The organism is Nocardioides panacihumi (assembly GCF_039530925.1).
In the GTDB taxonomy this organism is placed as follows: Bacteria; Actinomycetota; Actinomycetes; order Propionibacteriales; family Nocardioidaceae; genus Nocardioides; species Nocardioides panacihumi.
Window position 1 is genome coordinate 29,502 of the sequence record NZ_BAAAPB010000008.1, and the last position, 54,915, is coordinate 84,416.

A 54,915-nucleotide genomic window follows, 5' to 3' on the forward strand; every position below is an offset into this window, starting at 1 on the left:
CTCGACGGCGGCCGGGCGGCGGCGCTGACCCTGGACTGGCTCGACGAGCACGGCTTCGACAGCCTGGTCCGGCGGGCCGTCGTCGTGATCAACGGCGTACGCAGCCGCGACGACCGCACCACCGACCGGATGCGTCATCACTTCGAACGGCGCTGCCAGCGCGTGCTGACCGTGTCGTGGGACCCCGCGCTCGCGGCCGGCGCGCAGACCAGCATGTCGAGCCTGCGTCGGCAGACGCGGGATGACCTCGTCCTCGTGGCGGCGGCGGTCGCCGACATCTTCAGAGAACAGGAGCTACGTCGATGACCAGCACCCTCAAGGCCGTGGCGCTCGCCATCGGCACACTCGCCCTGCTGCTCGGACCCGGCGGTGCGTCAGCCCACGACGACGACCAGCCACGCAACCTCGACCTCACCGCGTCCGCGCATCCCAGCGACGCCTCACCGGACGACAGCGACCAGGCGGTCGATGTCTCGTCGACCTGGAGGCGCACCGTCCGGGCGGACACCACCGCGCTGTCGTCGACGACCTGCGACGGCTGCCACGCAGATGCGACGACCCTGCAGGTGCTGTACGTCAACCACTCCCACGACGTCGCTGTGGACAACGCGGCCGTGGCCTGGAGCCAGTGCGCCGGCTGTGGCGGCACGGCGCTGTCGGTCCAGGTCGTCGTGCTGGTCGACGGCCGTCGGGTCAAGGCCGACAACCGTGCCCTCGCGACCAACGCGGCCTGCGACCGGTGCAACACGGCTGCGCTGGCCTACCAGCTCGTCGTCGTCTCGCCCGACCGGTCGCGCCTCAGCAAGGGTGCCGTCCAGGACCTGCGCGACTGGGTGGCGGCTCAGTCCGAGGCGCTGCGCGCCCCGGCGGCGTCCTCCCGTCGGTTGCGGGGCCACCGGCCGTCCGCTCGCGCCGAGCGTGCGGCGGACACCCTCGAGGGACTGGTGAACGACGACCTCGGCAGCCGGACACGCGAGCTCGACGTCCAGCAGCGCTGAGCGGGGCGACCTGGGGGCAACCTGGGGGCAACCTGGGGCCAACGGGGGAGCGTTAGTCTGCCTCGCAGAGTGATCCGGCTCACGTCCTCCGGGAGGTCATCGTGTTCGTCCCCTTCAGCGCCAGCGACTTCCTCGACCGCGCGGTGCAGGTGTACGGCGACCGGGTCGGCGTCGTCGACGAGCCCGACCAGCCGGCCGCACCGCTCGGTGAGCTGACCTTCCGCGAGATCGGTGAGCTGGCCCGTCGCCAGGCCGCCAAGCTCGACGAGCTGGGCGTCGGACCCGGCGAGCGTGTCGCGGTCGTCAGCCACAACAGCGCGCGCCTGCTGACCGCGTTCTTCGGGGTGGCCGGCTACGGCCGGGTGCTGGTGCCGATCAACTTCCGGCTGCGCCCCGACGAGGTGAAGTACATCGTCGGGCACTCCGGCGCCAAGGTCCTGTACGTCGACCCCGAACTCGACGAGACGCTGGCCGGCGTGAGCGCCGAGCACCGGTTCGTCCTGGGCGACGACGACGACCTCTACGCGGCGCCGGGCGTCGAGCCCGTGCCGTGGGAGCACGACGAGAACGCCACGGCGACGATCAACTACACCTCCGGCACCACCGCGCGGCCCAAGGGCGTGCAGATCACCCACCGCAACATCTGGACCAACGCAGTGACGTTCGCCCTGCACGCGGGCCTGAGCGACCGCGACGTCTACCTGCACACGCTGCCGCAGTTCCACGCCAACGGCTGGGGGATGCCGTTCGCCGCGACCGGGATGGGCATCAAGCACGTCATCCTCCGCAAGGTCGACGGCGCGGAGATCCTGCGCCGGATCCGCGACCAGGGGGTCACCTTCCTCTGCGCGGCGCCGGCGGTCGCCGCAGCGGTGCTCGACGCCGCCCAGACCTGGGAGGGCGAGATCCCGGGGCGCGACCGCGTCCGGATCATCATGGCCGGCGCCCCGCCGCCGACGAAGACGGTCGTGCGGGTGCAGGAGGAGCTGGGCTGGGAGTTCATCCAGATCTACGGACTGACCGAGACCTCGCCGCTGCTGACGATCAACCGGACCCGGGCCGAGTGGGACGACCTCGGCGCGGAGGAGCGGGCCCACCGGTTGGTCCGCGCCGGGGCACCGGCACTCGGCGTGACGCTCGACATCGACCCCGAGGGCGAGGTGCTCGCCCGCTCCAACGTGGTGCTCGAGGGCTACTGGGAGCAGCCGGAGGAGAGCGAGCGGGCGCTCAGGGACGGCTGGTTCCACACCGGTGACGGCGGCACGATCGGCGAGGACGGCTACCTGACGATCAGCGACCGCAAGAAGGACGTCATCATCACCGGCGGCGAGAACGTCTCCAGCATCGAGGTCGAGGACGTCCTCTTCTCCCACCCTGCCGTGGCCGAGGTCGCGGTCATCGGCGTGCCCAGCGAGAAGTGGGGCGAGACCATCAAGGCGCTCGTCGTGCTCGCTCCCGGGGCGGAGGCCACCGAGGTCGAGCTCATCGCGTGGTGCAAGGAGCGCGCCGCCGGCTACAAGGCGCCGACGTCGGTCGAGTTCCGCGGTGAGCTGGCCCGCACGGCGACCGGCAAGCTGCAGAAGTTCAAGCTGCGCGCGCCCTACTGGGAGGGCTACGAGCGCCAGGTCAACTAGCGCAGCAGCCCCTCCGCGCGCAGCTCGTCCTGGAGCGGCCCCGGCCTGACCCAGGCCTGGTAGTGGACGTCGGCGACGTCGGCCAGCGGCACCGCGCCCGGCCCGGCCGCGGCCGGGTGTGCGGGACACGCGATGACGATGTCAGCGCGCGGGTCGATGCCCAGTACCGTCGGCAGCAGCAGCCACGCGTAGCGGTTGCGGCCGGCCGGGGTGGTCCGGCGCTCGGACGAGCAGCGCCAGAAGTAGGAGATCGACGTGTCGGGATGCTCGGCGGTGATGTGGCGCAGCGTGTCGACCAGCGGCTGGTGGCGGGCGCGGATGTCGTGGAAGCGGGTCGACGCGACGTTCGCCGCCACGGTGCCCGCGGTGCCGAGCGCGAGCACCAGGCCGAGCACCAGGACGGCGCGGCGCCGGGCCACCAGCAGGACGGCGACCGGCACCAGCGCGGTGACGCTCGCGATCAGCCAGAAGCGGGTGTCGTTGGTGAACGTCGGCCGGATGCCCGTGGGGATCGCGTGGTGCGGCAGTGCCCACCACCAGGCCGTCGCGCCGGGCATGTGCGCCGGCGTGATGGTGCCGCCGGTCGGTGCCTGCGGGGCGAGCCAGAGGACGGTCGCGACCACGATCGCCAGGCTGATCGCCGCACCGGTCCACAGCTGCCAGCGTCGGACGCCGACGACGATCGCGGCGAGGGCGACCAGCATGACGAGAGCGAAGAGCGGGTCGACGTACCGCCCGTAGATCCAGACGTCGAGCCGCACCCGCGTGGTGGTCGGCCAGAGCTGGTCGGGCTGCGCCCAGTCGATCGTGCTGCCGGCGAAGAGGGCGCCGACGGCGAGCAGCAGCAACAGCGCGGGCCCGGCGGCCCTTCGGCGCACCTCGGCGACGGCGAGCGTCACGGCGACGACCAGACCGAGGGGCGCGAGCCCGAAGCTCGACACGACCTGCTCCCAGGACTGGCCCAGGACGGTGCGCGCGAGCACACCCGGCCGCAGCGACGTCAGGACGCTGGTCAGGCCGTTGCCCTGCAGGAAGCCGGCGGGGCTGACCAGGAGGATCACGTGCAGGGCGACCGTCCGGGCCGCCCACGACAGCACGACCAGCGCGACCAGGCCGACCAGGCCGACGCGCAGGTGCCGGACGCTGAACAGCAGCAGCCACACGAACGCCGCGAGGACGACCGTGATCATCCGGGCGTGCGTGAAGTAGGTGAGCGCGACGCCCAGCGAGAGCAGGAGCACACGCCCGTACGTCGGCCGCTCGGCGAGCCGCACGGCGGCCAGTGCGGTCAGCGAGACGACGAGGAGGAGCGGCTTCTCGGCGATGGCGTACTCAGCCTGGACGGCATGCGCTGGGAGCGCGAGGACGATCGCCGCGACGGTCACCGACTGGGCGGTGGTCAGCCCGAGCCGGGTGGCGACCCTGGCCATCGGCCAGATCGAGGCCAACCCGAGCAACAGGCTGATCACGAGCGTCGCCCGGTAGAACGCGGTCGGGTCGGAGGTGAACCACCACACGGGCGCGACGAGGATCGCCGAGAGCGGGAAGTAACCGGAGCCGCCGACGTTGGGCGTCGGCAGGCCGAGCAGAGCCCTGCCGGGCATCAGGCTGGAGATCTCGTCGAAGTTGAACGACGGCGTCCCGGCGGCCAACGAGCTGCGCACGACCCAGACGTGTCCGCCCACGGCGACCGCGACGGCGACCCACGCGGCGACCATCCAGAGGCGGTCGCCGCGCGCCTCCCGGGCGCGTTCGACGGGGGCCTCGGTGGTGCTGACTGCCATCGGGGGCGGCTCCTGTTGCTCGACCGGTTCGGACACGTCCACCAGTGTCGGACGTCGCGCCAACTTACGGCCGATCGGCGCGCCGCCTCAGCTGGTGGACTCGAGTGTCCCGTCCGCCAGGAGCTCGTCCTGCAGCGGGCCGGGCAGGACCCAGGCGTAGATCCGGCCGAACGCCGACTGGTCCAGCGAGATGGCGCCGGGCGCCATCCGGTCAGCGGCCTCGCGGCAGACGATCGCGATGTCGACGCCGGTGGTCCGGTTCGAGACGATCGTGGGCAGCAGCTGCCACATGAACCGGTTGCGTCGCCCGCCGGCCTGCCACACGGGCTTCGGGCAGGCCGCGTCGTAGCCGACCGTCGTGCCGGGGTGTTCGGCCAGGATCGTGCGGAGCTCCCGAGCCAGCGGGCTGATCACCTGGTGGGTCTCCTGGTAGTGGCCCGAGGCCTGGTCCGCGAACACGCTTCCGGCGCCGGCGAGGGTCAGCACGACACCGATCGTCAGCAGGCCGGCGAGCCGCGCCCGGACCCGCGTCGCGGCCAGCACGACCAGCGGCAGCACGGCGGTCAGGGAGGCGATGAGCCAGAACCTGTTGGCGTTCGTGAGAGTGGGGACGACGCCGGGGACGGTCGTGTGGGTCGGCAGCGCCCACCACCACGCCATCGCGCCCGGGATGTGGGCGGGGGTGATGAAGGCGCCTGTCGGGGCTTGGGGGGCGAGCCAGAGCACGGTCGGGACGGCGATGGCGAGCGCCAGGCACCACGCGGCGACCACCGTCGACCGGGAGACGCCCCGGACGATGGCGCAGAGGGCGATCAGGACCAGCAGCTCGACCGCCGGGTCGGCGTACCGGCCGTAGATCCAGGCGTCGAGGCGTCGCCACGTGGTGGCGTAGAGCTGGTCCTCGGCGCCCCAGGCCAGGGAGCTGCCGCCGTAGAGGGCGAAGGTCGTCAGCAGGACCAGGCAGGCAGGGCCGGCCGAGCGGTCGCGGAGCTCACGCCGGGCCAGCACGAACGCGACCACGAGCCCGACGAGCGCGAGACCGAAGCCCGACACGAGCTGCTCCCACGCCTGGCCGAGCCCGGCGCGCAGCAGCATGTCCGCGTTGCCGACCGAGAGGTTGGTCAGGATCTTGTCGCCCTGCTGGAAGCCCGCGGGGTCGACCAGCGTGTCGATGTGGCGGGCGAGCTGCCCGGCCGCCCACGACAACGGCAGCAACGTCACCAGCCCCGCGAGTGCCGCCTGCCAGCGCCTGACGGCGAAGACCAGGAGCCAGACGGCCGCGGCCGGCACGAAGACGAGCATCCGGGCATGGGTGAAGTAGGTGAGCGCCACCAGCACGCCGAACAGGACCCCGCGCAGGGCGGTGGGCCGTTCCCCGAGCCGGATCGCCGCGAGCACGGAGAGCGTCAGGAGCAGGAAGAGCGGCTTCTCGGAGAGCGCGTAGTCCGCCTGGACCGACCGCGCCGGCAGCGCCATCACGACGGCTGCGACGGTGACCGCCTGGGGCGTCGTGAGGCCGAACCTCGTCGCGATCCTCGCCAGCGGCCAGATGGTGGCGAGCGCGATCACGACGCCCACGACGGTGGTGACCCGGTAGAACGTGAACGGGTCCGACGTGAGCCACCAGACGGGCGCCGTGAGGATCGAGGACAGCGGGAAGTAGCCGGCGCCGCTGATCTGGGGGGACGGCACGCCGAGCGCCGCGCGACCCGCCATCAGCGTGTCGACCTCGTCGTAGCTGAAGGTGGGGAAGCCCTTGGAGAGGGCGCTGCGGGCGACCCAGACGTGTGCCGCGGCGGCGACGAAGGCGGCGACCCACGCCGCGACCAGCCACACCCGGGAGGAGCCCGAGGTGTACGACGGCAGCGGCTGCGCCGGCGCGGTCTCCTCGGTCAGCGTCATCCGTTCCTCCTGGCTAGCCTGTGTCCATGCCGACGCTCGCCGACATCGTCGCCCTCCTCGACGAGTGGTACCCGCCCACGACCGCCGACGACTGGGACGCCGTCGGGCTGGTGGGTGGACACCCGGCCGACGAGGTCCGTCGCGTGCTGTTCGCGGTGGACCCGGCCCCGGTCGTCGCCCAGGAGGCGGCCGACTGGGGTGCCGACCTGCTCATCGTGCACCATCCACTCTTCCTCAAGGGAGTTCACGGCGTCGCGGCCACCACGCCGAAGGGGCGGACGTTCACGACCCTCGCGCGAGCCGGATGCGCGCTGTTCACCGCGCATACGAACGCCGACCAGGCCGTCGACGGTGTCTCCCAGGCACTGGCCGACGCGCTCGGCCTCGCCGACCAGCGGCCGCTGGTGCCCGCGGAGGGTGACGAAGAGACCGGCACGGGTCGCATCGGGACGATCGCGCCGACGACTCTGCGGGAGTTCGCGGCGACGGTGTCCGCGGCGCTGCCGGCCACGGCCCACGGCGTACGAGTCGCGGGGGACCCGGAGCGACCCGTCACCACCGTCGCGCTCTGCGGCGGCGCCGGCGACTTCCTGCTCGACCGGCTCGCCTCCAGCGGCGCCGACGTCTACCTCACCAGCGACCTGCGGCACCACCCGGCGGCCGAGTTCCTCGAGAAGGACGGACCGGCGCTCGTCGACGTCGCGCACTGGGCGGCGGAGTGGACCTGGCTCCCGGTGGTCTCGGCGAGGCTCGCCGAAGCACTGGATCGCGCGCCGGGGAATAGGGTGGAGATCCGGGTCAGCACGACCGTGACCGACCCGTGGACGTTCCGAGCCTGAGACCCCAGGAGCCTGCGCTGAAAGCCGACCCCTTCGCCCAACTGAAGCTGCTGGACATCCAGGAGCTCGACTCCCGGGCCGCCCAGCTGCGTCACGCCCAGGCGACGCTGCCCGAGACCGCCGAGATCGCGGCCGTCACCGCCGAGCGACGAGTCGTCGAGGACCGGACGCGCGACGCCAGGGTCGTCGTCGACGACCTCGCTGCCGCACAGGCCAAGGCCGAGACCGACGTGGAGGCCGTGCGCACGCGGCGCGTCCGCGACCAGGAGCGGATGGACTCCGGCGCGGTGGCCAACCCCAAGGACCTCGAGCGCATGCAGCACGAGCTGGCGACCCTCGACCGTCGCATCGGCGTGCTCGAGGACGAGGAGCTCGAGGTGATGGAGCAGCTCGAGGAGGCGCAGCAGGCGCTCGCCGCCCTCGAGGCGGAGCTCGCCGGGTACGACGAGCGGCTGGCCGCGCTCGCGGCGAGCCGCGACGAGAAGGTCGGCGGCCTCGACGCCCAGCTCGCCGAGGTCGTCGCCGAGCGGCCCGCGGCCGTGGAGGGCATGCCGGCCGACCTGCTCGCCCTCTACGACAAGCTGCGCGCGAGCAAGGGCATCGGCGCCGCCGAGCTGCGTGCCCGCCGCTGCGGCGGCTGCCAGCTCGAGCTGGACACCGCCGAGCTGAGCCGGATCAAGACGCTCCCGAGCAACGAGGTGGTGCGCTGCGAGGAGTGCTCCCGGATCCTGGTGCGCACCAGCGAGAGCGGGCTGTGACGGCCCTGCACCGGGCAGTCGTCGTCGAGGCCGACGGCGGGTCGCGGGGCAACCCCGGGCCGGCGGCGTACGGCGCCGTGCTGAAGGACGCCGCGACCGGTGAGGTGATCGCCGAGGACGGCACGACGATCGGCGTCGCGACCAACAACGTCGCGGAGTACTCAGGCCTGATCGCCGGCCTGCGGATGGTCGCCGAGCTGGCGCCCGACGCGGAGGTCGAGGTCCGGATGGACTCCAAGCTCGTCGTGGAGCAGATGTCGGGGCGCTGGAGGATCAAGCACCCCGACATGCGGCCGCTGGCAGAGGAGGCCACGCGGCTGGCACCGGCCGGCACGACGTACACGTGGGTGCCGCGTGAGCTCAACAAGCACGCCGACCGCCTCGCCAACGAGGCGCTCGACGGCATCCGCAGCGGCGTGACCGTCGCCGGCGCCGAGGATGTCTCGCTCATCGAGGAGATCGAGGACCCGAAGCCACCGCTCGCCCGCGAGGGGGCGGTGACCGGCGGCGCGCCGACGACGCTCGTGCTCGTGCGCCACGGCGTCACACCGCACACGACCGAGAAGCGCTTCTCCGGTGGGCTGGCAAGCGCCAACCCTGGCCTGTCGGACGAGGGGCGCTCGCAGGTGCGGATGTCGGCTGAGTGGCTGCAGCCGCTCGCGGACAGGGCGGCGGTCGTGGTCAGCTCCCCGGTGCGCCGCACGCTGGAGTCCGCGCAGATCGTCGCCGAGACGCTCGGGCTGTCCGTCGAGACGGAGCCGGGGCTGGCCGAGATGGAGTTCGGGCACTGGGACGGGCTGACCTTCGCCGAGGTGGCGGAGCGGTTCGCCGACGAGATGGAGCGCTGGCGCGGCTCGCTCGACGTGGCGCCCGAGGGCGGCGAGTCGTTCCGGATCGTGGAGAAGCGGGTGCTCGACGCGCTGACCCGCCTCCGGGAGCGGTACGCCGGCCGGACGGTCATCGTGGTCAGCCACGTCACCCCGATCAAGACGGTGGTCGCGCACGTGCTGGATGCCCCGCTGGAGTCGCTGTTCCGGATGGAGCTCGCGCCCGCGTCGGTCAGCGTCGTGTCGTTCTACCCGAGCCCCGGCGAGGCCGACCGGGCCTCCCTGCGGCTCTACAACGCGCTGCCGCCGGGTCGGAGCGGGTTCGACCCCGCCACGACCCAGTGGTGACCCCGCCGGACGTCATACGAGCTGGCTGTCCGGACAACCACCTCGTATGACGTCTCGGTGGTGAGCCGGCCGGACGTCATACGAGTCGGCTGTTCGGACAACCACCTCGTATGACGCCCGCTCGGCGGTCAGAGGACGGTGACGATCACGTCCAGCTGGGTGCCGGACCTGCCGGCCTCGCCGGACTCGACGGTCCAGCCGAGGTCGCGGAGCGTGTCGGCCAGAGCAGCCGGGGTGCGTGGGGTCGCGCCGGCCTCGAGCAGGTCGCGCGTGATCCGACCCTTGGTCGCCTTGTTGAAGTGGCTCACCACCTTGCGGACGCCACCGACCTCGTGCAGCACCCGCACGGTCGCGACCCGACGGGCCAGATCCGGGCCGGGCCGCCAGAAGGCGGCGTACGTGCCGGACCGGAGGTCGACGAGCAGCCCGCCACCCAGCGCATCGCGCGCCGCCTCGTCGAGGTGCGCGCGCCAGTGGGCCGCGACGCCCCCGAGGCCGGGGAGTGTCGCGTCCCCGGAGAGGCGGTAGGACGGGATCCGGTCGGCGGGGGAGACGAGGCCGAAGAGCGACGACGTCACGAGGACGCGCGCGGAGGCGCGACGCTTCGCGGCCGGCGACAGGGTGGCGAAGGACAGCGCGTCGTAGACGACTCCGGTGTAGACCCGGTCCGCCCGCGCGCTCGGCGAGGTGCGCAGGGAGGCGTTGAGGCCGATCAGCTCCGACTGCGTCTTGGGCACGCCGAGGGTCTCGGCCGCAACGGTCGGATCCCCACTGGACAGCTCGACCAGCGCGTCGAGGACGGCCTCGCGAGCCTTCGTCAACGCGGGGAGCGTGAGGGTGTCGAGGTCGAGGGGGTTGCCGCGCGACGGGACCGACTTTCCCTCGGACGGGGGCAGCAAGATGAGCACGCCGGATATCGTGCCCGTATGCCGAGCGGACAGGTCATCCGGGTCAGGTCAGCCGACGAGGGCGTGGCCTCGGCCACGCTGCGCAACGGGATCAGCAAGATCCAGCAGGAGCTGGGGGTGAGCGAGGACTTCCCACCCGCGGTGGAGGCGGCCGCGCAGGCCGCCGCCGCGAACCCACGTCTGCCCGACCTCGACCGGACCGATCTGCCCTTCGTCACGATCGATCCTGCGAGCTCGATGGACCTCGACCAGGCGCTCCACCTCGAGCGGAGCGGCGACGGCTACACCGTCCGCTATGCGATCGCCGACGTCGCTGCGTTCGTGGAGCCGGGCGATCCGGTCGACGTCGAGGCCCACCAGCGGGGGGAGTCGCTCTACGGCGCCGACTCGAAGATCCCGCTCCATCCGAAGGTCCTGTCCGAGGGCGCCGCATCGCTTCTCCCGGACCAGGTCCGTCCGGCACTGCTGTGGACGATCGCGCTCGACGCGACCGGCGACGGCACCAGCGTGCACGTCGAGCGGGCCCGGGTCCGCTCCGTCGCGAAGCTGTCGTACGACGGCGTGCAGGAGATGTTCGACACCGACTCCTTCGACGGCCCGTACGCCGACTCGCTGCGGCTGCTCAAGGAGATCGGCGAGAAGCGCCAGGCGCTCGAGGTCGCCCGCAGCGGTGTGAACCTGCCGCTGCCCGACCAGGAGATCGCGATCAAGGGCGACCAGTGGCGGCTGGAGTACCGCAGCCTCCTGCCCGTCGAGGACTGGAACGCCCAGCTCTCCCTGCTCACCGGCTTCGGCGCGGCCTCGCTGATGGTCTACGCCGAGATCGGCGTGCTGCGGACCCTGCCGCCGCCCGACCCGCGCGACATCAAGCGGCTGCACCGCACCGCCCGGGCTCTCGGGCTCGACTGGCCGGCCGAGCAGCTCTACCCCGACTTCATCCGGACCCTCGACCCCACCGACCCCAAGCAGGCCGCCATGGTCGTCGCCTGCACGCGTCTGCTGCGTGGCAGCGGGTATGCCGCCTTCGACGGCGCTCTGCCCGCGCAGACCGAGCACAGCGCCCTGGCGTCGGAGTACGCCCACGTCACGGCCCCTTTGCGCCGACTCGTCGACCGGTACGCCGGCGAGGTCTGCGTCGCCCTCTGCGCCGATCAGCCGGTGCCGGAGTGGGTGCGCACGGCGCTGCCCGCCCTGCCCGACACGATGCGCGAGTCGGGCAGGCGCGCAGGTGCCTACGAGGGAGCGATCCTCGACCTCGTCGAAGCGGGAGTCCTCGCCCCGCACGTGGGGGAGACGTTCCCCGGCGTCATCGTCGAGCTCGACGATCGCGACGAGGGCCGCGGCACCGTGACCATCCAGGAGCCTGCGGTCGAGGCGCACGTGAAGGGCCAGTCGCCGCTGCCGCTCGGGACCGACGTCACCGTCACGCTCACCGAGGCCGACGTCGAGGCCCGGAAGGTCGCCTTCGAGCTGCGCTGACGGATCTCCGCCGTCAAGGGGCCGGGCAAGCGCGCACGGCTGCTACCTTCCGAGCCGTGGACGACTCGCTCGGCCCAGCGGAAGCCCTGGCCGCCCGCGAGACCCATCTCGCCCGCACGAGACGGCGTCGCCGGTCGCGGATCCTGGCGGTCCGGACGGCTCTCGGCACCGTCGTGTCCGCGGTGCTGCTCCTCCTGACGGGCGGACCGGCCGCCGCGCACGCCGAGCTCGAGAGCAGTGATCCCGCTCCCGACACGGTGCTGACGACGGCTCCGCGGATCGTGTCGCTGCGCTTCAGCGAGGACGTGTCGGCCCCGGCGGGTGCGGTGCGGGTCTTCGCGCCCGACGGGAGTCGCGTCGACAGCGGGCGTGTCGAGACCGACGGCGGCCGGGTCACCGTCGGTGTGGGTGCGTCGGCGCGGGGCACCTACCTGGTCGCGTGGCGTGTGGTCTCGGACGACTCCCACCCCGTCTCCGGAGCCTTCACGTTCTCGGTGGGAGTCGCGAGCGCGGTGCCGACCGGGCAGGCGCAGGCTACCGATCGCGGGCTGCAGGTCGGGCTGGGCATCGGCCGCTGGGTCGGCTACGTCGGCTCCGCCCTGTTGGTCGGCGGGCTGGCGTTCCTGTGCTGGTGCTGGCCTGCCGGCTGGACGACGCGGCGGGCGCGGCGGATCGTGCTGGGCGGGGCCGTGCTGCTGGTGGTCGCGTCCATCGGCTCGCTGATCATCAAGGGGCCGCTCGACGCCGGCCTCGGCTGGGGATCGCTGGGGCGCGGCGAGCTGGCGCGGGAGGTGCTGGCGACGACGTACGGTCGTGCGACGCTGAGCCGCGGCCTGCTCGCCCTCCTGCTCGGTCTGCTGGTGGTCGGGCGCTCACGGCTGTCGACGCGCGAGCTGGGCGGGTACGGCGCCCTGCTCGGCGCCTGCATCGCCGTGTCGTTCGCCCTCGCCGGGCACGCCGCGGCCGGCGACCTGCGCGGCCTCGCACTGCTGAGCGAGTCCGTGCACGTGCTCGCGATGAGCGTCTGGCTCGGTGGGCTGGTCGTCCTGGTCGCGGGCTCCGTCTGGCGTCAGCCCGACGCGCGCCGGGTGGTGCTGCGGTTCTCGTCGGTGGCGTTGGCCAGCGTCACGACGCTCGTGGTGACGGGACTGTTCCAGACCTGGCGCCAGGTCGGGACCCTCGCGGCGCTGTGGCCGACGACCTACGGTCGTGAGCTCACCGTCAAGGTGTGTCTCGTCCTCATGGTGATCGGGGTGGCGGCCGCCGGTCGGCAGCTGCTGCGGCGGCGCGACGGCCTGGCGCTGCTCCGGCGGTCGGTGGTCGCCGAGACGGTGATCGTGCTGGCGGTCCTCGGGGTGACGTCGGCGCTCGTGGCGTCCGAGCCGGCCCGGACGGCGTACCGCGCGACGGTCGTGGCGACCCTCTCCCTGGCCGGCGACGCCGTGCGGGTGTCGGCGGTGCCGGCGGGGGATCGTCGCTCGCGGCTGCAGGTGGACGTGGTCGGTGCGGACGGCCGGCCCGTCGCAGCGGCCGACGTGCGGGCCACTCTGACGCTGCGGGCCGAGTCGATCGGCCCGCTTCCCGTCGCGCTGCAGATCGCCGGGCCCGGGCACCGGCGGGCGCTGGTCAGCGTGCCGACGGTCGGCACGTGGAGGCTCGCGGTCACGGTCGACGGCGAGACCGGGTATGTCTCCCTGCCGATCCGCTAGCCGACGTCATACGTGTCGGTGGTCAGAGCCGCCGCCTCGTATGACGTCCGCCGGCTGGGTGCCCGACCTCAGGCGCCGGTCGCCACCGGCAGGTCCAGGTTGCTCCACTGCGACCACGAGCCCGGGTAGAGGGCGGCGTCGATCCCGACGATCGCGAGCGCGGCGACCTCGTGGGCTGCCGTGACTCCGGATCCGCAGTAGGCGGCCACAGGGCGCCCGCCGTCGGCGCCGACCGCGGCGAAGCGCGCACGGAGCGCGGCCGGCTCCAGGAACCGGCCGTCGGCCGCGAGGTTGCCGGTCGTCGGCGCGCTGACGGCGCCAGGGATGTGGCCGGCCTTCGGGTCGACCGGCTCCGTCTCGCCGCGGAAGCGCTCCCCGGCGCGAGCGTCGAGGAGCACGCCGCCGAAGGAGCCGGCCTCGTCGGCGCCGATGGTGGGAAGCGCGCCCGGCGTCAGCGTCACGCTGCCCGGTGCCGGGCTGACGTCGTCGGTCGCCAGGAGCCTGCCGGCGGCGATCCACGCGGGCAGCGCACCGTCGAGGATGCGTACGTCGGCCACGCCCGCCCAGCGCAGCAGCCACCAGGCCCGCGCGGAGGACAGGTTGCCCTCGCCGTCGTACACGACGACAGTGTCGCCCTCGTCGATCCCCCAGCGGCGCGCGCTCGCCTGGAGCGCCTCGGCGGTGGGGAGCGGGTGACGGCCGTCGGTCGGCTCGCCGTGGGTGGAGAGCTCGGTCTCGAGGTCGACGTACACGGCGCCGGGGATGTGGCCGCGGAGGTACTCCCCGTGTCCGGGCGGCCCCCCGAGCTTCCAGCGCACGTCCAGGACGACGGGCGGGCGGTCCGAGGCGAGCGCGTCGGACAGGTCGGGGGCGCTGATGAGGACGTCCACGCGGTGCAGTGTGGCAGGCCTCATGGTCACTGGGGGAGCGCGGCATGGAATCCTCGCGTGCAGGCAGGAGTTGCAGTCGAGTGTGGAGGCGATGACGGACGTGCTCGAGACGGAGTTCAGGGCGGCCATGCGGCACGTGGCGAGCCCGGTCGCGGTCGTCACGACGTACGCCGGCGACGAACCGCACGGCAGCACTGTCAGTGCCTTCATGTCGCTGTCCATGCAACCGCCGATGCTGCTCGTCTCGCTCGACAACCGCTCGACGCTGCTGGCGATGCTGTCGGTCGGCTCGCCGCTCGGGGTCAACATCCTCGCGAGCGGCCAGAGCGACGTCGCCGCGCTCTTCGCGACCCGCGGCGCCGACCGCTTCGCGGCGCTCCCGTGGAGCCTGCGCGACGGCGCCCCGGCGCTCGACGACACCCACGCCTGGGTCGCCACCCGGGTGGGCTCGCTCGTGCCGGCGGGCGACCACACGTTGGTGCTGGCCGACGTCATCGGGGCGGCGCACGACACCCGGGAGCCGCTGATCTACCACCAGAAGGCCTACGGGACGCATCTTCCGTACTGACGGCGCGTAGGACGACCCGTCTCCGGGTAAAGCATGGCGTGACCAACTACGACAGCGCCGAGGAGCACCGCCGCCCGGACGGGCTGGACGACGCGACGGTCGACGCGCTGGGCAAGCTGTCGGAGGCGCTCGAGGTCGCCGAGGACGCCCGCGGCCACCTGTACGCGTTCCACCGGCTGACGGGCACCGCCGACCTGACGCTCGGCGAGGCCGTGGACCAGCTGCGCGACGCCGGCCACGCGGAGCTGGCCGACCGGATCGACACCGAGCTGGTCGGTCGCAACGTCATCCCTGGGCACTGGACGTTCCAGATCGTCGAGGAGTACGACGACACCTACTACTCGGTCTTCAAGGAGCTCGACCGGGTCGCTCGCGACGACCTGGCCGAGGGGCGTCGGCACCTCTACGAGGCGGAGATGAAGGAACGGCGCCGTACGCACGGGCGGCCTGGCCACGAGGCCACGCCCGACGACGTCTGAGCCGTCGCGACCAGCGGAACGACCGGCGCTCGACGCACCCGACGTCGCGGGCTGAGACTGTCCCTCGTGAAGAGCCAGGTGGCGCGCGAGGAGCAGACGCTCGACATCGCGGCCGCCGTGCTGGTTGCCGCGGCGCTGTGGCTCCTACCCGTCGGTGCCGTGCTGCTCGGAGTCGCTCTCGCGCACCTCGACCCCCGGCTCCACGCGGTGGTGGGGCTGGCGGTCTACGGCTATCTGCCCACGGTGGTCGTCTGGCTCGTGGTGGCCCGCCGACGACGGCGGGTCTCCCGGGCGGACTGACGCGCACGGCCCGACGGCGGACCCGTTGCGGCGACGGATGCGGGCGAGGATCCTGGCTGCATGTCCGGCCGCCGGGCGAGGACCAGCACAGCCATCGCCGCATTGGCCCTGACTGTCTCGACATTCGCGGCGTGCACCGACCACGGCGGCGCCGGCGGTGCGGCCGAGACACCCACAGGGTCGCCCTCCGGATCGCGTTCCCCGAGCTCCTCGAGCTCGCCGGAGCCGATCAGTGACGTGATGACGCAGGTCCGTGGGGTCCTGGACCAGCGAGCTCACGAGGTCACCGGCGGGGTGATCGCCGTCGTCCAGGGCGACGACCACGAGACCCTCGCGTACGGCAGCGCGCGCCTGCACCCGCGACGGCCGATGACCGACGACACCAGGTTTCCGATCGCCAGTGTCACGAAGATGATGGTCGCCACGGTCGTCCTCCAACTGGTCCAGGAGGGCAAGGTACGTCTCGACGACACCGTCGACGAGCTGCTGCCGGGCATGCTTCCTTTCGGCGCGAAGGTCACCGTCGAGGACCTCCTGGACCATCGAAGCGGCATCCTCGACGTGTTCAACGAGGATCCGAAGGCGTACCCCCTCGACGCCGACCCGACCGACGCCAAGCTGCGCCAGGTGCTGGACCATCCACCGGTCGATGAGCCGGGGACCGTGAGCAGGTACACCAACGCCGGCTACTGGCTCCTGGGCAAGATCATCGAGCGCGCGACCGGCCATCCGCTCGCTGCGGAGCTGCGACAGCGGATCTTCGTGCCGGCCGGGATGACGTCGACGGCGCTGGCGACCGACCTCGACGAGGAGAGGAACCTCGCGCACGGCTACGACGAGAACGGCAAGGACATCACTGCGGGCGACTTCTCGGGCCCGTGGGCGGCAGGGGGTGTCGTCTCGACGGTCGGCGACGTCGCCACGTTCTTCGACCAGCTCTTCAGCGGGCGCCTGGTGCCCGCCGACGTGGTCGGGGACATGACGACCTCACGCGGCCTGTTCGACGGCAGCCCCAACCTCGGCTACGGACTCGGCGTGACCCTCCTCGACGCGGCCTGCGGTCACGTCCTCGGCCACTTCGGCGACCTGCCCGGGTTCCACACGATCGCGTTCCGCAACCCGGCCAAGGACCGGACCGTGGTCGAGTTCGTGAACACCGAGAGCGACTCAGCCCCTGTGACCGGGCAGAACATCGCGTTCAGGGGCATCTGCTACTGACCGGCAACGAGCCGGCTGCCTCGCGGGAATCCGGATGCGAGCGGCGGCATGCCGACACTCCTGTCGATCAGGGCGCCGTCTGACCGCGGTTCAGGCAGGCTAGCTGCAGCTGACCTGGGTCTGGGTCTCGGCCACGCCGTCCGTGGTGGTCGACACGCTCTGCACGACACCCCGGCCGCGGGCGATCCACTCGGTGCCGAAGATCGAGGCGAACATCGGCCGCATCTCCTTCTTGAGCTCGCGCGCGAAGGCAGGCTTGGCGTTGGCGAACTTCAGCGACCGCATCGTCCCTCGGACGCCGAGGGCGTCGACCGTGGTCGCAGCCGGGTCGGCCAGGGTGATGCTTCGCGATCCGAGTCCTGCCATGCGGTAGGTGCTGGAGATCGTCAGGGTCCGCCCGCTCTTGAGCGCCGCCTTCGCCAGCCGCGGCGGCAGCGTCATGGTCATGGTGACCTGTCCGGCGCCGGGGCGGTGCTGGAGGAGCTTGGCGGGCGAGGGGTAGTTGACCAGCATGGCGAGGCGGACGCGGATGCCCGAGTCGCGCTCGGTCATCGCGGCGGTCTCACGCATCTTCCCGCCGGGGAGCAGCTGGAAGGTGCTGCGACCCGCTCCCGAGGTACGAACCACGACCTTCCTGGCCGACTTGGCCACGACGGTCGTCTTCTCGCTCGGGGCCGTCGTCCCGTCGGCGAGGGTGACCGTCGACGTGCAGGTGGTCCCGGCGGACGGGTAGTACGCCGACCACGGATTCGGCGTCGCCGCGTGGGCGGCGCTCACGGGCGCGACGAGGAGGAGGCTCGCGGGGAGCACGATCAGAAGACGGGAGATTCGAGTACGCACGATCGGCGACCCTAATCGTGCGACATGCCTCTTGTCTTAACTTTTCGCAAGCCTCCGAGCTCCGCCGACATGACGCTCGAAACCCGGACTCAGGCGTGATGGTGCCCCTGGCTGCGCCGGTAGCCGTCGATCGCCACCAGGGCGATGCCGACGGTGATCACAGCGATCCAGAGGCCTGCTGCGCCGACGCCGGCGACGAGCAGGACTGCACCGGTGAGCAAGAGGGCCACGGCGATCCAGGTCAACGGCTGCCTCATGACACGCACCTCCTGACGAGCCAGTGGAAGGCTCTCTCTCGAGGGTGTCGCTCGGGGTGGCCGGCGAGCCAGAGGCCTTCCTACTCGCGTGGAAGTCTTTGGACCCACGAGCGTCCAGCGGCGGCCGGTGCCGGTCTCGGATCGTCTGGTGCGTCGCCGCGGTCCTGCCAGTCATCTTCGGGTAGAACTGCCCCCATGCTCAGCCTCATCGTGGACCTGCTCCAAGGGATCTATGAGTCCCGTGACGCGTCCCGACTGAGGCACGCCGCCATCAACGGGTACGAGTCGGCGTGGCGCCTGCGTCAGCAGACCGATGACTCGCGTGAAGATCTGCTGCTCACCGCGATCGCGCGAGGAGGGTCAGGCGCCCAGCTGCAGCCGCCGTACGCCCCGGACGTCCAAGCCGCGGTGGATGCTTGGAATGCCGGGCTGTCGCCCCAGCAGGCGGGGGCGGCTATTCGGGCGGCGTCCCGCTGAGGGCGTGCCCGTACGCCGGGGACCAAGCACAAAGGATCAGTCGGTGCACTGGAGCCAGACGCCGGCGCGCCAGCCTCCTGCGTCGGTACGCCAGACGTCGACCTGAACCAGACGTCGGCCGTTCGGGTTGAGCATGTCCACGACGCGGACCACGTGCTGATCACCAGCGCCGACGTCGTCCCCGCGCGCCTGGATCCGCACAGATGCGACGTGCCCCCACTCCTCGGAGCGCAACATCGCGCGCTTCAGGCCGCCCCAGGTGCGAGCGCTTGCGACGCTGTCATAGTGACTGACGCAGTCCCCGCCGGTCGTGGTGCCCGCGCCGTCGCACGACGTGAGGATCCCGCAAGCGAGCAAGGCCAGAGCCGTCGGCACGGACGTTGTCATGCACGTGGGACGCAGGCCGGCTGCAGTCGGTTCCGAAGACGGCACGATTTCGGCGTTCGCCGTCGTCGCGGCAGGTGAGTGCGTGCCTCAACCCGCGTCGACCTGGGGTGCCGCCGGGTCCAGCGGACCCCAGCTGCTCCGACCGTCGCCGGTGATCGGAAGCTTCGGCCCGCCCATGATCGATGGGGTCATCACGCCTTCGCGGACGCCTTTGACGCGGGCCAGGACTTCGCGCATCTGGCCCCTCGTGCCCTTGAGGCCGTAGCCGCCCCGGTCGGCCACGAGACCCTGCGCCTGGATGCCGGCCGACTTGGCCAGGTAGAGCGCCCGCGACATGTGGAAGCCCTGTGTCACGACGACGGCGCTCTCGACGTCGAAGATCTCCCGGGCTCGACCCATCGTCGACCACGTGTCGAAGCCCGCGTAGTCCGTGAAGATCGCGGTGGCCGGGACGCCGTGGGCCAGCAGCGCATCGCGCATCGTGTCGGTCTCGTCGTAGCCGAGGCGCCCGTGGTCGCCGGAGACCAGGATCTTGTCGACCTTGCCGGCCTGGTACAGCGCGATCGCGCCGTCGACGCGATCCTTGAGCATGCGGCTCATCTGGCCATCGGTCCGGACCAACGCGCCCGGCACGATCGCGACCTGCGCGTGGCGTACGTCGCTGACGTCGTGCGCGGCGCGTCCAGCGCGCAGCAGCACGTAGCCGTTGAGCGCCGCCAGGAGCAGCACACCCGTGACGGCTACGCCGAACAGCGTCGTCAGGACCTTGCGTCGACGCGACATGTCCGCAGAGGTTACCCAGGAGCGCAGCCCCAGGACCGCGGATCGGCTCATGCGCTTGACCGGACCGCACCATCCCGGCCACTCGCGAACATCCGGATGAGCGGGGGCAAGATGGGGGACCGCCAGGTATCGCACCATGTCCAGTCCGAGAAGAGGAGGCAGTCGATGCGCGCCATCGTTCACGAGTCGTTCGGGGAACCCTCCGACGTCCTCACCGTCCGCGACGTCCCCACCCCCGAGCCGGGGCCACGCGAGGTCCGCGTTCGGACGCTGGCCTCCCCGATCCACAACCACGACCTGTGGACGGTCCGGGGCAGCTACGGATACAAGCCCGACCTGCCCGCCAGGGCCGGGACGGAAGCGGTCGGTCTCGTCGACGCACTGGGCGAGGACGTCACGGGCCTCCAGATCGGCCAGCGAGTGGTGACCGGCGGCACGTTCGGAGCCTGGGCCGACTACTTCGTGGCGAAGGCGGGCGCACTCCTGCCGGTGCCGGACGGACTGCCCGACGAGACGGCCGCGCAGCTCGTCGCCATGCCGTTCAGTGCCATCAGCCTGCTCGACTCACTGGACCTGCAGCCCGGGGACTGGCTCGCCCAGAATGCCGCGAACGGCGCCGTCGGGCGCCTGGTGGCCCAGCTGGGGCGGGCCCGAGGCATCGAGGTGCTCGGTCTGGTGCGCCGGACCGACGGCGTCGACGGGCTCCGGGCCCTGGGTGTCGACAAGGTCGTGGCGACCGACAGCGACGACTGGCGTGACCGCGCGAGGAAGATCACCGATGGCGCGCCCGTGCGGGTCGGTGTGGACTCCGTCGGCGGCAGTGCCACCGGCGACATCCTGTCCCTCCTGGCGGAGCACGGCACGCTCGTGGTCTTCGGGGCGATGGCGTCGCCCACGATGCAGATCCCGTCCGGAGACGTGATCTTCAAGGACGTGACGGTCAAGGGCTTCTGGGGTAGCAGGGTCAGCGCCGCCATGGCGGCCGACAAGAGGGCAGCGCTGATGGCGGAGCTGTACGAGCGCATCGCCAGCGGTTCACTCACCCTCCCCGTCGATGCCACCTACTCGTTCGACCAGATCGCCGACGCGGCCCGTGCCAGCTTGGCACCCGGCCGGACCGGGAAGATCCTGCTGCACCCTTAGGCGTCCTGGAGCCCACACCTGGATCGCGGCACTGAGCACGGTCGGCGCGCGCCGGATCAGCGCGCTCGTCGCGGCAGGTGCTTGCGCGCGAGGTCAGAGCGGGTCGGCGCCGAGGGTCCATACCCCGACGGCCGGCCACGTCAGGTCATCCGACTGCTCGGCCGGCCACAGGTTGTCGCCACGGGTCGAGAACGCGACGAGGGTGCCGTCCGCGCTGATGGCGGGCTCGCCAGTCGCGCCGTTCGGAGCGCGGCCATCGACGGGGCTGCCGAGCCGCAGCAGCGAATCGTCGTCGCGGTTCCAGACGGCCAGGGAGTAGCGGTCACGCCCCAGGGACGCGATGACAACGAAGCGACCGTCCGCACTGACCGCAGCGCCGTCGTAGCCGATGATCGGCCGGGACCAGGTGCTCGCCCCTCCGGGGATCCGCTGAACGGTCTGGGACACCCGGTCCCACTCGAACCAGCTGAACGGACCGTCGGTGCCGTCGAGGTTCGACGCGTCCGAGGCGAAGACAACGTAGCGGCCGTCGGGCGTCATCACGGGGTTGTACGCCGATCCGTCCGGGCCGACGGGACCGGCCGCGCGCTCGACGGTGCCCGTCTCGGTGCTCCAGACGTAGACGTCCTGCATGTCGTGCCGGTCCTCGCCCGCGAGCGAGTTCCCGGTCGACGTGAAGGCGACCATCGTGCCATCGGCGCTGATCGAGGGACGCCACTCCCAGCCCGCGTAGTAGCCGGGGGGCCCGAACGGCGCCGCGGGGGGCCCGATCTTGATCGCGCCGGTCGACCGTGTCCAGACCGCGACGGACCAGCCCTGCGTCTCGTCGCTGCGCGAGGACCAGCTTGTCAGGAACGCCACGTGACTCCCGTCGGCGCTCACCGCGGGGTGCAGCGACGACTCGTAGTAGTGGGCGTCGTCGAGCGAAGCGATCTGTGTCGTCTCGCCCGTGTCGCGGTCCCAGACGTACACGAGGTGGTTCTTGGTGTTCCAGGGGTCGGTCGCCGCGCCTGTCGGCGCGAGGCCGCGGACCGTCGACTCGTACGCCACGTATCGACCGTCGGCGCTGATCGACGGATCGCCCGTTTCGTGGCCGACGAGGCAGTTCTGGTCGGCGCCTCGCGTGACGGTGGTCGTCGTCCCAGCGCTCCGGTCCCACAGGAAGATGCCGAAGGAGCCGCACATCGTGTTCTCGTCGAGCCGGACGTTCAACGACGCCGTGAAGGCGACGTACCGGCCGTCTGCCGACATCGCCGGCGACGACGTCGTCGTCCGGCCGAATCCTTCGTCCGCCTGCACGTTCGGAACCCAGGTGAGCGAGGCTCGGGGATACGTGGGCGGGGCGGGTGGCGTCGGTGTGGTCGGTGGAGTCGTCGGCGGAGTCGGAGGAGTCGACGTACTCGGCGGCAACGGTGCGGTGACGGCACGCGTCGGCGTCACCAGCGCCCGGAGAACCCGTCCGCTCACGCGGTGCGCGGGCGCCAGCGCCCGGAATCGCCAGGACCCGGCCGCCACCTGGGCCACCACTCGGAACGCACCCGAGGGCCGTGTCCGACCGCGCGCGACCGTCCGCCAGCCCGCGGCTGTGGACACCTCCAGTCGGACGGGTCGCGCGACATGCGTGGTGAACCGGCCGGTGAACGCGACACGGGTGTTCGGCGCCACCGCGCTCGGCGCTCGCAGGTCGCCGTTGCGACGTGGCGTGGCAGCGCTCGCCGCCGGCACAGCGACGCCCAGGATCACGGCGAGCGTGAGGAGGACGCCACCGGCAGCCCGGGCGAACATGCGCGACATGAGCGGGACGATAGTGGCTGGGTCGCGGCTCCTGCCGAGGAACGCTCAGCGTCGTCGCAGACCGACCTGGGCCGCGCCACCGCACCACTGCGCTGGCGTTCGGCATGGGCAGTGGTGGAGGCATCTGCGCCGAGTACGCGCGCCGTCAGCGGTGGATGCGGTGATCCCGAGCGCGCGGGCGTCAACGGATGTCGGGATCCAGCACCGCTCAGCCGACTCGGACGATCTCGTTGGTGAACCAGCTTCCGTGCCGTCCGCCGCGGGGCCGGCTGCTGACCACGATGCCGACCTCGAGATCCAGGGCCAGGTCGACGCCGTCGGGTAGCTCGCCGGGCTGAGCGACCCAGGCGTCGCCGTACTCGAGGCGCTGCGAGACCTCGGAGAGGACGAGGGGACAGCAGGAGCAGATCGGGTCGTAGCCGGGCCCGGCGCGGGCGACGAAGACCACCACCGGCCGGCCGAAGAGCTCGTCGCTGCGCACGTCGCTGATGGCGACGCCTTCGCCCAGCTCGTACGGGTCGAGCATGGCCGACCACCGGTAGTTGGTCGCGTACGGCTCCAGGGGGCGGACGGTCCACGACGACGGCGGTGCGCCGCGCTCGTGGATGCGTCGGCCGTCGGTGAGTCGGACTCCGTCGAGCTCGCCATGCCGCAGAGTGGCCCGGACGTCGAGGTCGTCGGAGCGGTGTACGAGCTCGAGCTCGGTCCATCGCTCGGGCGTGGACCGCGCCAGCTGGCGGACGTCCTCGGGGCTCACCCGAGCAAGGCTACGGACACTGAGTCAACCGGCGGGCGTCCGCGATCGTCGGCGGGACCTGACCGCGCGACTGCCGTGGATCCGAGTCACCGGATGACTCGGATCTACGGCGTAGTGCTCGGAGGGGTCATCGCCCAGCGGATGGTGCCGGTCGCGAGGTTCCCGAGAGCCCGTACGACGGTCCGCTCGGTCACCGGCAGCCACGGGAGTCCGAGCGGCCGGCGGGTGAAGCGCGGCATCAGGCCGACCGCTGCGGCGACCAGCACGCCGTACGGGAGGCGCGCGGCCCACGGCAGCGGTGGCCGCCGCAGCAGGTAGTCGATCGCCTCGCGCGCCTCGGGGGTCGCGCGCAGCTCGGGGAGGTACGTCGCCAGCAGCTGCCGCAGCTCCGCCTCGGTCGTCGGAGGGTCGACGACGCCGACCCGTCTGGCCACCTCGGCCGTCTGGGCGACGTACTCGTCGCGCTCCGCGGCGTCGAGCGGCCGGGCGCCGTACGTCTGGTGCGCCACGAGGAAGCTGTCGACCTCCGCGGCGTGCACCCACGCGAGCAGGTGCGGGTCGGTCGCGGTGTACGGCGTGCCGTCGGGCATGGTGCCGTTGACGTGCTCGTGGATGCGCCGGACCCGCGCGACCGCCGCCTCGGCGTCCTCGGCGTGACCGAACGTCGTCACGGCGAGGAACGTGCTCGTGCGCGCGAGCCGGCCCCACATGTCCCCGCGATAGCCGCTGTGCTCGGACACACCTCGCATCGCCGCCGGGTGCAGCGACTGCAGCAGCAGGGCGCGCAGGCCGCCGATGAACATCGAGGCGTCGCCGTGAACGCGCATGATCGGGCTGCCCGGCTCGAACCACCGCGGCCCCGGGCGCTCGTGGATGCGCTCCCTCGCACGGTCGCCGTCGGGCCCGGCCACGCGTTCGAAGAGTGCGGCCCCGAGGCTGGTGCGCACGTTGTCGAGGAGCGCCATGCTGTGAGCCTACGTCGGGGTCTTTACCGCAGCCGTCCGCGTCCCTAGCCTGGCTCGGACGTTCCTAGGAGGCGCTCGCATGGGGAGGATCGTGCGACGTCGCGAGCGCCGGGAGCTCGAGCTGCAGATGCGCGAGCTGGACCGGCTCGACCAGCAGCCTGGTCCGGGCCCTGACCCGCGACAGCAGGCGCGGCATCTGCGCCGCAGGGCTCCGAGGTGGGTCGGCGGCCTCGGCTGGGTGTCCTGCGTCGTGGCCGTCACGGTGGTGATGAGCATCCTGCCGGGGCCGATGCGCGACCCGCTCCGGCACGCCCTCCACCTCCCGGACCTGCGCATCGCGGCAGCCGTCGACACGTCCGCCCGGGGCGCGTACGCCTTCGAGCGCACCCAGCCGGGCACGAGCACGCCGGTCAGCTACAGCCCGTGCAAGCCGATCCACTACGTCGTCAACCCCGATGGCGGCCCCGACGACTCGCTGGTGTTCATCAAGGCGGCCGTCGCGGAGGCGTCGCGCCGCTCCGGCTTCGACTTCGCGTACGACGGCACCACCACCGATCGCGCCTTCGACAGGTCCAGCGGGCCGGTGCTGATCGGCTTCGCCCGACCCGGCGAGCTCGGCGAGTTGCCCGAGAACGGCGACGCCGTGGGGATCGGCGGCAGCACGTTCGTCGTCGAGGGCAACGGGTTCGACCACGCAGTGACCGGGATGGTCGCGCTCAAGACCAGCTGGTTCCGCCGGGCGGACGCGACGGGCCACCGCGCGGAGGAGCGGGCCGTGGTGATGCACGAGCTGGGGCACGTCCTCGGTCTCGCCCACGTGGACGACCCGGGGGAGCTGATGTATCCCTCGGTCACGCGCACGTCGTACGGCTCCGGCGACATCGAGGGACTGGCGAAGCTCGGCGCCGTCCGCTGCGGCTGAGCCCACCTCCACGCTCCGGGGGTAAAACCCCGTCCCCCATATGGGGTATCCGCGATCACGTTCATCCGCGGCCCGATGACGGGCCGGGATGCACTCCTGCCAGCGCTCGGGAGCTCGTCCATCACACGCTCCGGCAAAGGAACTCACCATGCTTCAGAACACGCTCAACCGCGCCCGAAACCTCCGCGAGGAGGAGGGTGGCTTCACCCTCATCGAGCTCGTCATCGTCATCCTGGTGCTCGGCATTCTCGCGGGCATCGTCGTCTTCTCGGTCCGCGGCGTGCAGGACCACGGCGAGGTGGCGGCCTGCAAGACCGAGGTCCGCACCGTCGACACCGCCGTCGAGGCGTTCTACGCCAACAACACCTCATACCCGGCGAACCTCGGCGCGCTCACGACCGACCCGAACAAGTTCCTCCGCTCCCTGCCGACGTACGTCGCCAGCGTCAACGGAACGACCGGCGCGCTGACCATGGTGGCCGGCGCCCCCTGCACGGCTTCCTGATCCGCACCAGGAGGGCCGCGGCCCGAGCGCGGCCGCGGCCCTCCTGGTGGCCATCACTCCATCGACGCCGAGGGATTCGCACCATGCACACCAACGTCCACCGCATCGGCAGCCGGGTCGACCAGCTGCTCGCCGACCTGTGGCAGGCAGGCGGCACTGACCTTCTCCTGTCCGTCGGCCTCCCGCCGATGCTCCGTGTCGACGGCGCGCTTGTCCCGGCACCCGGCACCGCGGTGCTCGGCGCCGACGACACCGAGGCGCTCCTGGCCGAGGTGCTGACCCCGGTGCAGGCGGCGGCATGGCAGGACAGCCGGGAGTTCGACTTCTCCTTCTCGTGGCGCGACGACGCCCGCATCCGCGGCAACGCGTTCACCCAGCGCGGGCTGACCGCGGTCGCCCTGCGGATGATCCCGCGCTCGATCCCGTCGCCCGACGCGCTCGGGCTGCCTCCGGTGCTGCGCGACCTCGCCCTGCGGCACCAGGGCCTCATCCTCATGACCGGTCCGACCGGGTCGGGCAAGTCGACGACGCTGGCCTCGCTGATCGACCTGATCAACCGCACCCGTGGCTGCCACATCATCACCATCGAGGACCCGATCGAGTACGTCCACGAGCACAAGGTGGCGGCGGTCAACCAGCGCGAGGTCGGCACCGACACCGCCAACTTCCCCGACGCCCTGCGCAGCGTGCTGCGGGAGGACCCCGACGTCTTGCTGGTCGGTGAGATGCGCGACCTGGAGTCGATCCAGTTCGCCCTGACGGTCGCCGAAACCGGCCACCTCGTCTTCGCGACGCTGCACACCAACGACACAGCGCAGTCGATCGGCCGCATGATCGACGTCTTCCCGGCCGAGCAGCAGGCGCAGATCCGCGTGCAGCTCGCGGCCGCGCTCAGCGCGGTCGTCTACCAACGCCTGATCCCCAAGGTCGGCGGCGGGATGACGGCGGCCTACGAGGTGCTGGTGGCGACCCCCGCCGTGCGCAACCTCGTCAAGGAGGGCAAGACCCACCAGCTGCGCAACAGCCTCGTCACGGGAGCGCGCGACGGCATGGTCACGCTCGAGCAGTCGCTGTCCCACCTCGTCCAGCAGGGCGTGGTCAGCGAGGCGGACGCGGTCGCGCGCAGCCTCTACCCGCGCGACATCGAGCTGCGGCCGCGGTTCGCGGCCGCGTTGAGGGCGTGAGGGCCATGAGGATGCGCGGTCGCCGGCGCGACGAGGACGCCTCGCCGTTCTCGAGCGCCGAGGCCGACGACGAACGGCTCGCCGGCGTGCTCGTCGCCACCCGCCTGCTCGAGCCCTACCAGGTCGACGCGGCCCGGGGCAGCGCCGAGGGGGAGACCCTGGCGGAGAAGCTGATCCGCTCCGGCACGATCGGCGACGAGGAGCTGGCGCAGGCGCTCGCCGAGCAGTACGGCGTCGACCAGGTCGACTTCCGACGCGCGGACCCGGAGGCGGCCGCCGTGGCGCTCCTCGGCCGGGACCAGGCCCAGGCGCTTCGGGCCGTCCCTGTCAGCGTCACCGACGAGTCGGTCGTCGTGGCGGTCGTCGACCCCTCGCCCGAGCACGTCCGCGACATCGCGGCCGCGCTGGGCCGGCCGGTGGTCGCGGCGGTCGCCACGCACCGGGCGCTGGAGCGGGCCCTCGACACCGCCTACAAGGTGACCGGCGAGGTCGGCAGCCAGATCCAGGCGTTCGAGGCGCGTGACAGCCTCCGCCGCGAGGCCGCGAACCTCGACAGCGCGCAGGTCAACGAGGACGCGCCGGTCGTCCAGGTCGTCCAGATGATCATCACCCAGGGGCTGCGGGACCGGGCCTCCGACATCCACGTCGAGCCGTCGGGCGAGCGCGTGCGGGTCCGCTACCGCATCGACGGCGCGCTGAGCGACGTCCTCGACCTGCCGGGCTCGATCGGGCCCGCGATCGTGAGCCGGGTCAAGATCCTCGCGGGCATGAACATCGTCGAGCGGCGCCGCCCCCAGGACGGCCAGATCTCGATGGCCGTGGAGGGCCGCGAGGTCGACATCCGCGTGTCGAGCACCGCGGTGGTCGGCGGCGAGAAGGTCGTGATGCGGCTGCTCGACAAGTCCCGGTCGCTGTTCAGGCTCGAGCAGCTCGGCATGCCGGCCGACACGGCCGAGCGCTACAGCCGGCTGATCCGGTCGCCGTACGGCATGGTCATCTGCGCCGGCCCGACCGGTGGTGGCAAGACCACGACCCTGTACGCCTCGCTCGGCGAGCTCAACACCCCCGACCGCAACATCATGACGATCGAGGACCCCGTCGAGTACACCTTCGACTCGATCAACCAGATCCAGATCAACGAGCAGGCCGGCGTCACGTTCGCCGGGGGACTGCGGTCGATCCTGCGCCAGGACCCCGACATCATCCTCGTCGGCGAGATCCGTGACGTCGACACGGCACGCATCGCCGTACAGTCCGCGCTGACCGGCCACCTGGTGCTCTCCTCGCTGCACGCGACCGAGGCCGTCTCGGCCCTCTACCGACTGGTCGACATGGGCATCGAGCCGTTCCTCATCGCGTCCTCGATCACCGCGGTGGTCGCCCAGCGCCTGGTCCGGCGCAGCTGCACCAGCTGCCTCGAGACCTACACGCCGTCGCCGGAGGAGCTGGCCTTCCTCCGCAACTTCGGTGGCTCGGACCCGGTCGGTGGCTTCCGGCACGGCGCCGGCTGCCAGTTCTGCGCCCACACCGGCTTCCTGGAGCGGATCGGCGTCTACGAGCTCCTGGCCGTCACCGACGAGGTGCGGGAGCTGATCGTCGACCGGGCGCCGCACGACCAGATGCGCAAGCTCGCCAGCAGCCAGGGCATGCGCACGCTGCAGGAGCAGGCCGTCCGCCTGGTCCGCGACGGCACGACGACGGCTGCCGAGGTCATGCGCTCGATCTACGTGGCAGGAGTCTGAACATGCCCAAGTTCGCCTACGTCGGTGTCACCCTCGACGGCCGTGAGGTCCGAGGGACGCACAAGGCCCCGAGCCGGAGCGATGCGGAGGTCTCCCTCTACGAGCGGCACGTGCGCCAGCTCCGGGTGACCGAGAAGAAGAGCATCCTGCAGTACGAGATCTCCGGCCCGCGCATCAAGCGCGAGGCGGTCATGCACCTCTCCCGGCAGATCGCCGCGTTCCTCCGTGCGGGCCTGCCGATCCTCGAGGCGGTCCACACGATCGGCGCCGAGAGCGAGAACTCGTCGGTGCGCCGGATGATGAACCAGATCGAGGACGGGCTGCGGTCCGGCGAGCGCTTCTCGGACTGCCTGGACGCCTTCCCGAAGGTCTTCCCGGAGTTCTACCGCGGCATCGTGCGCTCCGCCGAGGTGACGGGCGAGCTGGACACCGTCCTGGCACGGCTCTCCCGCTACATCGAGCGCGACCTGCAGGCCCGGCGCAAGATCAAGTCCGCGCTGATGTATCCGGCCATCGTCGCGCTCATGGCCGTCGTGACCGTGGTCATCCTCGCCATCTTCGTGCTGCCCAAGTTCGAGGTCTTCTTCGCCGACCTCGGCGCCAAGCTGCCGCTCACGACCCGGATGCTGCTCGGGATGACGAGCTTCCTGGGGCACTGGTGGTGGGCGGTCGTGCTGGGGATCGTCGGCGCTTGGCTCCTGTACTTCGTCATCACCCGGACCTACCGCGGCAAGTACGCCCGCGACGCGCTGCTGCTCAAGGTGCCGGTGCTGGGGGAGACCATCGAGTACGCCCTCGTCGAGCGCTTCTGCCGCGTGCTGGCCTCGATGGTGGGCGCCGGCGTGAACCTGACCGAGGCGCTCGCGGTGACGACGGAGTCGCTGCGCAACCGGGTCTACATCAAGCGGCTCGGCGAGGTGACCGAGCAGATGCTGGAGGGGCAGGGCATCGCCGGCCCGCTGGCCAGGACCGGCCTGTTCCCCGGCACGGCGACGCAGATGCTGAGGGTCGGCGAGGACACCGGGTCGCTGGACACCCAGCTCGAGGTCACGGCGGAGTACTACGAGACCGAGCTCGACTACAAGATCGCCAAGCTGACGGCGCTCTTCGAGCCGATCGTCATCGTCGCGATGGGCTGCGTCGTCGGCTTCGTCGCCGTCGCCCTGGTGCAGGCGATGTACGGCGCCTTCAACCAGCTGGACATGTGACATGCGCGGTCCGGACCTGCGCAGCGACCGCGGCGAGACGCTCGTCGAGATGCTGGTCGCGATCGCGATCATCGGGCTGGCGGGGGTGGCCATCCTCGCCGGCCTCCGGGTGAGCGTCGCGACCTCCGACATCCACCGCAAGCAGACGACGGGCAGCGCCTACGCGCGCAGCTACGCCGAGGCCATCACCGAGTACGTCGCCTCGGCGGCGAGCCACTACGTCCCGTGCGCCGGCGCGAACGCCTACAGCGCGGGCACGGTCGGCTTCGCCGGCCAGCTGCCCGCGGGCTACACCGCCAGCCACACCGCTGCGAAGCGGGTGCCGCCGAACGGGGGAGCGGCTGGGGTGTGCTCGGCCAACGACTCGGGCGTCCAGCGCATCGACATCACCATCGCGACCCCCGACGGCCGAGCGGCTGAGGACCTGACGGTGCTGCTGCGCAAGCCGTGCGACACGTCGATGGCGGTGTGCGCATGAACGCCCCGCGTCTCCGACGCCCCGGACGCCTCCGCGCGGACGACGGCTTCACGCTCGTGGAGATGATCATGACCGTCTCGATCATGGGCATCGTCAGCGTGGCGCTGACCGGGATCGTGCTCAGCTACCTGCGCAACACGGTCGACACCGAGGCGAGGCTGACGGAGTCGCACGACGTCCAGTTCGCCGCGGCGTACTGGCAGCGCGACGTCGCGAGCATCGGCGTGCGCTCCGCCACCTATGACACCAGCCCCGGGGTGCACTCGTTCCCGCTGCTGCAGTCCGTCGGCCTCGCGCCCTGCGCCCTGCCCGCGGGCGCGAGCGCGGTCGTGACGCTGGGGTGGAGCGAGTACAGCTCGCTCAGCTCGACCGACCCGCCGACCCTCGTCAAGGTCACCTACGCCGCCCGGCCGTCCGGCGCGGTCTACCAGCTGCTCCGCGTGCGCTGCCTCAGCCAGCCGTCGACCGAGCAGCTGGCGGACAACCTGACCGCCGTGCCGACCGTGAGCTGTCTGGACGCGAGCGGGACCGCGATCTCCTGCACCGGCGCGGGCGCAGGAGTCCCGGCCGTCGTACGGCTCGCCCTGACGGTGCACGACAGCAGCGGCCACAACGTCACGCCCTACCAGGCCACCCTCTCGGGCGAACGGAGGCAGACATGACCGCCCGAGGGATCCGCCGGGACGACGGGGCCATCCTCGTCCTCGCGATGATCGTGGTGACGACGGTGACGCTCGTCGTCGGCGCGGTGCTCACCCACGGCAACGGCTCGCTGCGGGCCACGGTGGCGTTGCGCCAGGTCGCCGGCACGACGTACGCCGCGGATGGTGCCGCCCAAGTCGCCATCAACGACCTGCGCACCGGCTTCAACACCGGCGACGCGGAGCCTGCGAACTGGGTCTTCACCAATGCCACCGGCACGGGCTGCTTCGGCTACAACGCCGACGGGAGCACGGTCGACGGGATCGCGCTGCCGGCCTTCTACCCGCCGGCGAAGGCGAGCGGCCAGGGTCCGACGTCGGCGTACGTCTCCTGCGCAGCGGAGGACGACACCGGCGAGCAGGGCACAGCAGTCCCGATCAACAGCGCCAACAAGCCAGGTAACGCGATCCTGACGCTCGGCACCGGTGGCGAGACCGGGTTCACCTTCAAGACCAACGGCAGCAGCGGCGCGTTCCGCGTCCGGGGCGGGATCTGGTCCGACTCCGACATCGTCCGCGACAACAACGGTGTGCTCCAGTCGAGCGAGAGCATCCGGGCCCACACCGGGTGCACGCCGGTCGCGGCCATGAGCGCACCGGTCGTGGACTGCAGTGCCGCGACGGTCCCGGACCCGAACTACCGGAGCGACCTCGACATCGCGGCGACCGGCATCCCCGCCCTCCAGACGCCGCCGGCCAGCTGCAGCAGCGGCTCGGTGACGTTGCAGCCCGGCTACTACGACGACGTCACGAAGCTCAACGCGCTGACGCCCAACGGCGGCAGCAACTGCTTCATCAAGCTCGCCCCCGGCACGTTCTACTTCGACTTCCACAACAACTCGGCCGACGCACTCCAGGACGACGACATCGCGGGCAACGTCGGCGACGTGTGGAACGTCAACTCGGGCACGATCGTCGGCGGCACGCTGACCTCGGACACCACGATCCCGGGACGCTGCGTGAACCCGATCGACGACGTCTCCGCGACGGGCGTCCAGCTCCTCTTCGGCGGAGACAGCCGCATCGTCGTGGACAAGGGGGCGGCCATGGAGGTGTGCGCGAGCTATCACGCGGACCGCCCGCCGATCGCGATCTACGGGCAGAAGACCGGTACGGCGACGCAGACCGTCCTGAGCGGGGGCTCGGCCCTCACCACGAGCGGGACACCCACCGTCACCGCCAGCACGTTCACCGGCGCGACCTCGGCCAACCTCCAGTCGGCCGACGGCAACCAGGCCACCAACGCCAACCTGGCGGCCTGGGTGCGGGACGGCACCGGCGCCAACAGCGCCCTGCCCGGCTCGATCACGATGACCGGTTTCGCGCCCACGACCGCACTGCCGAAGGGGACCGTCGTCACCGGGGCGCGGCTCAAGATCACGCACCGCTCGACCGGCGCCGCGAACGTCGTCACGCTCACTCCGAACGTCGGCGCCGGCCTCAGCGCCTACACGCTCCCCGCCAGGACGACGCTGGGCACCGAGGACATCGACCTGACGGCCCGGACCGGCTGGGGCGCCTTCCAGAGGTCCGTCCACGACAACGGGTTCACCGGCGCGATGCTCAAGTTCGACGCGAGCCTCAGGCGCAACGAGACGTCCCAGCTCGACGCGGCACGCCTCGAGCTGACCTACTACGTGCCGGCGCTGCGCGGTGAGACCACGGCGGCGGTCCCGGGCAACACGGTGGCGACCGTGGGCGGGTCGCCGGTGGTGAAGGCGCTCGGCAACAACACGCTCGTCTACATCCAGGGCACGACGTACGCGCCGCTGGCCTCACTCGACCTCTCGCTCAACAACATCGCGGAGTCCGTCTTCCGGTTCGGTGTCATCGCACGCTCGCTCAGCATCTTCGAGACCGCGTCGTTCAGCTATCCAGGTGCCGTCATCGAGCTGCCCGACAACTCGCCGGGCTGGGGGTTCAACGGCACCCTCGTGCAGCTCAAGGTCTATCTGTGCCCGAACTCCGCGACCTGCTCGGCCGCGACCGGGATGCTGTCGCTGACCTCACGCGTGCAGGTGTGGGACCCGACCGGCACCCCGGTGCCGAACCAACGCCAGATCGGCGTCCTGAGCTGGAGCCACCGCCGATGATCCCGGCGGAGCTGGTGGCCGGCATCGCCGGTGTCCTCGGCCTGGTGATCGGGTCGTTCCTCAACGTGGTCGCCCACCGGGTGCCGCGCGGGGAGTCGGTGGTCAGCCCGCCCTCCGCCTGCCCCCGTTGCGGTACGCCGATCCGCAACCGCCACAACGTCCCGGTGCTCGGCTGGCTGGTCCTGCGCGGCCGCTGCTACGACTGCGGCCTGCCGATCAGCGTGCGCTACCCGCTGGTCGAGGCGGCCACCGGGCTGGTCTTCGCGCTGGCGGGGCTGCGGTTCGCCGACCGGCCGGTGCTGCTGGCGGCGTACCTCTCCTTCGCGGCGATCGCGATGGCGCTCGCACTCATCGACCTCGACGTCCGCCGACTGCCGAACGCGATCGTGCTGCCGGCGTACCCGGCCCTGGCGGTGCTGCTCGCCCTCGGCGCGGACCGGCACGACCTGGTGCGGGCCGGGATCGGTGCGCTGGTGCTGTTCGGGTTCTTCTTCGCCGTGGCGATCGTGGCGCCCGGCGGGCTCGGCTTCGGTGACGTGAAGCTCGCCGGCGTGGTCGGCGGGATGACTGCGTTCCTGTCCTGGGGCGCGTTCCTGACGGGTGCGTTCGGCGGCTTCCTGCTCGGCGCGCTGGCCGGGGTGCTGCTGATGGCCGGGCGCCGAGCGGGTCGCAGGACTGCGGTGCCGTTCGGGCCGTTCATGCTGCTGGGTGCGTGGGCGTCGATCCTGGGGGCCAGCGGCCTCGGGGACGTCTACCTGCAGCGGATCGGCCTCTGACCGTCGACGATGGCCGGGGGAGAGGCGTGGCGGGTCACTCCGCGTCGACGACCGTGAACGTCGGCAGTCCGGCGAGCGGCTGATAGGTGACGCTGTCGGCGAGCGGGTGGCCGGGGTCGGTGTAGATCGCCCCGTGTGCGCGGTCGCCCATGATGACCAGGAGGTGGTAGACGCCCGGCGGCGTTCCCTGGCGCGCGACGACGTCGCCCTCCCACCAACCGTCGCTCGTCGTGCCACTGGTCAGCCGGAGCACGGCGCGGTCGAACAGCTGCCCTCCGACCTGTGCGGAGTCCAGCTCGGCTTCGACGGCCGTGACGCCCTCGCCGGGTCCCGTCGCGTCGAGGGCATGCACACGGATGTGAACGATGTCGTCGCCGGCGAGCGTGTCGAACGTCGTCTTCGACGCCGTGACGTCGGACACCCACGCGGGAGTGGCGTCCGCGATCTGGCCGGTGACCTCCACCCGGCCGGCCCCGTCGGCGAAGGGATGGGCCTCCGAGCAGCACCAGTGCCCGTTGACCCAGGCCGCGTACCCCTCGGGGCCGAACCATCGGCTGTGATTGCCGATCCGGTCCTCGGCGTAGGCCACGACGTTGTACGTCGCGCCGACCGAGTCGCGCGGAATGGTCAGGACCGCCTTCCAGGTGCCGTCCGCGCTCGTCCCGGACGACCTGGGGATGCCTTCCTGGCAGGCGACCTCCTGGTAGAGCGGGAACGGGAGGTACGACTTCGGAGTCCCCGGCCCGGAGATGCACAGGTCCACCCGCGCGACGCCGGCCTTCGCGTCCACGCCGCGGACCGCGACGCTGACCGTCTGCGAGGCCGTACGCACGTCGACGGCCGTCGGGGTCAACCTGGTGAGCGTGAGCTGCGGGCCCTCCGTGTCCGGATCGCTGCTGGTGACCTGCAGCCGCGCCGTGCTGTCGTCCCAGTTGCGCCCGAGGCGATCAGTGACGTGAATGTCGGCGTGCAACGTCCCTGCGGGCGTCCAGCGCGGCACGGTCACCGTGCCGGCCCACCATCCGTCGGCAGCTGTGCCACCCACCAGTGCGATGTGGCCGAGGGCGAGCGACGTCGTGTTGTTGCCGGCCGACAGGTAGCCCTGCACGTCCGCGACGGCCGAGTCGTCCGTCGCATGGACCCGCACCTCGACCTCGGCGTCACTCGAGGTGACGTCGACAGAACCGGGGGCGACGACGACGGCGAGGACCTGGGGAGGCTCCTTGTCGTAGTGGCACCGGACGACCGTGTCCGAGGAGTCGACGACGCACTTGTTCTCGCCGCTGCCGCCGTCGAGGTCGTCGTTCCCGGCGCCACCGGTGAGAGAGTCGTCGCCTGCGTCACCGGAGAGGTCGTCGTTCTCGGTGCCTCCGTTGATGACGTCGTCCTGGCCGCCGCCCGCGATGGTGTCCGGTCCCGCGTCGCCGGCGATCACGTCGGCGCCGTCGGCGCCCGAGATGGCGTCGGCACCGCTCCCGCCGCTGAGGCGGTCGGAGTCCGCGCCACCGTCCAGATGGTCGTTTCCGCTGCCTCCGCTGACGGCGTCAGCCCCGGGCCCGGTGAGGATCCGGTCGTCGTTCGAGCCGCCGTCGACGGTGTCGCTACCGGTGCCACCGATGACCAGGTCGTTGCCGGCTCCGGCCAGGATGCGGTCGCTGCCCGTGCCACCGTCGATGACGTCACTGCCTCCGCCGCCACGGATGACGTCGTTGCCGCCGCGTCCGCAGATCACGTCGTGATGCTTCGTCCCGACCAACACCTCGGAGCGGGCCGTGCCGACGATCGTGCACCGGACGCCCGTCGAGGTGAGCGGAGCGCGCGCCTGCGCCGGTGTCGCTGTCGCGACGTAGGCGACGGTGAACCCGGCGATGAGGACGAGTCGTCCCCAGGCGTACGGCATGTTCGGCTCCACTGGTCACGGGCCTGCCTCCGAGCGGCAGACGGCGTCGGATCCTCTCATGCGCGCCACGGCGTGACAGGGGTTTCGCGCGAACACGGCTGTGGCCACCTCCCGTCGCTGCGCCCGCCCGGGAGGCCGTACGGCGATGCATGTAACGCCAGCGTGTCCCTGCAGCGGATCGGCCTCCGACCGGACGGGCTGCCTACGGGTGGGTCGTGATGACGATGGGCACCTGGACGGTCGTCTGGTTGGACGCGTAGAGGATGACGACATCGCCGAACGTGACGGAGCCGTCGCGTGCGAAGAAGACGAGCTCGTTGCCGTCGGGCCGCAGGGTGGGCCCTCCCGCCGTGTGGGCCGGGACGATCTCGTGCCACGTGCGCTCGGCCTCGTCGCCGTTCACGAAGTTGTACTGGGTCACCGTGGCGTCGTTGATCCGGACGGAGAACGCCGGCGTTCCGGTGTGGCGGGTCCGGTAGTAGATCACCGCCGGGAGTGCGACCGCTCCCGGGAGCGAGAAGAAGAAGTGTCGGTCGCTGCTCTCGGCGCTCGGGAGCGTGAAGCCCGCTGCGGTCTGTTCGAGCGCGAGGTATCGCGCGACCTCGGTCTGCTCGATCGTGAGCGGCCTGTGGACCTGGATGTTGGACATGGGAAACCCTTTCGATGGTGTCCGAACGATGGTCCGCGCGAGCTGCGTCTGTCCGAGTCGGCCCGGGTGCGCCTACGCGCGATCCGTTGCACCTCAGATGAGGCGACCGGGTCTGCGCTGATACCGACATGAGGACGGTGACCGCTCGATGAGCCGATCCGGTATCTGGAGGGGACCTTCGACCTTCCTCCCAAGAGGGCCCCGCCCGAGGCCCGGGGGCGAAGGGGGCAGCGATGAGGATCGTGGTCGTGCTCGGAGCCTGCGCGACGGTGCTCGCGCTGGCGGCGTGTGGAGCGAAGGACAGCGCGGGCTCGCCCGGCGCGGAGTCCAGCGTGGTCGGCGGGGTCCCGGGGTCCGGGTCGCCGAGCGCCGGCGCGAGCGATGGCGGCGCCCCGGACGGTGCCTCGTCCGACGGCGGATCGTCGGGCGACGGCTCGTCCGACCAGGCGAGGAGCGGCAGCGGGAACGACGCCGGCGCGCCGGACGCGCCGGTCTCCGGCGGCGTACAGGGCTCGGCGTCGCTGCCGTCCCTGCCGATCGGGGGCAACGTGTCGTTCGAGGCAGCACGCAAGCCGGTGTGCGCGTCCCTCGCGTGGAACGGCGGCGACCTGCCCGACGGGGTCGCGGTCCGGATCACGTGGCTGGCACTGCCCGACGGGGTCGCTCGGGCGAGCGCGTCGTGCGAGGGACGGCCGTGCCTCCACGCCGCCAGCTTCACCGCGGACGAGCGGTCCTGCACGGTCGGGCTCCGCTGGAACGGAGCCTCGGCGAGCGGCACCGAGGAGACGATCAGTGCCACCGGGAAGGTGACGTGCGAGAAGCAGAGCGACTGCGATCACGTGAAGGAGGCGGCCGCCTCCGGAGGCGGCACCGCGTCGGTCGAGCTGCCGGCGGCGTCGGACTCGGACTCGGGCTCGGACTCGGGCTCTGAGTCGGGCTCTGACTCGGGTTCGGACTCCGTGTCGTCGGACGCGGCCGAGCCGTCCGTGACGGCGGACGCGCCCGAGGCGTCCGACACGGCGTCCGCGGAGCCGACCGATGTGGGAAGTCCGTGACATGGCCCAGGAGCGGGAGTCGACGAGCTGGGACCGGTGGTACGCCGTGGCGACCAGCTTCGTCGCACCGGCGACGTTCGTCGGCGCCCTGCTGTTCTACTTCGGCTACGTCTCGTCCCGGGCGGAGTTCTCCTACTTCGGCGTCGACGTCGACACCCTCGGACTCGGCACCCGTGACTATGTGATGCGAAGCCCGCAGGCACTGCTGGTCCCGGCGATCCTGCTGCTCCTGGTGGGCGGTCTGACGGCCGCCCTGCTGGCGGGTCTGCGCTCCGGCCGGGTCGGGTCGCGGGCCGTGCGATGGCTGCGACGCGCCGGATGGGCCCTCTGCGCGGCGGGGCTGCTGCTGGTCTTCGGGTACGCCGGGCTCGGCGACTGGACCTGGTACGCCCTCGTCACCCCGCTGGTGATCGCGGCAGGCGCCGCGCTGCTCGCGATCACGGGACGCCACCGTGGCGACCCGCTCTCGGTGGTGGTCCTCCTGGTGCTCGTCGGGGCGGTCTCGACGTTCTGGGCGACGGCGACGCTCGCACAGCTGACCGGCCGCGGCATCGCGGAGAGCACCGCGCGTCACCTGGAGGACCTGCCGGCAGTCGTGCTCGACACGCGGGAGAGCCTCTACCTGCGCGACGAGGTGACGCAGCAGCAGCTCCTGCTGCCGGCCGGCGCCACCGCGGCGCCGACGGGACAGACGTTCGTCTACCGCTACTACGGCCTCCGGCTGCTGGCCCAGTCGGGCGACCTGATGTTCCTCGTGCCCGAGCGCTGGGACCCGAGCGACTCGACGCTGGTCTTCGACATCTCCGACGTGCGGGTGAAGTTCCGGTTCGTGAACCAGCGTCCGTGAGCGCGGGGGACGCCGACGGCGTGATCGCCCGAGCATCGCGTCTCGTGGAGATCCGAGAGGCGACGTACGCCGACCTCTCCTCGAGGGCGGCTGGGACTTCTACGGCCCGCGGGGCTTCAGCCCAAGATCGGTCGGCTCTCATCGCTGCGGCGCTGGAGACGGCCCGTGACCGCGGGCCTTCCAGATCGCGCTGCTGCCACGCCACGAGCCGTGGATGGTCGGGCGGCTGATCTACCCGGAGGCCTTCTCGGTGACCGACACCGTGGGACTTCGCGACCCGTGGCTCGCGCGGGTCGAGGTTCAGTCGGGCAGCCCCCGGTCGGAGTCGTCGGCGCCGCGCCCACTCTCACCGCCGAGCACCTCCCGGACCAGGTGACGCGTCCGGGAGACCAGGGCGGCGGTGGACGGGCTGCTCGACTCGAGGTGATCGAGCAATGACGCGATGCGCACCGGCCAGCTCCCGGCGACATCTGTGCCGTCCACACGTCGGAGCGCGCGAGCCATGAGATCCTCCGCCGCCTCGGGCCGATTCCGGGCCAGTGCCTTCACGGTCACGATCACACCCATGCAGGCGCTCTCGGCGGGTGACCACGGATCGGCGCCGCGTACGTCCGTCGTCCGCAGCCCGGTCGCGTGGATCTCGAGGTCGACCCTCCACCACAGCGGCCACCCCTCGAACCGCACGAACACGAGGCAGGAGTCGGGCCGCACCTCCGGGTCCACCCGCAGCGACTCCACCTCGGCGACCCGCTCGAGCGTCAGCCGGAGTGCCTGCAGCTGTTCGGACGCCTGCCCCGGCGGGATCGCCCACCGGACGTCGATGTCGCTGAAGGCGTCCGGCCCGGCCGATGTCGCCATGGAGCCGATCAGACGGACCTCACCCTCCGGGCACGCCTCGGCGAGCGCGGCCATGACCGATGTCGCGGCATCCTCCCGGGAGGCAGGCACTGGCGCCGTCATGACGCCTGACTCTTCCACCACGATGCGGTCCGACACAGGCGTCAGGGGGGAGGAGGTCGCCGGCGGCAAGCGCGGCGGGCCCGCACGGCGTACGGTGATGGTGCTGGGGACATCCCGCCACCGGCGGGAAGGCGCTCATGATGAGCCCTCGAAGACGAACCGCGACCGCGGTCGGCATCCTCTTCGTCGCCCAGATGGTGACTGCCATCGTCGGCACGACACTGATCCAGGCGTACGTCGACGGGAACCCCGACCGGACACGGATGACCCTCGGCGTGGCGCTCATGATGTGCTCCGGCATCGCCGTCGTCGGCATCGGACTGCTGATGTATCCGGTGCTTCGCAGCGTCGACCGGCGACTGGCCGTCTGGTACCCGATCCTCCGGATCCTCGAGTTCGCTGTCTCAGCCGCCTGCGGGATCTATCTCCTGGCCCGGTCGGAGGTCGTCCCGAACCACCTCTTGTGGGTCTACATCCCGACCGCCGCCGGCGGTCTGGTCCTGACCTACGTGCTCTTCGAGTCGCGACTGGTGCCGAGGCCCATCGCGCTGCTCGGTCTGGTGGGCTACGCGTGCCTCGGCCTGGGGGTGCCGCTCGACCTCATGGGTGTCCTGGACATGGGCGCCGGCCCGGGGCAGGTGCTCCTCGTGCCCGGCGGGCTGTTCGAGGCCGTGGCCCTCCCTGCCTGGTTGATCGCGAAGGGCTTCCAGACGCCGCCGGCAGGCGTGCTCCCCGCGCCGGCCTCGGGACGGGGGGCTGAGGTAGCCCCGTCCTACTCGCCGGACAGAATTCAGCCATGAACGCCCTTCGCAAGCCCGGACGCATCGCGGGCCTCTGGTTCATCGGCACGTTCGTGTTCTCGATCCCCGCCGTCCTCCTGTACGACCCGGTGCTGAACGACGCCGACTACATCCTCGGCAGCGGGTTCGACGCCCGGATCGCGGTGGGTGCGCTGCTGGAGATCCTCCTGGCCGTCTGCAACATCGCCACCGCGGTCGTGTTCTTCCCCGTGCTCAAGCGGGTGAACGAGTCGGTCGCGCTGGGCTACGTCGCCTCGCGCACGGTCGAGTCGATGTTGATCGTCGCCGGTCTGATCAGCCTGATGAGCGTCGTGACCCTGCGAGACGACCTGGGTGCGACGGCCGACTCAGCCTCCCTCAGGGTCGCCGGACACACGCTGGTCGCCTTCCACGACTGGACGTTCACGCTCGGTCCGCAGTTCTGCTCGGGCCTGGGGAACGGGATCCTGCTCGGCTACCTGATGTACAGGTCGGGGCTCGTCCCACGACGGATGGCGATGCTCGGACTGATCGGCGGCCCGTTGGCGTTCCTGGGCGGCGTACTCGTCCTGCTCGGGACGATCGAGAACCCGAGCGGTGCGCTGTTCGCGCTCACCGCCGTCGAGATCGTGTGGGAGGCCTCGCTCGCCATCTATCTGACGGTCAAGGGATATCGGCCGTCGCCGCTGCTCGCGGAGGCCGAGCCCAGCGTCGTGTGAGCGCCGGGCGTGCTCGTCGACTGGGTCGGACCAGCGCCTTTCAGGTCGCCGTCGAGTCGTCCGGCTCCGGCTCGGCACCTGGGCCGGGCTCCTGGCCCGGCTCGATGGGGTCGTTGTGATCCGGCATCGTCTGAGGATCGTCCGGTCCCGTGGGAGTCATGGTCATGCGCGGCCAGTACCCGGTCGGCGTACGTCGCGCACGCTTGGCCGACAGGCGTCGCAGGCGCCGCTGCTCCCGCTTCTGCTCCCGCCGTAGCCGCGCGGACCAGCCCGATTCCCGGTACAGCGGAATGAACTCCATCTCGACCGGCAGACACACCCGGTCCGGGGGATCGACCATTCCACGAATGTAGCCCCCGACACCGCCGACCCCGAGCCGTACGAGTGCCGCGATTCCGAGTCACCGCGTGACTCGGAATCGCGGCACAACACTCGATGCGGCGCCCGGCCCCGGGTGTGAGTGGATGTGACTGGGTGCGAGCGGGGATGAGTCCGCACCGCCGATCTCTGGCGCCGGCCCGTTCGAAGGAGCACCCTCAAGGCATGAGCATCAGCGAGGCGGGCGGGTCGGCCTTCACGCTCGACACCGCGTTCAAACCGGAGACGATCGGCGACGAGGCAGTGGAGCAGATGGTCGCCATCCTCGATCTGCAGGACGGGGCACCGTCGATCGAGCGGCTGCGCGCCTGGGCGCTGGCGGCCGCGGACGTACGTCCGGGAGACATCTGCGTCGACGTCGGGAGCGGCACCGGCACGATGACCCGTCGGCTGGCCGCCCTCGCCCGCGTCGACTCCACTCCTGGCAAGGCGCTCGGCATCGAGCCGAACGTCACGCTCCGCGAGATCGCCGTACGCCGGGCCGCAGGGGCGCGCTCGCACGCGCAGTTCGGCCCGGGCCTGGCCACCGACCTGCCGCTCCCGGACGGCGTCGCGGACGTGGTGTGGTGCGAGCGCGTGCTCCAGCACGTGCCGGACCCGGCCGCAGCCATCGCCGAGATCGCACGGGTGCTGCGGCCGGGCGGCCGGGCCGTTCTGCTCGACTCCGATCACGAGTCGCGGGTGGAGTCGGACATGGATCCCGACGTGGCTCGCGCGCTCACCACGGCGTTCATGTCCCAGCTGGCCAACCCCCGTGCGGCGCGCAACATCCCGCGTCAGGCGTCGGCCGCCGGACTCGTCGTCGACCCCGACATCGGGTCGTCGGCGCTGGTCTTCCCCGAGGAGGTGCTGGCGGCGGGCCGCATGCATCGCATGGCCGCCGACCGGGCCGTCGCCGACGGACTGGTCGACGCCGCCACCGCCGATGCGGCCGTGCAGGCGCTGGGCGACGCCGCTCGGCACGGGTGGGCGTTCTCCGCCGTGACTGTGTTCGGCTTCGTCTGCCGCAAGCCATAGCTGCGGAGCGCGACGGGGTACCGACCGGATATGACCGACGTCCCCGACGAAGACGACGTCACCTCGCGCGCCGAGCTGCTGCCCGAGGAGGTCGCCGCCGGCAGCGACGACCCGCAGGGTCAGGCCGAGGTGATCCTGGAGGAGTCCGCGGAACGCACGGAGGACCCCGCCGGCACGGGTGCCGAGTCCGAGCAGACGAGCACGCCCGACGTGCGCCCGTCCTGAGTCCTGCACGCCCCTGATGTCACACCGCGGCGCCGGACGGCGTCTTCATGTCCGTACCGACCACCACTGGAGGACGACATGACCGGAACGACCCGCATCCCCGCCGCCGAGATCACAGGCTTCAAGGGATGGCTGATCAAGCGCTTCGCACGGAAGACCCTGGGCCAGGTGCCGACCTCGATCGGCGTCTACTGGCACAACCAGAAGGTGCTCATGGACATGGCCAGGGTCGGGAGCAGGCTCAAGAAGTGGGACGCCTGCGACGAGCAGCTCAAGTCGTTCGCGCACATGGCGGTCGCCTCTCGGGTCGGCTGCACCTGGTGCCTGGACTTCAACTACTTCGAGGCCCACAACCTGGACCTCGACATGACCAAGGCCCGCGAGATCCCGCGCTGGCGGGTCTCCGACGTGTTCACCCCGCTGGAGCGGGAGGTGCTCGAGTACGCCGAGGCGATGACCGAGACCGAGCCGACCGTGACGGACGAGATGGTGGCCTCGCTGCGCAGCCGGCTGGGCGACTCCGCGCTGGTCGAGCTGACAGCGGTGATCGCGTTCGCCAACTTCACGACCCGCCCGAACGTCGCGCTCGGCATCGAGTCCGACGGCTTCGCAGCGGCGTGTGGCCTCAAGCCGCTGGCCCAGCGCGCCGCCGTAGGGTCGTGACCGTGCCCGACGTCGCCCCCGACGACCCGTTCGTCGTCCACCGCAGCCTGCTCTTCACGGTCGCCTACGAGATGCTGGGATCTGCCGCCGAGGCCGAGGACGTCGTGCAGGAGACCTGGATCCGCTGGGACGCCATCGGCGAGGCCGGCCGGGCCGAGGTGAGGGAACCACGCGCGTTCCTGGTGCGGATGATCACGCGCAAGGCGCTCGACCGCCTGCGTGCGGACGCCCGCAGGCGCGAGGAGTACGTCGGCGAGTGGCTGCCGGAGCCGTTGCTGACCGCCCCGGACGTCGCTGACGACGTCGAGCTCGCCGAGAGCGTGTCCTTCGCGATGATGACGGTCCTGGAGACCCTCACGCCGACCGAGCGCGCCGTCTTCGTGCTGCGCGAGGTGTTCGACGTGCCGTACGGCGAGATCGCGGACGCGCTCGACAAGTCGGCGGCCGCCGTACGTCAGATCGGGCACCGGGCCCGCGGGCACGTCGCTGCCCGGCGGCCCCGGATGGAGGTCAGCCGCAGCGAGCAGCAGAAGGTCGTCGAGCGGTTCCTCGCCGCGGTCACCGGGGGAGACCTCCAGGGCCTGCTGGACGTCCTCGCCCCCGACGTGGTCCTGGTGGCCGACGGTGGCGGCATCGCACAGGCCATCATCAACCCCGTGCTCGGCGCCAAGAAGGTCGCCAACCTCTTGCGCACGTTCCCCAAGTTCGGAGCAGGCGCCGCCGTGCTGCCGGTCCAGCTCAACGGAGCACCCGGGGCCAAGATCGTCGGACTCGACGACGGTCACGACACGGCGATCACGTTCGTGGTCGAGGACGGCCGGATCAGCCGCATCTTCGCCGTACGCAACCCCACCAAGCTCGGCCGGCTCGACCTCGAGGCGCCGCTCAGCCGCTAGCCGCGCGGGAAGAGCCTCGGACGGCCAGAGTCTCGACTCTTCTCCCGGTGCGTCGTCGTGGCAGCGGGCGCACGGCGTGCTTGGTTGACTCCGTGCCGACTTCTCGCCCCGACCGCAGTGTGAGCCGCCGGACCGCCGCCGGCGAGAACAGGTTGCCGCCGGCCGTCGCGGTCGTCGTCGCGATCGTCGTGTACGCGCTGCTGCCGAGCTCGGTGCAGCTGACGAACCGGCTCATCATCCCGGCGGTCGAGCTCCTCCTCCTCGTCGCGCTCATCGTGACCAATCCTCGACGGATGACCCGTGAGACGCGCTGGTCGCGGTGGCTCTCGATCGGGCTCGCGACGATCGTGATCCTCGCCAACCTCGGCTCCCTCGGCATGCTGGTCTCCGAGGTGTCGAGCACGAACGGCAACCACCTCCTGGTTGCGGCCATGCAGACCTGGGTCACCAACGTCATCGGCTTCGCACTCCTCTACTGGGAGCTCGACAGGGGCGGACCGGTGGCCAGGCGTCGCGAGGACCGCTCCGACATCCCGGCCGCCGACTGGCGCTTCTCCCAGGACGAGAACGACGGCGCTGTGGTGGAGGTGAAGAAGACCTCGAGCAAGTCGGCCGACTGGATCCCGATCTTCGTCGACTACGCATACGTGTCACTGACGAACTCCAGCGCCTTCAGCCCGACCGACACCATGCCCCTCACCAGCAGGGCCAAGGTCCTGATGGGGATCCAGGCCACCGCGGCCCTGCTCACATCGCTCGTGCTGGTCGCCTTCGCCGTCGGCTCCCTCGGCCAGTGACCGGGCGAATCACCCGCGAGCCCGCGCGGGTGGTGGCACGCTACGACCCGTGACCGACGAAACGTCCTGGACCGAGGTCTTCACGACCGTCTTCGAGGCTCCCGCCTCGACCGTCGAGGCCCGCATCTGGGCCGCGGTCTACGGTGACGAATACCCGGCCGAGCTGGAGCCCTACAGCTTCACCACCCGGAGCGAGCTGCGCCTTGTCGTCGACGCGCTCGCGCTGTCGCACGACGACCTCATGGTCGACGTGGGGTGCGGCCGAGGCGGCCCGGGTCTGTGGGTCGCCGCTGCGGCCGGCGCGTCCCTTCTCGGGGTCGACATCTCGCCCACGGCACTCGAGGCGGCTCGACAGCGGGCAGCGGCCCTGGGTCTCGACGACCGGTCGACGTACGCCGAGGGCTCGTTCGATTCGATCCCGGCCGCGACGTCCTCCGCGCGTGGGGTGCTGAGCATCGACGCCCTTCTCTTCGCGCCCGACAAGGGGGCGGCCCTCCGCGAGATCGCGCGGGTCCTCGCACCCGGCGGTCGGCTCGTGGCGACGACGTGGGACTACCACACCCAGCCGGTCAACCGGCCGCCGCAGGTCGACGACCATCGGCCCCTGCTGGCAGAGGCGGGCTTCCGTGTGCTCGGCTACGACGAGACCCCTCGCTGGCTCGAGAACCATCGTGAGCTCGACGCGCTGATGCTCGACGCCGTCGACGACCTCGCCGTCGAGAGCGGTGAGGATCCCGACGACGTACGCGCCGGCATCCAGGAGATGGACGCGACCGTCGAGGCCATGCTGCGCCGCGTGCTGATCGTCGCCGAGAAGGCCTGAGGGCCGGCAGTCGACCGCGCCACATGACCACGCCCGCCGGACCGGCCGGCGGGCGCGGCATGAGGGATCACTCGTAGATCAGGGCGTCTCGGGCGGCGGGTTGACCAGGAAGCCGGAGTGGCGGTCGCAGGAGTCGCCCGGCGCGAAGCCCGACGCCTTGCGCTCAGCAGGGGTCGATCCGAAGGACCCCTTGCTGTGTCCCCAGTTCTGCGGCGGTGCGTTGCCGGGACCGGGGAAGGGGCCTGACCGCGAGGGCGGGCTGGGACCACAGCTCAGGTCCCAGCCTGGGCGTCGTCAGGCCGTCTCGTGGCCGCGCATCATGGTGCAGCAGGGAGGCTCGGGTGGTCGGTGGGGTAGATGCCGATCGCGAACCCGTACACGACATCGCCGGATCTCGGCGTTCGGTCGAACTCGTCGACCAGCCGGGCGATGCTGTCCCAGAACTGCGCGGCCTGGTCCTCCGAGAGGCGCGCGTGCCGGATGAAGCCCCAGAGCTTCCCGTTCTCGAACGCCGCCGCGGACTCGCGCGCCGCGACCTCGAAGTCGTTGAAGTCGCCCGGCATCCCCACGCCACCGGCTGGTGGCTCAGCGGCCACGTGGAACATGCGCGCGGTGCGCCCGTAGAAGCGCTCCTCGATCGCGCGCACCTTCCGCGTGCGCACCACTCGGAGCAGACCGTTGCGAGTGAGGACGTCGACGTGGTGCGCGACTGTGCTCTTGGGGCGGCCGACGGCGACCGAGAGCTCGGTGACGGTCGCCGCCCGCTCGTGGAGGAGCTGCAGGATCGTGGTGCGGAGCGGGTGGCCGATGGCCTTGACCTGAGCCGGGCTGGTCAGCGCCAGCCGGTCGGCCAGCTCGTAGTCCGGAGGGTTGTCGCCCATGGCGGATCAGACTAGCATCGCGGAACGTTCCGGAAATATCGATCATTGACACAGGGGAGTGCCTGTCATGGCCGAAGTGCTGCTCTACCACCACGTCCAGGGGCTGACCGACGGGGTCCGAGCCTTCGCCGACGAGCTTCGGGGCGCTGGGCACACCGTGCACACGCCTGACCTGTTCGACGGCCGCACGTTCGACAGCATCGAGGAGGGCTTCGGGTTCGCGCGCGAGGCGGGGTTCGACGCTCTCCGGGAGCGTGGCGTCGCCGCGGCCGACGGACTCGCTCCCGGGCTCGTCTACGGCGGATTCTCCTTCGGCGTGACGATCGCCCAGCGGCTCGCGCAGACCCGGGCCGGTGCCCGCGGGGCACTGCTCATGTGCTCCTGTCTCCCGGTCGGGGAGTTCGGCGAGACATGGCCGGACGGGGTGCCGGTCCAGATCCACGGCAAGGAGGGCGACGAGTTCTTCGACGAGGACCTTCCGGCCGCGCGCGAGCTCGCCGGGTCTGCCGCGGATGCCGACCTGTTCATCTACCCCGGCGACCAGCACCTCTTCGTGGACTCCTCGCTCGACGCGTACGACGCGGAATCGTCCGCCTTGCTCACGGAGCGAGTGCTGGCGTTCCTCGCCTCGGTCTGAGTCGGGTCGGCGCGCCCGGGCGCGGCTACTCGCAGACGATGCCGTCCCCGTCGCGATCGGTGTACCAGTCGTACTCCGGATCGACGCCGCGCACGTACGGGCCGTATCCGGCCGCGATCGCTTCCCCGCAGGTGCCGAAGCGCGGGTCCGGGCCCGAGCCGCCGGCAGTAGTGCCACCGGTCGAGACTGTCGTGGTGCCGCCTGCCGGCGCGTTGCGTACGACGGCGTGGTGGGTGGTGAGGGTCGGGTTGCCACAGCGGCCGGTGGCGAGCAGGAGTGCCCGCTTCTCGGTCGTGTCGATGCTCAGGCCCCATCGCAGCTTCACGGCGACCCAGTTGCTCAGGTAGCGGCAGCGGTTCTTGAGCGGCTGCCACTCGGCGGGGTCCTGGTCGCCCTTGGAGCGGTTAGCGTGGGCGCTCACCGCGATCAGCGACTTCGACTCGGTGAGGTCGTTGGCGTACGCCTCGCGCTTGCCCGCGGACCACGACCTCGCCCCTGAGCCCCAGGCCTCTGCCAAGGGCACGAGATGGTCGATGTCGAGGTCGGAGGCGCGGGTGAAGGCGATGCCGTCGTAGGCGGAGACCCAGCGGCCGGTCCTGATCGTGCACGAGCCGGTGGTCGTCGTCCTCGACTCCGAGATGAGCACCTCGGCCCTGGTGTCGCGGCAGTCGTGGTCGGAGTCGTCCCACAGCTTGAAGGCTGAGCGCTCGTAGCCGGCGCCCTTCTCGGGCGCGAGCCGGAGGGAGTTGATCGCCGCGCGGTAGCGGACCGTGATGACCTGGCCGTTCACTGCCTTCGGCACCGCCGTGGCGGCCGCCGCGGGGCCGTCGTCGGCAACGAGGCCGACGCAGGCGCCGAGCACGCTGAGGGATGCGAGGGCGGCGAGTCGGGCGCGGAACGAGCGCAGCGCAGCGGGGCGCGTTGTGGGGGTGGTCATGGGTGGGTGTCGTCCGAGTGCGGGTCAGGCCTCGCAGGCGGTGCCGTCGTGGTCGCGGTCGGACTTCGTGTTGGCGTAGTAGACCTTCGAGCTGACCGTCGGCCGGTGGTGGCCGTGCCGGACCTGGTAGCTCGCAGCGGCGCTCGACTTCGCCACGCCGTACTTGTAGGCCTTGTGCATGGCGGTGCAGTTGGCGTACGTAGTCGCGGCGTGCGCCGTGCTGGGGACGAGCACGGCGGCCGACGCAGCAAGGCTGACGGCAGCGATGAGCGACTTCTTCACGGGGGTCTCCTGTCCGGGGGTTCGCGCGGCGCTGAGTCCGGGTCGTTCCGGCGGCTCGGGGCGAATCACCTCGATCTTCATCGCTGCTCGGCCGCTTCGCTGGGTTTCGACCGAAATGGTCGCCGTACGGTGTCAGCCGCGCCCTGCCGTCGCCTCACCTGTGGGGTGAGCCGCCTGGCAAGCACCCGATGTCCGACCGGTGACCCAGTAGCCCCAGGGCCCCTCGCTGCGAACTCGCGAGGTCAGACGGAGTCGACGGGATCCCGCGCGAGCACGCGGACTGTTGAAGCAGGATGACGCCGGAGGGCCTCGGGCGGCCGGATCGGCCGAGGCGCGAAGCCGCCACCGCAGTTCGGGCAGACCCCGTGCAGCTTCGTCTCGACGCAATCGCGGCAGAAGGTGCACTCGAAGGTGCAGATCATCGCGTCGGGCGCGGTCGGCGGCAGATCCTTGTCGCAGCGCTCGCAGTTCGGTCGTAGCTCCAGCACATGTCGATGGTGCTGCCTGGGCGGACGACATACCGCCTGATTCCTGCCGAGTTGCGGCCAACTCCGGCCGAATCCAGTGAGGACAGCAGTCGGGTGCCGAGACTGCTACGGGCCGCCGCCGCCGTCCGTCAGCGTGACGAGGCCGATGGGCTCGTTGGTGACCATGACCGCGCGGGCTTCCTGCACGCCGCAACGACCTTCGCACACGCGGCCGTCGATGGGAGCGATCCCGATGTGGACGTCACGTCGTGCCAGCCCGTTCTCATCGATCAGATGGCGGGCGGCACCGGTGGCTGCGAGGAGCGCGATGGGCAGCTGGACGCGTCGGTCAGTCGCCCGGTCCGGCCCGTCGTCGCCGAGCGGACAGTCTCGCCGATGGCCGGGGCCACCACCGCCGCCGAACGGAGCGGGCGCCTGTACGTGGGAGGTCCACTGATACCCATCCCAGTAGCGCTGGCTGGGTCCGTGCGGATCTTGGTACCAGCCGGCCTGGGCGGCGGGAAGGGGTGCGTCGGTCACGCGCGGCAACCTGGTGGACCACCCCCGGCGCCGCAGGCCGTTCGAGGCAGCTGTCAGCACCGCCGCCCGAGACGAGTGGTGGACGGCGGTGCCGATGCTCGCGTCCCGCTAGAGCGCGAGCAGGTAGGTCAGCCCTTCGCGCCAGTGGTCCTTGATGAAGTCCAGAGCTGCGTCTCCGAGCCTCTGGAGGATCTGGTCGATCAGCGTCAGGCTGCTCGGCCACCCGATCTGCCCGCCGAGCTCGCGGGGGAAGTAGATCAAGGTCTCCTTGACCACCCTGTTGTAGATGGCCACCCAGTCTCCGGACTGCACCTGGGCGCCGCGATTGCCGCCGAGGATCTCCCACTCGAACTTCGGCTTCCCGGACCAGGCCAGGTTGATGCCGACCGAACGTTCGGTGTAGAAGACGTAGGACGGCGAGATCCCGTATCCCATGGCGAACACGTCGCCGTAGCGCAGGGGCGACTCGTCGTTGCCGGGCTTGGTGAAGAACCAGCGCTCGACGCGTTGTGCGGTCTTCGGGGAGGCGTCGTCCGTCCAGCCGAGGTTGATCCCGAACAGCTGCTTCTCCCACTGGAGGAAGTGGTGGGTCTCGCTGTTCTTCAGGTTGACGTTGCGGTTCTCCGGCCCCGCGAAGCTGCTCTTCGGCAGGAGGGTGTGATGTTGGACGTTCGGGTCGAACATCCACTGTTGCAGGTGGGTGGCCGCTTTCGCGCTCGTCGTCGTCATGGTCGTCGCCCGTGCGGCCGCCCCCTCGCGAGGGTCTGCCCCTACGGCCCGCTGTGTGTGGACAGCGACGACTTCTGCCGCCGACAGCGCTCCCTGCAGGAGCGCCTGTGTCGGCGGTGTGGCGGTTGCTTGACTCATGTCTCTTCTCCTTGTGCGTCTGCACGACCCGTCCTGCGTGCCGCTGGATGAGCCCTGCCGTGTGGTGTCTGAGCGCCCCGACGGGGCGCTGTTGCTTGTCGTTCCTAGGGCGTGACCTGTCGTGCCCGTACGGGACAGGGCGGGACACCTGGGGACGTGCCGGGACTCCGGGCAGGAGGACCGGACTGACGGCGGAGCCGTGTCAGAGGGGCCGATACGAGCAGGATGTGCCGGTGCTCACTGTGGCGGCGAAGTGCTCACCGATGGCCGGGTCGACCTCGCGAATGCGGACCAGGGCGCGGTGGATGGCCTTCTGTACCGAGGACCGTGCCCGCTCGGCGTCAGTCGGGAACGTTCGGTCGTGACCGTTGATACCGGTCGCCCTGCTGATCTCCTCGAGCAGCCACGCCAGCTCTGATCTGGCCCGCTCGGCGTCGTCGGCCCGTCCCTCGGCCTCTGCCTCGTCGGCCTGACTCTCGAGCGCAAGGATCCTGGCGCGATATGCGTGGCGCGCCTGCTCGTCGATGACGCCTTGCGCCGACGTCGCATCCGACGCGTGCCCACCCACCTGACGACCGGCGAGTGCCAGCGCCGCGACGACGGCACCCGGATTCGAGACGAGCGTCGCCAGGTAGCGCATGCCGAGGCTGTCCGGGATCGATGCCTCCCGATCACCGACCCTGACACGCCATCCGACGCCGAACCTGACACAGCTGGCACGGCCGGTCGGCGCGTCAACGCCCACAGCCGTCGCAGCATCGCGCGGTCGTTGCCGTCCCGGAGTCCAGCCGCCCGGGGTGGTCGGGCCCGGCGGCCTTCCCGCGGCCTCAGCGGCGTCCCACGACTCGATCCAGCCACTCATGCCGAGGATGTCGGCTTCAGCACGGGCCTTGTCGCGGTGCAGGAGGGCCTCGTTCGACTGCCCCGTACGGGCGAGGGCATCGGCGAGAGCGGCTTCAGCGAGCACATGCGCGGGCCGGTGACCGAGCGCCTCGTTCGCAGCCAACGCGGCGCGGTAACGGGTGACCCCGTCATCCGTCCTGCCGAGGGTCAGTGCGGTCGCGGCGAGGGCGAAGTGCATCGAGCCGAGACAGGTGACAGCGAAGCTCGCCATGGCCGGAAGCTCGGCAAAAGGCGCCAGCAGGTCATGTATCTCGGCGGCCGCTTCGGCGTCGTTGAGGTGGCGGGCCGCCAGCGCGGCCCCGTACAGCGTGACGAGCCACAGACTGTTGTGCCGCAACTTCCGGAGAGAAGGGCGCCGGAGGCGGCTCAGTGCGGTGGTCGCAGCCCAGGTGTCCCCGGCCATGGATGCCGCCGTCGCCATCGCGCCGAGGAAGGCGTCGTTCGGCTCCGACAGCTCCGGTGATGCGATCAGGTCCCCCAGGATCGGGAGAAGCTCGGCGGCGCGCCCTTGGAAGAACCGAATCGTCGTCAGGTGTGCGCCATACCACCCGAGGACGTCGTGGTCACCGGCTCGTCGGCCGAGGTCGGCGCTTGTCTCTGCCAGCTCTTCGGCGCGCACCAAGGATCCGGCCCGAATCGCGCACATCACTTCCATGGCAGAGAGTGCGTATGCCATTGCCAGGTGGGGTTCGGCGTCCAGAGCGCCGCGGAGCAGGTTCATCGCCCGGTCGGCGTGGGGATCGCCGGCGAGGTACAGGTTCGTCGTACGCCACAACAGACCGCGCCGCTCGTCGAAGGAGTCCATGGTCGCTCCCGCGACAGCGAGCAGCTCCTCGCCCAAGCGCAGTCGCAGGTCGAGGTGGGCCGGACCGAGCAGGCAATGCTGCGCGAGGTGCAGAGCCTCGGTGAGCGCAGCTCGGTCGCCGCACGTGCGGGCATCGTCCACCGCAGCCATGACAGCGTCGTGCTCACCGGTCTCGTAGTCCTGTTCGGCCGCGGTTCGGACCCGAAGACGGACGGCGAGGACCGAATCACGATCGCAGGCGTTCAAGGCGGTTGTGCGCCATTGCGCTATCAGGGCCTGCTGAACCGGATCGCGGTGCTCGTGCACCCAGAAGCCGCCGAGTCCGAGGACCGCCCAACCGAGTGCCTCGAAGTCACCCGACGCCTCGGCGCACCGGGCGGCCTTCTCGAACTCGACGCGAGACCGCTGCAGGTCACCCGCGTCGCGAAGCGCTTCTGAACCTGCGTGGAGATGGCGGGAGATCTCCTCCGCTTCATAGGGCTGCGCTGCGGGTGACGTCCGTCCACTCCTTCCGCCACGGCGCCGTCTGGCGAGGAGGCTGCTCCTCCCATAGTCGCTCGCAGCAGGCGCTGCGTCCATCGGCGACCGGCGCCCAGCAAGGCCACCTGTCGGCACACGGGCGCATTCGACCCAGTGCGGCGGTGACCGAGGTTCCCGGGCGCTGTGGATATGTCGGATCCAGGCGACGCTGTTCGTTGCATCCCTGAGAGACCGGCCGCCCGGCCGGTGGCATGAGCAGAGGACGTCACACGATGAACCATCCGCAGCCGGTCGCCCGCCGTCTGTTCGACCTCACCGAGCCGATCTGCCTGGTCAACTTCTTCTCCGACGAGCCCAATGAGGCGATGGCCCGGCTCGGCTTCCGCAACTACTGGGACGGCTACTTCGCTGGGCGAGCCGCACCGCTCGGTCGGGTCCCGGCCGAAGTGGTCGACGCGGCCTTCTACAGCTTCGCCGCAGGCGAGGTGGCCCGCCACATCCCCCGGGTCTGGGACACGACCACCCCGGAGGCGGCGTACGCCGCACGTCAGCGTGGCTGTGTGGCGGCCCTTCGCCGCATCCTCGGCGACGTGGTCGAGACCACGGAGCTCGCGCGCGCCGCCGGCCTCCTCGCGGAGGCATCCGTCAGCGCCTCGCCCCAAGGACGGGTGATGTACGCCGGACTCCGCGCGCTGCCGATGCCCGAGGACCCTGTGACCCGGCTGTGGCATGCGGCCAACATGCTGCGTGAGCACCGCGGGGACGGTCACGTCGTCGCGCTCGTCTCGCAGCAGATCAGCGGGACCGAGGCCCATGTGCTGTCCGCCCTGGACATGGACATCTACCCGGCGGAGTCGTTCGGCCGGATCCACCACCTTCCCAAGGAGCATCTGGCCGCGGTCATGGACGGGCTGCGTGCCCGCGGACTCCTCGATGCCTCCGGACGCATGACGGCGGCCGGACGCGAGACCAAGGCGCGGATCGAAGCGCTCACCGACGCCCTGGCGGAGGCGCCGTACGAAGGGCTGACGCCGACCGCCCTCGAGGAGCTGATCTCGTTGCTCGAGCCGATCTCAGCGCGACTCCGGGCGGCGATCACGTCGACGGCGTGAGTGACCGCTCTCGACGGACCTGCCGGTGCCAGCCGCCGGGCTGACCCCGAACCAGTGGCTCGGTGGGTGACGCGGCCCCTCATTCCGGGAGGACCAGTACCCAGCCCTCGAAGTGGTAGTCGAACCCGAGTCGCTCGTAGACACGGCGGGCGGGGTTGGTGACGGTGACCGCGAGGCCGAGGGAGGTCTCGCCGCCGGCACGCAACGCCTCGAGCGCTCGGCTGAGCATGGCCGCACCGACCCCGGGCAGCGCCGGGTCCGGGGCACGGAAGGTGTTCATCAGCCACGGGCCGTGCCAGCCGCTGACGTGATCGCTGCGCAGGACCAGCGCCGCGCCGACCGGTGCTCCGTCGACGACGGCGACCTGGGTCGCCGTACCGATCATCGGGTTGTCCGGGTCCTCGGCCGTGTGCCGCAGGGATGTGGCCGCCGCACTGAGGTCAGGTCCCGCCGGGTCGGGATGCTCGGGCCCGTAGGCGGCCATGAGAGCCGCGGCCAGGTGCTCGGCGTCACCGCTCTGCCACGGCCGGAAGGTCACGCCGGGCACCGGCCGTGGAGTCGGTATGTCGCGCAGGCTGTGCCTCATCGCGTGGAGGTGACGGACCTGGCTCGCCCCGCTGGACAGCAGGCCGTCACGCAGCCCCGCGTCGTCGACGACGACCGCCGCACCGGGCGCGATGCCCGACATGATGGCGTCGACTCGCTGCCCCGTGCTCGCCCCGACGAATGAGGGGAAGTGCAGCGTCCCGGAGGCGGAGGGCCAGGCCTCGACCCGCATGCCGGCCCCGTCCACAGATGGATTCACCCGCTGCCACCTCCGACTCGATCGCTCAGGTCACGCGACGCCGGCTGTCGCCGCGTGTGACGTCGTGCACATCCTGTCGGACGACGCGGGCCGTCAGTGCCGAAATCGTCGAGACACTGTGCGCGCTTGGCGGCGACGAGAGTCAGGCGGCCGGCTGGCGCCGTGAGCGTGTGGCAAGTCGCACGGCACCGAAGCCGATTCCGGCCAGGAGGGGCATGAGGACCGCCAGGGCCAGGTGGAAGGCGACGTCCTCGTGGTTCACCACCCAGTCGCTCCAGGCCATCGCGACGCCGGCGCTGCACCACACCACGGCGATCCACAGATAGGCGATGCGGCGACCCGCAGCGACCGCTCCGGTGACGATCGGTCCGAGCAGGACCAGCGGGACGAAGAGCGGGTCGATCCAGCCGAGCTGGCCGACGAGCTGGCCGATGACCGCGGCGGCGATCAGGCTCGATGTGATGCGGTGCATGGGTCCTCCTGGGGTGCGTTGCCGGTGGTTCCGGACTGACCCAGGTTGACCGGCGTACGGCGTGTGGCGCATCGCTCTGGCGAGTGGTTCGCAGATATCACTCTGCAGAGTGAGCCCGCGGGACGGGCGAATCCGGCTACCTTCGCGGCATGCGCGCAACGCGGGAGTGGGCGATGGTCGACGCGGGGATCGCCGCGGCACTGGCCGCGGCCTGCGCGCTGGAGATCCTGTCGCCGCGCCTGGTGCCGGGCGTCGGCGAGGTCGTCGGCAACCGACCGGTGCTCCTCGCGACGTCCTTGGCGGCAGCGTCGGCACTCGCCGTGCGCCGGCGTCTGCCGCTCAGCGTGCTCTGCGTCGTCGTCGGCG

At 71.3% G+C, this 54,915-nt stretch carries 61 protein-coding genes (1 of these 61 cut by a window edge); 37 read left to right on the forward strand and 24 right to left on the reverse strand.

Features of this window, described 5'->3' with window-relative positions; genetic code table 11:
• The 3 genes from ABD205_RS21075 to ABD205_RS21085 all read left to right on the forward strand — a co-directional run.
• A partial coding sequence (locus ABD205_RS21075; RefSeq protein WP_344048323.1) for a hypothetical protein occupies positions 1–306 on the forward strand: 306 nt, incomplete at its 5' end.
• Positions 303–998, forward strand: a complete 696-nt coding sequence (locus tag ABD205_RS21080) for a hypothetical protein (RefSeq protein WP_344048325.1) — start codon at positions 303–305, stop codon at positions 996–998. The genes ABD205_RS21075 and ABD205_RS21080, both read left to right, overlap by 4 nt.
• 101 nt (positions 999–1,099) lie before the next feature.
• Entirely contained in the window at positions 1,100–2,632 is a 1,533-nt protein-coding gene (locus ABD205_RS21085) for an AMP-binding protein (protein WP_344048327.1), read from the forward strand.
• Here the strand turns inward: ABD205_RS21085 and ABD205_RS21090 are convergent.
• On the reverse strand, positions 2,629–4,416 hold the full coding sequence (locus ABD205_RS21090; RefSeq protein WP_344048329.1) for a hypothetical protein: 1,788 nt from the start codon (positions 4,414–4,416) through the stop codon (positions 2,629–2,631). The two genes, ABD205_RS21085 and ABD205_RS21090, sit on opposite strands and share 4 nt — an antisense overlap.
• 87 nt (positions 4,417–4,503) lie before the next feature.
• The gene (locus ABD205_RS21095; RefSeq protein ID WP_344048331.1) at positions 4,504–6,318 is read right to left on the reverse strand and encodes a hypothetical protein; all 1,815 of its coding nucleotides are present in this window, start codon (positions 6,316–6,318) and stop codon (positions 4,504–4,506) included.
• A gap of 26 nt (positions 6,319–6,344) precedes the next feature.
• Here ABD205_RS21095 and ABD205_RS21100 point away from each other — a divergent pair, with 26 nt between their 5' ends.
• From ABD205_RS21100 to ABD205_RS21110, 3 genes are read left to right on the forward strand one after another with little or no spacing between them, the layout of a single operon-like run.
• Positions 6,345–7,157 carry a Nif3-like dinuclear metal center hexameric protein gene (locus ABD205_RS21100; protein ID WP_344048333.1) on the forward strand — a complete coding sequence of 271 codons (813 nt, stop codon included), beginning with the start codon at positions 6,345–6,347 and terminating at the stop codon, positions 7,155–7,157.
• Complete coding sequence (locus ABD205_RS21105; RefSeq protein ID WP_344048335.1) at positions 7,139–7,915, forward strand: zinc ribbon domain-containing protein; 777 nt, start codon at positions 7,139–7,141, stop codon at positions 7,913–7,915. Before ABD205_RS21100 ends, ABD205_RS21105 begins: the two co-directional genes overlap by 19 nt.
• Positions 7,912–9,090, forward strand: coding sequence for a bifunctional RNase H/acid phosphatase (locus ABD205_RS21110; protein WP_344048337.1), 1,179 nt, complete (start codon positions 7,912–7,914; stop codon positions 9,088–9,090). The genes ABD205_RS21105 and ABD205_RS21110 overlap by 4 nt, the downstream gene beginning before the upstream one ends.
• Before the next feature lie 128 nt (positions 9,091–9,218).
• On the opposite strand, the gene yaaA is transcribed toward ABD205_RS21110, so the two are convergent.
• Positions 9,219–9,998, reverse strand: coding sequence for a peroxide stress protein YaaA (yaaA, locus tag ABD205_RS21115; protein ID WP_344048339.1), 780 nt, complete (start codon positions 9,996–9,998; stop codon positions 9,219–9,221).
• An 18-nt stretch (positions 9,999–10,016) separates the two neighbouring features.
• On the opposite strand from yaaA, the gene ABD205_RS21120 reads away from it, so the two are divergent.
• Positions 10,017–11,477 carry an RNB domain-containing ribonuclease gene (locus tag ABD205_RS21120; RefSeq protein ID WP_344048341.1) on the forward strand — a complete coding sequence of 487 codons (1,461 nt, stop codon included), beginning with the start codon at positions 10,017–10,019 and terminating at the stop codon, positions 11,475–11,477.
• A 56-nt stretch (positions 11,478–11,533) separates the two neighbouring features.
• Positions 11,534–13,186, forward strand: a complete 1,653-nt coding sequence (locus ABD205_RS21125; protein WP_344048343.1) for a copper resistance CopC/CopD family protein — start codon at positions 11,534–11,536, stop codon at positions 13,184–13,186.
• A gap of 68 nt (positions 13,187–13,254) precedes the next feature.
• Here the strand turns inward: ABD205_RS21125 and ABD205_RS21130 are convergent, their stop codons facing one another.
• Complete coding sequence (locus ABD205_RS21130) at positions 13,255–14,076, reverse strand: sulfurtransferase (RefSeq protein ID WP_344048345.1); 822 nt, start codon at positions 14,074–14,076, stop codon at positions 13,255–13,257.
• A gap of 91 nt (positions 14,077–14,167) precedes the next feature.
• Between ABD205_RS21130 and ABD205_RS21135 the strand changes: the two genes are divergently transcribed.
• The 4 genes from ABD205_RS21135 (at position 14,168) to ABD205_RS21150 (ending at position 16,641) form a co-directional block, all read left to right on the forward strand.
• Entirely contained in the window at positions 14,168–14,644 is a 477-nt protein-coding gene (locus tag ABD205_RS21135; RefSeq protein WP_344048347.1) for a flavin reductase family protein, read from the forward strand.
• 38 nt (positions 14,645–14,682) lie between these two features.
• The gene (locus ABD205_RS21140; protein WP_344048349.1) at positions 14,683–15,123 is read left to right on the forward strand and encodes a hypothetical protein; all 441 of its coding nucleotides are present in this window, start codon (positions 14,683–14,685) and stop codon (positions 15,121–15,123) included.
• Between the two features lie 66 nt (positions 15,124–15,189).
• On the forward strand, positions 15,190–15,423 hold the full coding sequence (locus tag ABD205_RS21145) for a hypothetical protein (RefSeq protein ID WP_344048350.1): 234 nt from the start codon (positions 15,190–15,192) through the stop codon (positions 15,421–15,423).
• Positions 15,424–15,663: 240 nt separating this feature from the next.
• Entirely contained in the window at positions 15,664–16,641 is a 978-nt protein-coding gene (locus tag ABD205_RS21150; protein ID WP_344048352.1) for a serine hydrolase domain-containing protein, read from the forward strand.
• 99 nt (positions 16,642–16,740) lie between these two features.
• On the opposite strand, the gene ABD205_RS21155 is transcribed toward ABD205_RS21150, so the two are convergent.
• Complete coding sequence (locus ABD205_RS21155; protein WP_344048354.1) at positions 16,741–17,481, reverse strand: hypothetical protein; 741 nt, start codon at positions 17,479–17,481, stop codon at positions 16,741–16,743.
• 89 nt (positions 17,482–17,570) lie between these two features.
• Positions 17,571–17,738, reverse strand: a complete 168-nt coding sequence (locus tag ABD205_RS21160; RefSeq protein ID WP_344048356.1) for a hypothetical protein — start codon at positions 17,736–17,738, stop codon at positions 17,571–17,573.
• Between the two features lie 195 nt (positions 17,739–17,933).
• Between ABD205_RS21160 and ABD205_RS21165 the strand changes: the two genes are divergently transcribed.
• Positions 17,934–18,215 (forward strand): hypothetical protein, encoded by a 282-nt coding sequence (locus ABD205_RS21165; RefSeq protein WP_344048358.1) that lies wholly within the window; start codon positions 17,934–17,936, stop codon positions 18,213–18,215.
• A 36-nt stretch (positions 18,216–18,251) separates the two neighbouring features.
• Here ABD205_RS21165 and ABD205_RS21170 read toward each other — a convergent pair whose 3' ends face one another.
• On the reverse strand, positions 18,252–18,590 hold the full coding sequence (locus tag ABD205_RS21170) for a hypothetical protein (RefSeq protein WP_344048360.1): 339 nt from the start codon (positions 18,588–18,590) through the stop codon (positions 18,252–18,254).
• A gap of 99 nt (positions 18,591–18,689) precedes the next feature.
• Positions 18,690–19,385 (reverse strand): SanA/YdcF family protein, encoded by a 696-nt coding sequence (locus tag ABD205_RS21175; protein WP_344048362.1) that lies wholly within the window; start codon positions 19,383–19,385, stop codon positions 18,690–18,692.
• A gap of 165 nt (positions 19,386–19,550) precedes the next feature.
• Here ABD205_RS21175 and ABD205_RS21180 point away from each other — a divergent pair, with 165 nt between their 5' ends.
• Entirely contained in the window at positions 19,551–20,528 is a 978-nt protein-coding gene (locus tag ABD205_RS21180) for a zinc-binding dehydrogenase (RefSeq protein WP_344048364.1), read from the forward strand.
• A gap of 93 nt (positions 20,529–20,621) precedes the next feature.
• Here ABD205_RS21180 and ABD205_RS21185 read toward each other — a convergent pair whose 3' ends face one another.
• The 3 genes from ABD205_RS21185 to ABD205_RS21195 all read right to left on the reverse strand — a co-directional run bounded on the left by ABD205_RS21185 (position 20,622) and on the right by ABD205_RS21195 (position 24,044).
• On the reverse strand, positions 20,622–22,322 hold the full coding sequence (locus tag ABD205_RS21185) for a TolB family protein (protein WP_344048366.1): 1,701 nt from the start codon (positions 22,320–22,322) through the stop codon (positions 20,622–20,624).
• Between the two features lie 208 nt (positions 22,323–22,530).
• Entirely contained in the window at positions 22,531–23,079 is a 549-nt protein-coding gene (locus ABD205_RS21190; protein WP_344048368.1) for a hypothetical protein, read from the reverse strand.
• A gap of 104 nt (positions 23,080–23,183) precedes the next feature.
• A complete protein-coding gene (locus ABD205_RS21195; RefSeq protein WP_344048369.1) occupies positions 23,184–24,044 on the reverse strand; it encodes an oxygenase MpaB family protein in 861 nt (286 codons plus the stop codon).
• A 79-nt stretch (positions 24,045–24,123) separates the two neighbouring features.
• Here ABD205_RS21195 and ABD205_RS21200 point away from each other — a divergent pair, with 79 nt between their 5' ends.
• The 9 genes from ABD205_RS21200 (at position 24,124) to ABD205_RS21240 (ending at position 33,653) form a co-directional block, all read left to right on the forward strand.
• Entirely contained in the window at positions 24,124–24,966 is an 843-nt protein-coding gene (locus tag ABD205_RS21200; RefSeq protein WP_344048371.1) for a matrixin family metalloprotease, read from the forward strand.
• A gap of 148 nt (positions 24,967–25,114) precedes the next feature.
• The gene (locus tag ABD205_RS21205; RefSeq protein WP_344048373.1) at positions 25,115–25,471 is read left to right on the forward strand and encodes a type II secretion system protein; all 357 of its coding nucleotides are present in this window, start codon (positions 25,115–25,117) and stop codon (positions 25,469–25,471) included.
• A gap of 83 nt (positions 25,472–25,554) precedes the next feature.
• Complete coding sequence (locus ABD205_RS21210) at positions 25,555–26,655, forward strand: type IV pilus twitching motility protein PilT (protein ID WP_344048375.1); 1,101 nt, start codon at positions 25,555–25,557, stop codon at positions 26,653–26,655.
• 11 nt (positions 26,656–26,666) lie between these two features.
• Positions 26,667–28,397, forward strand: a complete 1,731-nt coding sequence (locus ABD205_RS21215; RefSeq protein WP_344048377.1) for a GspE/PulE family protein — start codon at positions 26,667–26,669, stop codon at positions 28,395–28,397.
• Between the two features lie 2 nt (positions 28,398–28,399).
• Complete coding sequence (locus ABD205_RS21220) at positions 28,400–29,605, forward strand: type II secretion system F family protein (protein WP_344048379.1); 1,206 nt, start codon at positions 28,400–28,402, stop codon at positions 29,603–29,605.
• 1 nt (position 29,606) lies between these two features.
• Entirely contained in the window at positions 29,607–30,083 is a 477-nt protein-coding gene (locus tag ABD205_RS21225) for a type II secretion system protein (RefSeq protein WP_344048381.1), read from the forward strand.
• A complete protein-coding gene (locus ABD205_RS21230) occupies positions 30,080–30,745 on the forward strand; it encodes a PulJ/GspJ family protein (RefSeq protein WP_344048383.1) in 666 nt (221 codons plus the stop codon). Before ABD205_RS21225 ends, ABD205_RS21230 begins: the two co-directional genes overlap by 4 nt.
• Positions 30,742–32,877 carry a hypothetical protein gene (locus ABD205_RS21235; RefSeq protein WP_344048385.1) on the forward strand — a complete coding sequence of 712 codons (2,136 nt, stop codon included), beginning with the start codon at positions 30,742–30,744 and terminating at the stop codon, positions 32,875–32,877. The genes ABD205_RS21230 and ABD205_RS21235 overlap by 4 nt, the downstream gene beginning before the upstream one ends.
• The gene (locus ABD205_RS21240; protein WP_344048387.1) at positions 32,874–33,653 is read left to right on the forward strand and encodes a prepilin peptidase; all 780 of its coding nucleotides are present in this window, start codon (positions 32,874–32,876) and stop codon (positions 33,651–33,653) included. The genes ABD205_RS21235 and ABD205_RS21240 overlap by 4 nt, the downstream gene beginning before the upstream one ends.
• A gap of 34 nt (positions 33,654–33,687) precedes the next feature.
• Here the strand turns inward: ABD205_RS21240 and ABD205_RS21245 are convergent, their stop codons facing one another.
• Together ABD205_RS21245 and ABD205_RS21250 are read right to left on the reverse strand one after the other, a co-directional pair.
• The gene (locus tag ABD205_RS21245; RefSeq protein ID WP_344048389.1) at positions 33,688–35,553 is read right to left on the reverse strand and encodes a calcium-binding protein; all 1,866 of its coding nucleotides are present in this window, start codon (positions 35,551–35,553) and stop codon (positions 33,688–33,690) included.
• A 202-nt stretch (positions 35,554–35,755) separates the two neighbouring features.
• Entirely contained in the window at positions 35,756–36,202 is a 447-nt protein-coding gene (locus ABD205_RS21250) for a hypothetical protein (RefSeq protein WP_344048391.1), read from the reverse strand.
• Positions 36,203–36,435: 233 nt separating this feature from the next.
• On the opposite strand from ABD205_RS21250, the gene ABD205_RS21255 reads away from it, so the two are divergent.
• Positions 36,436–37,257 carry a hypothetical protein gene (locus ABD205_RS21255; RefSeq protein WP_344048393.1) on the forward strand — a complete coding sequence of 274 codons (822 nt, stop codon included), beginning with the start codon at positions 36,436–36,438 and terminating at the stop codon, positions 37,255–37,257.
• The gene (locus ABD205_RS21260; RefSeq protein ID WP_344048395.1) at positions 37,241–38,104 is read left to right on the forward strand and encodes a hypothetical protein; all 864 of its coding nucleotides are present in this window, start codon (positions 37,241–37,243) and stop codon (positions 38,102–38,104) included. Before ABD205_RS21255 ends, ABD205_RS21260 begins: the two co-directional genes overlap by 17 nt.
• 300 nt (positions 38,105–38,404) lie before the next feature.
• Here the strand turns inward: ABD205_RS21260 and ABD205_RS21265 are convergent, their stop codons facing one another.
• Entirely contained in the window at positions 38,405–39,064 is a 660-nt protein-coding gene (locus ABD205_RS21265) for a hypothetical protein (protein WP_344048397.1), read from the reverse strand.
• A gap of 140 nt (positions 39,065–39,204) precedes the next feature.
• On the opposite strand from ABD205_RS21265, the gene ABD205_RS21270 reads away from it, so the two are divergent.
• Positions 39,205–39,864 (forward strand): DUF4386 domain-containing protein, encoded by a 660-nt coding sequence (locus ABD205_RS21270; RefSeq protein ID WP_344048399.1) that lies wholly within the window; start codon positions 39,205–39,207, stop codon positions 39,862–39,864.
• Positions 39,861–40,562: a DUF4386 domain-containing protein gene (locus ABD205_RS21275; protein ID WP_344048401.1), complete on the forward strand. Its 702-nt coding sequence runs from the start codon at positions 39,861–39,863 to the stop codon at positions 40,560–40,562. The genes ABD205_RS21270 and ABD205_RS21275 overlap by 4 nt, the downstream gene beginning before the upstream one ends.
• A gap of 40 nt (positions 40,563–40,602) precedes the next feature.
• On the opposite strand, the gene ABD205_RS21280 is transcribed toward ABD205_RS21275, so the two are convergent.
• Positions 40,603–40,902, reverse strand: coding sequence for a hypothetical protein (locus tag ABD205_RS21280; RefSeq protein ID WP_344048403.1), 300 nt, complete (start codon positions 40,900–40,902; stop codon positions 40,603–40,605).
• Positions 40,903–41,105: 203 nt separating this feature from the next.
• Here ABD205_RS21280 and ABD205_RS21285 point away from each other — a divergent pair, with 203 nt between their 5' ends.
• From ABD205_RS21285 to ABD205_RS21310, 6 genes are all read left to right on the forward strand, one after another.
• Positions 41,106–41,957, forward strand: a complete 852-nt coding sequence (locus ABD205_RS21285) for a methyltransferase domain-containing protein (RefSeq protein ID WP_344048405.1) — start codon at positions 41,106–41,108, stop codon at positions 41,955–41,957.
• Between the two features lie 30 nt (positions 41,958–41,987).
• Positions 41,988–42,182 carry a hypothetical protein gene (locus ABD205_RS21290; RefSeq protein WP_344048407.1) on the forward strand — a complete coding sequence of 65 codons (195 nt, stop codon included), beginning with the start codon at positions 41,988–41,990 and terminating at the stop codon, positions 42,180–42,182.
• Between the two features lie 78 nt (positions 42,183–42,260).
• The gene (locus tag ABD205_RS21295; protein WP_344048409.1) at positions 42,261–42,845 is read left to right on the forward strand and encodes a carboxymuconolactone decarboxylase family protein; all 585 of its coding nucleotides are present in this window, start codon (positions 42,261–42,263) and stop codon (positions 42,843–42,845) included.
• 2 nt (positions 42,846–42,847) lie between these two features.
• Positions 42,848–43,741 (forward strand): RNA polymerase sigma-70 factor, encoded by an 894-nt coding sequence (locus tag ABD205_RS21300; RefSeq protein ID WP_344048411.1) that lies wholly within the window; start codon positions 42,848–42,850, stop codon positions 43,739–43,741.
• Positions 43,742–43,833: 92 nt separating this feature from the next.
• Entirely contained in the window at positions 43,834–44,538 is a 705-nt protein-coding gene (locus tag ABD205_RS21305) for a hypothetical protein (RefSeq protein ID WP_344048413.1), read from the forward strand.
• Between the two features lie 49 nt (positions 44,539–44,587).
• A complete protein-coding gene (locus ABD205_RS21310; protein ID WP_344048415.1) occupies positions 44,588–45,361 on the forward strand; it encodes a class I SAM-dependent methyltransferase in 774 nt (257 codons plus the stop codon).
• A 317-nt stretch (positions 45,362–45,678) separates the two neighbouring features.
• Here ABD205_RS21310 and ABD205_RS21315 read toward each other — a convergent pair whose 3' ends face one another.
• Positions 45,679–46,242 (reverse strand): ArsR/SmtB family transcription factor, encoded by a 564-nt coding sequence (locus tag ABD205_RS21315; RefSeq protein ID WP_344048417.1) that lies wholly within the window; start codon positions 46,240–46,242, stop codon positions 45,679–45,681.
• Between the two features lie 67 nt (positions 46,243–46,309).
• Here ABD205_RS21315 and ABD205_RS21320 point away from each other — a divergent pair, with 67 nt between their 5' ends.
• Entirely contained in the window at positions 46,310–46,879 is a 570-nt protein-coding gene (locus tag ABD205_RS21320) for a dienelactone hydrolase family protein (RefSeq protein WP_344048418.1), read from the forward strand.
• Positions 46,880–46,904: 25 nt separating this feature from the next.
• Here ABD205_RS21320 and ABD205_RS21325 read toward each other — a convergent pair whose 3' ends face one another.
• The 6 genes from ABD205_RS21325 to ABD205_RS21345 all read right to left on the reverse strand — a co-directional run bounded on the left by ABD205_RS21325 (position 46,905) and on the right by ABD205_RS21345 (position 51,680).
• Positions 46,905–47,816, reverse strand: coding sequence for an excalibur calcium-binding domain-containing protein (locus ABD205_RS21325; protein WP_344048420.1), 912 nt, complete (start codon positions 47,814–47,816; stop codon positions 46,905–46,907).
• A gap of 24 nt (positions 47,817–47,840) precedes the next feature.
• Positions 47,841–48,098 carry an excalibur calcium-binding domain-containing protein gene (locus ABD205_RS21330; protein ID WP_344048422.1) on the reverse strand — a complete coding sequence of 86 codons (258 nt, stop codon included), beginning with the start codon at positions 48,096–48,098 and terminating at the stop codon, positions 47,841–47,843.
• Positions 48,099–48,340: 242 nt separating this feature from the next.
• A complete protein-coding gene (locus ABD205_RS22655) occupies positions 48,341–48,586 on the reverse strand; it encodes a DUF1272 domain-containing protein (RefSeq protein ID WP_425573090.1) in 246 nt (81 codons plus the stop codon).
• Positions 48,587–48,691: 105 nt separating this feature from the next.
• On the reverse strand, positions 48,692–49,105 hold the full coding sequence (locus ABD205_RS21335) for a DUF2510 domain-containing protein (RefSeq protein ID WP_344048424.1): 414 nt from the start codon (positions 49,103–49,105) through the stop codon (positions 48,692–48,694).
• 108 nt (positions 49,106–49,213) lie between these two features.
• Positions 49,214–49,972: a hypothetical protein gene (locus tag ABD205_RS21340; RefSeq protein WP_344048426.1), complete on the reverse strand. Its 759-nt coding sequence runs from the start codon at positions 49,970–49,972 to the stop codon at positions 49,214–49,216.
• A gap of 202 nt (positions 49,973–50,174) precedes the next feature.
• On the reverse strand, positions 50,175–51,680 hold the full coding sequence (locus ABD205_RS21345) for a hypothetical protein (protein ID WP_344048428.1): 1,506 nt from the start codon (positions 51,678–51,680) through the stop codon (positions 50,175–50,177).
• A 75-nt stretch (positions 51,681–51,755) separates the two neighbouring features.
• On the opposite strand from ABD205_RS21345, the gene ABD205_RS21350 reads away from it, so the two are divergent.
• Positions 51,756–52,118: a hypothetical protein gene (locus ABD205_RS21350; protein WP_344048430.1), complete on the forward strand. Its 363-nt coding sequence runs from the start codon at positions 51,756–51,758 to the stop codon at positions 52,116–52,118.
• A 314-nt stretch (positions 52,119–52,432) separates the two neighbouring features.
• A complete protein-coding gene (locus ABD205_RS21355; protein ID WP_344048432.1) occupies positions 52,433–53,272 on the forward strand; it encodes an SCO6745 family protein in 840 nt (279 codons plus the stop codon).
• 79 nt (positions 53,273–53,351) lie between these two features.
• Here the strand turns inward: ABD205_RS21355 and ABD205_RS21360 are convergent, their stop codons facing one another.
• Together ABD205_RS21360 and ABD205_RS21365 are read right to left on the reverse strand one after the other, a co-directional pair.
• A complete protein-coding gene (locus tag ABD205_RS21360) occupies positions 53,352–54,077 on the reverse strand; it encodes a GNAT family N-acetyltransferase (RefSeq protein WP_344048434.1) in 726 nt (241 codons plus the stop codon).
• A gap of 142 nt (positions 54,078–54,219) precedes the next feature.
• The gene (locus ABD205_RS21365; RefSeq protein ID WP_344048436.1) at positions 54,220–54,549 is read right to left on the reverse strand and encodes a hypothetical protein; all 330 of its coding nucleotides are present in this window, start codon (positions 54,547–54,549) and stop codon (positions 54,220–54,222) included.
• A gap of 149 nt (positions 54,550–54,698) precedes the next feature.
• Here ABD205_RS21365 and ABD205_RS21370 point away from each other — a divergent pair, with 149 nt between their 5' ends.
• On the forward strand, positions 54,699–54,915 hold the start of the coding sequence (locus ABD205_RS21370; protein ID WP_344048438.1) for a helix-turn-helix transcriptional regulator. 605 nt of this gene lie beyond the right edge of the window; only the first 217 of its 822 coding nucleotides appear in the window; it begins with the start codon at positions 54,699–54,701; the stop codon falls past the right edge of the window.

Excerpts from the sequence above, each read along its gene's own strand:
- ABD205_RS21080 (WP_344048325.1), top strand. The coding sequence starts at position 303 with ATGACCAGCACCCTCAAGGCCGTGGCGCTCGCCATCGGCACACTCGCC.
- ABD205_RS21090 (WP_344048329.1), bottom strand. The coding sequence starts at position 4,416 with ATGGCAGTCAGCACCACCGAGGCCCCCGTCGAACGCGCCCGGGAGGCG.
- ABD205_RS21095 (WP_344048331.1), bottom strand. The coding sequence starts at position 6,318 with ATGACGCTGACCGAGGAGACCGCGCCGGCGCAGCCGCTGCCGTCGTAC.
- ABD205_RS21100 (WP_344048333.1), top strand. The coding sequence starts at position 6,345 with ATGCCGACGCTCGCCGACATCGTCGCCCTCCTCGACGAGTGGTACCCG.
- ABD205_RS21120 (WP_344048341.1), top strand. The coding sequence starts at position 10,017 with ATGCCGAGCGGACAGGTCATCCGGGTCAGGTCAGCCGACGAGGGCGTG.
- ABD205_RS21135 (WP_344048347.1), top strand. The coding sequence starts at position 14,168 with ATGACGGACGTGCTCGAGACGGAGTTCAGGGCGGCCATGCGGCACGTG.
- ABD205_RS21150 (WP_344048352.1), top strand. The coding sequence starts at position 15,664 with ATGACGCAGGTCCGTGGGGTCCTGGACCAGCGAGCTCACGAGGTCACC.
- ABD205_RS21160 (WP_344048356.1), bottom strand. The coding sequence starts at position 17,738 with ATGAGGCAGCCGTTGACCTGGATCGCCGTGGCCCTCTTGCTCACCGGT.
- ABD205_RS21165 (WP_344048358.1), top strand. The coding sequence starts at position 17,934 with ATGCTCAGCCTCATCGTGGACCTGCTCCAAGGGATCTATGAGTCCCGT.
- ABD205_RS21175 (WP_344048362.1), bottom strand. The coding sequence starts at position 19,385 with ATGTCGCGTCGACGCAAGGTCCTGACGACGCTGTTCGGCGTAGCCGTC.
- ABD205_RS21180 (WP_344048364.1), top strand. The coding sequence starts at position 19,551 with ATGCGCGCCATCGTTCACGAGTCGTTCGGGGAACCCTCCGACGTCCTC.
- ABD205_RS21185 (WP_344048366.1), bottom strand. The coding sequence starts at position 22,322 with ATGTCGCGCATGTTCGCCCGGGCTGCCGGTGGCGTCCTCCTCACGCTC.
- ABD205_RS21195 (WP_344048369.1), bottom strand. The coding sequence starts at position 24,044 with ATGGCGCTCCTCGACAACGTGCGCACCAGCCTCGGGGCCGCACTCTTC.
- ABD205_RS21200 (WP_344048371.1), top strand. The coding sequence starts at position 24,124 with ATGGGGAGGATCGTGCGACGTCGCGAGCGCCGGGAGCTCGAGCTGCAG.
- ABD205_RS21205 (WP_344048373.1), top strand. The coding sequence starts at position 25,115 with ATGCTTCAGAACACGCTCAACCGCGCCCGAAACCTCCGCGAGGAGGAG.
- ABD205_RS21210 (WP_344048375.1), top strand. The coding sequence starts at position 25,555 with ATGCACACCAACGTCCACCGCATCGGCAGCCGGGTCGACCAGCTGCTC.
- ABD205_RS21215 (WP_344048377.1), top strand. The coding sequence starts at position 26,667 with ATGCGCGGTCGCCGGCGCGACGAGGACGCCTCGCCGTTCTCGAGCGCC.
- ABD205_RS21220 (WP_344048379.1), top strand. The coding sequence starts at position 28,400 with ATGCCCAAGTTCGCCTACGTCGGTGTCACCCTCGACGGCCGTGAGGTC.
- ABD205_RS21225 (WP_344048381.1), top strand. The coding sequence starts at position 29,607 with ATGCGCGGTCCGGACCTGCGCAGCGACCGCGGCGAGACGCTCGTCGAG.
- ABD205_RS21230 (WP_344048383.1), top strand. The coding sequence starts at position 30,080 with ATGAACGCCCCGCGTCTCCGACGCCCCGGACGCCTCCGCGCGGACGAC.
- ABD205_RS21235 (WP_344048385.1), top strand. The coding sequence starts at position 30,742 with ATGACCGCCCGAGGGATCCGCCGGGACGACGGGGCCATCCTCGTCCTC.
- ABD205_RS21240 (WP_344048387.1), top strand. The coding sequence starts at position 32,874 with ATGATCCCGGCGGAGCTGGTGGCCGGCATCGCCGGTGTCCTCGGCCTG.
- ABD205_RS21245 (WP_344048389.1), bottom strand. The coding sequence starts at position 35,553 with ATGCCGTACGCCTGGGGACGACTCGTCCTCATCGCCGGGTTCACCGTC.
- ABD205_RS21250 (WP_344048391.1), bottom strand. The coding sequence starts at position 36,202 with ATGTCCAACATCCAGGTCCACAGGCCGCTCACGATCGAGCAGACCGAG.
- ABD205_RS21255 (WP_344048393.1), top strand. The coding sequence starts at position 36,436 with ATGAGGATCGTGGTCGTGCTCGGAGCCTGCGCGACGGTGCTCGCGCTG.
- ABD205_RS21260 (WP_344048395.1), top strand. The coding sequence starts at position 37,241 with ATGTGGGAAGTCCGTGACATGGCCCAGGAGCGGGAGTCGACGAGCTGG.
- ABD205_RS21265 (WP_344048397.1), bottom strand. The coding sequence starts at position 39,064 with ATGACGGCGCCAGTGCCTGCCTCCCGGGAGGATGCCGCGACATCGGTC.
- ABD205_RS21270 (WP_344048399.1), top strand. The coding sequence starts at position 39,205 with ATGAGCCCTCGAAGACGAACCGCGACCGCGGTCGGCATCCTCTTCGTC.
- ABD205_RS21275 (WP_344048401.1), top strand. The coding sequence starts at position 39,861 with ATGAACGCCCTTCGCAAGCCCGGACGCATCGCGGGCCTCTGGTTCATC.
- ABD205_RS21280 (WP_344048403.1), bottom strand. The coding sequence starts at position 40,902 with ATGGTCGATCCCCCGGACCGGGTGTGTCTGCCGGTCGAGATGGAGTTC.
- ABD205_RS21285 (WP_344048405.1), top strand. The coding sequence starts at position 41,106 with ATGAGCATCAGCGAGGCGGGCGGGTCGGCCTTCACGCTCGACACCGCG.
- ABD205_RS21290 (WP_344048407.1), top strand. The coding sequence starts at position 41,988 with ATGACCGACGTCCCCGACGAAGACGACGTCACCTCGCGCGCCGAGCTG.
- ABD205_RS21295 (WP_344048409.1), top strand. The coding sequence starts at position 42,261 with ATGACCGGAACGACCCGCATCCCCGCCGCCGAGATCACAGGCTTCAAG.
- ABD205_RS21315 (WP_344048417.1), bottom strand. The coding sequence starts at position 46,242 with ATGGGCGACAACCCTCCGGACTACGAGCTGGCCGACCGGCTGGCGCTG.
- ABD205_RS21320 (WP_344048418.1), top strand. The coding sequence starts at position 46,310 with ATGGCCGAAGTGCTGCTCTACCACCACGTCCAGGGGCTGACCGACGGG.
- ABD205_RS21325 (WP_344048420.1), bottom strand. The coding sequence starts at position 47,816 with ATGACCACCCCCACAACGCGCCCCGCTGCGCTGCGCTCGTTCCGCGCC.
- ABD205_RS21340 (WP_344048426.1), bottom strand. The coding sequence starts at position 49,972 with ATGAGTCAAGCAACCGCCACACCGCCGACACAGGCGCTCCTGCAGGGA.
- ABD205_RS21345 (WP_344048428.1), bottom strand. The coding sequence starts at position 51,680 with ATGGACTCCTTCGACGAGCGGCGCGGTCTGTTGTGGCGTACGACGAAC.
- ABD205_RS21350 (WP_344048430.1), top strand. The coding sequence starts at position 51,756 with ATGCTGCGCGAGGTGCAGAGCCTCGGTGAGCGCAGCTCGGTCGCCGCA.
- ABD205_RS21355 (WP_344048432.1), top strand. The coding sequence starts at position 52,433 with ATGAACCATCCGCAGCCGGTCGCCCGCCGTCTGTTCGACCTCACCGAG.
- ABD205_RS21365 (WP_344048436.1), bottom strand. The coding sequence starts at position 54,549 with ATGCACCGCATCACATCGAGCCTGATCGCCGCCGCGGTCATCGGCCAG.